The following is a 57,671-nucleotide window of genomic DNA, read 5'->3' as shown; positions in this document are numbered from 1 at the left end:
TAATTGCGATTTACTTCTTCACTGAACACCGTTGGGAACAAGCACACCCAGATCAAGTTCAAGAACACTAATCTGGTTGTCAAAAAATGATATAATTAAGAGGTTTGAAAACGGAGGTTTCCAAACCTCTTTTTTATTGTAAGGAGGGAAAAGTATGATCTGGATATATGTCGTGATCGTCATTGTCTGCTTTTTAATTGGAACTGTCTGGAGCTACAAGAAAAATCGGCATCATAAATAAGCGGAGAGGAGTAGAAAAATGGATGTTCAAACAATCCGGCGAGATTTTCCGATTCTTCAGCAACGAGTTAATGAGGAACCGTTAGTCTATTTTGATAATGCTGCTACTTCACAATTGCCATTGCCGGTTTTGGATGCCATGCGAAATTATTATTTAACTGAGCATGCGAATGTTCATCGGGGAGTTCATACGTTAGCAGAACGGGCGACCGAACACTATGAACGGGTTCGACAACAAGTGGCGGATTTTATTAATGCGCAGCGGACAGATGAGATTGTATTTACGCGTTCCACTACTGAGAGTCTTAACGTGATTGCTCGGGGATTTGGTGATCAAGTCGTCCAAAGCGGCGATGAAATCGTCGTGACTGCGATGGAACACCATAGTAATCTAGTTCCTTGGCAGGAGTTAGCAAGCCGGACTGGAGCAGAGCTAAAGTTTATTGAACTTGATGATGAACAAAAATTAGATTTCCAGAGTGCGGCTAAAGTAATTACGCCACGCACCAAGATTGTTGCAATAACGGCTGCTTCTAACGTTCTAGGCACCGTCAACCCGGTCCAAAAGATCGTGGCACTAGCCCATCAGATGAATGCTTACGTAGTGGTCGATGCTGCCCAGTATATTGGTCACCACCCCGTTAATGTACAAACATGGGGGGCGGATTTTATTGCGTTTTCCGGTCATAAAATGTTAGCCCCAACTGGCATCGGTGTTTTATATGGCCAACATGATCGATTAGCGATGACCCGTCCAGTACAGTTTGGTGGCGAAATGATTGAGAACGTGACCCGCGAGAAAACTACTTTTAAAACCGCGCCATTAGGTTTTGAAGCCGGGACACCAAATATTGGCGGGGTCGTCGGTCTCGGGGCGGCAATTGATTATTTCACACGAGTTGGCTGGAAAACAATTGAGCATCGTGAACAACGGTTGACTGACTACCTGCTACCTCGGCTTCGCGAATTTAGTGGAGTCACGTTATATGGACCGCAGCAGTTTCATACCGGCGTGTTCGCCTTTAACTTGAATGGCCTGCATCCGCATGATGTTGCCACGGGATTGGATATGGAAGGAATTGCTGTTCGCGCGGGACATCATTGTGCCCAGCCGTTGATGAAAACGTTGGGCGTGACCGCAACTGTCCGGGCCAGTGTAGCTTTTTATAACACAGTTGATGAGTGTCAACGATTGATAGATGCACTTGCTGCAGTGAAGGAGTTCTTTAGCAATGGGCTTAGCTAAATTAGGTTTCTTATACAAGACTTTGGTATTAGAACATGCCAAACAACCGCATCATTATGCTATTAAACTGCCACAGGATGGCCAACAGTTGACACTGCATAATCCGACGTGCGGTGATACGATTAATGTCTCCCTGCAGATTAAGGCGGGGACGATTCGCCATTTATGTTTCAATGGTGAGGGCTGTACCATTTCCCAAGCAGCTGCCAGTATGATGACTGATGAATTAAATGGCCGGACTGTGAGTGAAGCCCAACGGTTAATTCAAGCGTTTTTAGATTTATGTATGGGCAAAACGATTCCGGAACCATTGCAAAACGAACTAGGGGATGCAGCAGTGATGGGAACCGTTGCTGAATTTCCGGCACGGATTAAGTGTGCAACGCTATCCTGGCACGCGGTACAAGAAATTCTAGCTAGATTTGACTAGGAAAGAGGCCCCTATCTTGACGAGAAGCAGCTTATCTGGGAGTAAAAAAGGACTGTCGTGTATGGCAAAGCCAAACACGACAGTCCTTTTATGTACCCCGCTCTATTCGTATTTCAATTCGATCAGGGCACTTATTTTGCAGTTCCTTAATTGTTAAATTAGCAAAAATAAATGGCAGTTTGTTGGTTTTTTATAAAGATTTTCCCAGCTCATACGCAACTTCTGGATAGAAACGAAGGTGATCTGGACCAGTGACTTTACCAGCAAGAACTTGGCCGCCAAAGCGCCAACCGAGATCATCGAAAATCTCTTTAAATTCAGATTTGATATTATCAAAATTGTCAGTTTCTGCGACCGCAATCAATACGGCAGTCTTTTCTTTTCGTAATTCCTTTGTCCAAAATTGCATATAGTCAATGACCGTTTTCATTTGGGCAGACATGCCAAAGAAGTAGAGGGGGGTACTAAAAACAATGGTGTCGGCCTTGATCATTTCATCTTTTAGTTCTTTTAATCGTTCATGATCTAACTTAAAATGCTGGTCATGATCAACACTCAACATTGGCAAAGGATCACTACCGGCATTAAATAGGATCACTTCTTGACCAGCTTCCTGAGCGCCGGCACTAAAACGATTGGTAATGGCACGAACGGCACCCGCCTTGAGTGGACTGCCGTTAATAATCAACATGCGCATTGTAAGCCCTCCTTAATTTATATGTTGTTAAACGTTCTAACTTCTATCTTAGCACTTTTGAAACTTTTTTGTTGTGTTCGTTAATGTAAGTTGGTATGATTAGTAGTATTTGATTAAATTAGACGGAGGAAAATGGAATGGCCGTTTTAGATGTAACCGGACTAACAATGAGTTTTGCGGATAAGAAGCTGTACGAAAACGCCAGCTTTCAGTTAGAAAAAGGCGAACATATGGGAATTGTCGGTCAAAATGGGGCGGGCAAATCAACCTTAATTAAAATTTTAATCGGGGCTGAATTGCCAGTAGCTGGTCAAATTAAATGGCAAAAGCACACTCGCATTGGCTATTTAGACCAGTATGTTGATATTCCGCATGGAATGACCCTGATTGAGTTTTTGCATACGGCCTTTAGCAAGCTGTACCAAATTAATGATCAAATGAATCAACTGTATGCTGATTATGCGACATCCATGGATGATCAATTGCTAACCAAGGCTGGACGATTACAAGAACAACTTGATGCTAATCATTTTTATGAAATTGAAACCACGATTGAACGGGTAATGACAGGACTCGGTTTGAACGAGATTGGGAAAGATCACGTGGTTTCTGAAATGAGTGGCGGTCAGCGTTCCAAGATTATTTTGGCAAAAATGCTCTTGGAAAATCCAGACGTGATTTTACTGGACGAACCAACTAATTATCTGGACACGGCCCACATTGAATGGCTGATTGATTACCTAAATGATTTTTCTGGAGCTGCCATGATTATTTCCCACGATTACGACTTCTTGGAACAAGTGACGAATTCAATTGTGGATGTGGCCTTTGGCAAAATTACTAAATATCGGGGGAGTTTCCGGCAGGCAATGCGCCAAAAGGAGGAGCGCAAGGAAACACAACAGCGTGAGTACGAAAAACAGCAGGAAACAATTGAAAAGGCGGAACGATTTATTCGTAAGAATAAAGCTGGGTCGAAATCGACAATGGCAAAATCACGGGAGAAAATGTTGGCGCGGATGGAACGGATTGATCCGCCTTCAGACAACTTAAAAGCAACGTTTAAGTTTCCATACGAAAATACTGGCTCCGCGAATGCCTTGCGAGTTACTGAGCTGTCCGTCGGGTATGGCAAGCCCCTCCTCAAACCAGTAACATTTTCCATGACGATGGGTGAAAAATTACTGCTGACTGGATTTAATGGGGTCGGCAAGTCAACCTTAATTAAATCAATTTTAGGAAAAATTCCGGCTTTATCAGGAGCTGTCAGCTTTTCTCCATCGGCAGTTGTGAACTATTTTGATCAAGATCTGGAATGGGACGAGCCGAATCTAACACCATTGCAAACTATTCAAAACCTGTTTCCAACGATGATGCCCAAAACGATTCGGCAACGGTTGGCACGAGCAGGGATTAATGCAGCCAATACGCAAAAACCCCTGCACCTCCTATCAGGTGGTGAACAAACGAAGGTTAAATTAGCCATTCTTGAGCTGACACCAAGTAATTTTTTGGTGATGGATGAACCAACGAATCACCTAGATGATGAAACCAAGGCGGGGTTAAAAAAGGCCCTTCAACAGTTTCCTGGCAACCTCATTTTAGTTAGTCACGAAGCTAGCTTTACGAATGGCTGGTTTGACAAAGTATTGAATGTGGAAAAATTAAGTTTAAAAGAACGGCAATAGCTTGGTTGATAGTTAGCAACGGGGTTAAAGCCGTTTTTTGTTGCTAAAAATGTAAGCGTTTTTGTAAAAGGTGTTGCAAATTGGTAAAAAGATGCTAGGATAAGAATTGTAGTTAATGTAAACGTTTACAAGAGTTAGCTGTCTACAAAAATTAATTTTGTATTTTTTGCAATTATTCAATGATTTATGACGAAATTAGTTTTTGTTGTCAATTAGGGGAGTGTAAATAATGGATATGACACATAAGGGCAATCATCTTCACCAAGCTCAGCCCACCAAACAAGCACGGGTTGATCTTGATGCTGGTTTGCCAGATCTATCAAAACGCGTAATTTTTGCGATTACGTTTGGTTTCTTAGGAATTAACATGGGATTCTCACTGCAGAGTTCTCAAATGAGTCGGATTTTCCAATCCATTGGCGCTAATCCGAACACTTTAGGTTTTTTCTTTATTTTTCCACCACTGATGGGAATGATTGTTCAACCATTAATTGGTAAGTACTCTGACCGGACATGGAACCGCTTTGGGCGGCGGATGCCATACCTGCTGTTTGGGGCACCAATTGCGGCACTGGTATTATTAATGCTACCGTTCTCTGGTTCATTTGGCTTTGGCTACGGTTCAATCGCAGCGATGGTCTTTGCAGCCTTTGCTGTTTGTTTTATGGATCTCTTCAACAACATTTGTATGCAACCATTTCGAATGATTGTCGGTGATATGGTTAACAATAAGCAAAAGAACTTTGCTTGGTCATGGCAACAAATTTTCTTCAACACTGGTGGAATCTTAGCTTCACTGCTCCCATTTATTTTTACCGCATTTGGAATGCATAATACGGCGAAGAAGGGGGTTGTTCCCAATACGGTTATTTGGGCCTACATCGTCGCAGCCGCTGTCTTGTTAATCACTAGTATGTGGACAGTCTTTAACGTTAAAGAATATGATCCAGCAACGTATGCGAAGTATCATGGAATTGACCCAGCCGCTAATAAAAAGTCTGTTTCTCTGTGGCATTTGTTAAAGACGGCACCAAAAGCCTTTTACGAAATTTGCTTGGTCCAATTCTTCAGTTGGGTTGGTGTAATGTATGTTTGGACGTACTCTACTGGGACCTTAGCTAAGAACGTTTGGGGAACCACTAATCCAACCAGCGCCGGCTTCCAAGCAGCTGGTAACTGGTATGGTGTTTTAACGGCCATTTTAAGTGTTGCCGGAATTTGCTGGGGCTTCTTATACTCCAAGTCAAAGGCCACTGCGCGGAAACAATGGTATACATTAGGACTAGCGCTTGGTGGAATTGGTCTGATCCTGGTTTCATTAGCGCACAGTCAAGCTTTGACTGTGGTAGCCTTTATTCTCTTCGGAATTGCTTACTTCACGATTCACACCATTCCATTTACACTGTTAACTTCATCACTCAATGGGACTAACGAAGGGGCCTACATGGGACTCTTTAACATTGGAATTTGTTTACCACAAATTGTGGCATCATTGCTCAGTTTTATTATCTTCCCAATGACGGGTAAGGACCAACCAACAATGATGCTAATTGCCGGAATTTCTTTAATCATTGGTGCCATCGCGGTTCACCAAATTCATGAAGGGGTTTCTGCTGCTAAAGCTGAAGCAACTAAATAGTTTGATTAAAACAGAAGTGCTGAACGACTAGTGGTCGTCCAGCACTTTTTGTATAATTGAGAAAAATAATGGGGAATGAATGAGATGACGAATCGACAAATTAAAATTTTTTCGCATAATGACCTAGACGGCTTTGGGGCGCCATACTTACTCCAGGTAGTGCAAGCAACAGTTTTTCCGGATGAACAGTTTACGATCACCAATATTGGTGCCGGCAAAATCGATGAGGAACTAGATCACTGGTTTACCCATGCCGACTTAGGGTCCTTTTCTGATGCTTATATCATGGACATGACGCCAGAAAGTGAACATACTTTTCGTGAACTGAACGCGCATTTTGCTAATCATTGGTTAGTCTTTGACCATCATGAGACCGCTGCTGATATTCGACAAATGTATTCGAATAATATGGTGACGTTTGAGAATGACCAAAATCAAAGTGCAACCAGCCTAGTTTGGCAATGGATACAGCACCAGCCGCGTTTTAAGATGCTGTCGTTAGAACGGCAGCAACAATTAGCCCAAGTTGTTGAATTGATTCGAGCTTACGATACATGGGATTGGCAAAATGATGCCACACTGCCTGCTGAGGTAAAAACAGGAGCGGATGAATTAGACCAGCTCTTTTGGTTTTATCCGCTGGATCATTCAACTGACTTCATTCAAGCTGTTTTACAGCAGGGATGGCCACATTATCGACAGGCCAATCAATTATTAATTCAGACGTTAAATGATCGGCGAAGCCATTATCTCCATCATCATTTAAAAGATGTGTTAATCGATGAATTAGCAGGGCATCAGTGGGGATTTGTTTATGCGGATGATTATAAGTCAGAAATTGCTCATGAATTGCTGCAAGAGCATCCCGAAGCTGAAGCAGCGATGGTGATTAGCCCGACCAGTTTATCATTACGAAGCAACGGCCAAATTGATGTGGCCCAGTTTGCGGAAAAGTATTTTCATGGTGGCGGGCATGCTGATGCTGCCGGTGGCCGAATTGACATTAATCTGATTCAAGTTGGCGAACGGGCAGTGATTGATCATTTGCAGAATCAAATTCAAGAAGCTCGGACAGAAAAAGCTGCTAGTCAAGAAACGGTTGCCGATAACTTAGATCCGGCAGTGGCAGCAAAGCTAGCAACCTTATTTGGTGATCAAAAATAGGGAGTTGGTTATATCCTAGCGATGCATAATTGGCTCCTTTGCGAATTGTATTATTTGTATTAAAGTCTTGCAAAGTACTTTGGTATGGATAGTTCCTTGAATTTAAGAATTCGTAATTACCACTTTAGTGCCTTGTTTAATGTTTTGATATAACCAGCGAGCGTCTGGTACAGAAAGTCGGATACAACCATGAGAATTGGCTGCTTTCCCCAGTTCTTGTGCTTCATTCACCAGATATTGACCTTGATGGTTAATCGGAACAGAGTGAAAAAGGTATTCGCCATGATTTTTCCATGAAACCCAGTAACGAGCCCCCTCACCGCTTTTGGCGTTGAAAAATGATAAACCACGTTCGGCTTGAATTCGGTAGGTTCCATTGGGAGTCTGATTGCTTTTTCCAGAACCCGTTGATGCATACATTGTGTAGAGGACTTTTCCGTGATTAATCAGGAAGACCCGTTGTTTGCTTTTTGATACGAGTAGCCAAAGATGGGGATACTGGTTAACATTCGGATAGGGCTTATTTTCAGATGAATGTAGCCATTGGCTGTTGGTAGGAGCACGGTTCGTGATTGATGTGTTCTCAAGATGCTGGTAGAAAAGGTAGCGTCCACCAAAGATGACCAGGCATACAACAATGATCGAAATAATTAAACGATGAATAAATTTCATGATGAACTTCCTCAAGTATTAACGATTAGCAATGAGTTTACCACAAAAAACAGGCAGAGAAGTAAGTTTAACCGTAATTAAATGATGATAAAAAATCGGCTAGCCTCATGCGAGACTGGCCGATTTAATGGTTTTTACTAATTTTTTGAAATAACGACTTTCGTACCAGTGGGAATGTTTTTATACATCCACTGGGAATCTGGAATTGAGAGACGGATGCAACCATGTGACATTGGCTTTTTACCAAGGTAAGAAGCCTGTTTCTTGTTATATTGCCCTTTGTCATTAATTGGCACAGAGTGGAAGAGGAAGTCGTTGCCTTTCCAAGCCACATAGTAATTAGCACCGGCTTTTTCTGCTTGATTATAGAAAGTGTCGCCACGAATATCTTCAATATGGTAAGTGCCTGTCGGCGTTGCGTTGTGCGCACCAGAAGAACAATACATTGTATATAGCTTTTTATTTTTCTTGCTCATTAAGTAAACCCGTTGCTTTTTGAGATTGACATGAATCCACATTCCGGGATTCTTTTGAACATTTGGGTATGGCTTACTTTCTGATGGCTTTCGATAGTCAATTTTAGCAGCCTGCGCGTTAAGCTTTGTTCCACCCATGATGATGAGTAGTGAGGTTAGCACTAACGTGACTCCTAAAAAGAGTTTTTTAAATTGCTTCATGATAATTCGCTCCCTTATTGATACAGGGAACATTCTATCACATTTATGAACTTAATTACGGATCTTTTTAACGCTTTCGCGAGCCACAATTTTAACTGGGATAAATTCAGCAGCGGTATTTTGTATTAAACTTTGCACACTACGCTGACCCATTAATTGAAATTCCTGTGAAATACTGGTGATGGTTGGTGAGGTAATATCACAAATGAAAGTGCCGTCAATACTAATGATCGAAAGATCTTGTGGTAGTTGATAATGGTACTGGGTGGCGGCTTTAATAATCCCGGCAGCCACCATATCACTAGCGGCAACCACGGCAGTTAGCCCGCAATGACGGACCTTTTTAAAGAGCGATTGCCCGCTTTCAAAGCCATAATCACCATATTGAACCCAGTTGGGATCGACCACTAGATTAGCCTTAGTCATCATTTTTTCATAGCCAAGCAATCGTTGTTGACCAGTGGTGGAGTGGTCAATCCCGAGAAGACCAATTTTGGAGTGTCCACGGTCAATTAAGTATTGAGTTGCTAGTTCACCAATTTTGATATTGTCGGAACTGATGAACTGCGTTTTCTGATCATCGCTACCATAAATTGAAACAAAACGGTAAGGTAACCCCGAACTGTTCAGGAGACGAAGCTGTTGTGCATCCACCTTCGCAGCGACTAATAAAATACCGGAAACTGACCGTGCGAGAGCATCATTAATGGCTTGAGTCAACATTTGATGGTCATTATTACCAGCGTAGAAAATAATTGAACTTCGGTGAGTAGCACGGAGCACTTCTTGGATACCATCCAAAACCTCCTGCCAAAAATTAGTTTTGGTATTGTTAATAATGATTGCAATTGTTTTGACTTCGTTGGCTGCCAATTCAGCAGCCGAGACGTTCCGGTGGTAGCCTAATTTGTTGGCAATTTGGCGCACGGCTTTAGCAGTGTCTTCCCGATAAGTGCCTTTTTTATTTGAGAGAACGCGGGATACCGTCGCAGTCGAAACGTGGGCGGCTTTGGCGACGTCCTTAATAGTGGCCTTCATAAAATCATTTCCTTTACAGAGATATCGTTACTCCTATTATAAAGCAATCCATCAAACTAGCAAGCGTTTACATTGCTGATAAATAGCTATTGTAAACGTTTACGTAATGTGGTACAGTGTTCACTGTAAACGGATTACATTTAACTTCAGGTCAACTGAAAGGAAGTTTCATGACGATGAGTAATCAATTAACAGGGTATCAAGATGATAATCAAAAAATTACTTTAAACTTTGCGACAGGCAAAAACTTAATTTTAAACATTTTGACGAGCGAAATTGTTCAAGTGTTTCAGGATCATGGCTGTCCAACAAATTCATATGCAATCGAAGGCAATAAGCAACGGAAAACAAATTATACGGTTGACAACAAAGGCGACCACATTGAAATTCGAACAGGAGCGTTAATTGTTAAAGCCTACGATGATGCCAAAATTGATGTTTATGATACGGATGGCAATCCACTAGTTCTTGATTATCGTGGTGAGCGGCACCCATTACCAACTGATATGGACGATGAACACCGGAAGACTGTGATGTCAGAAGGTCATGCTGTTCATGCGAAGGCTAATCCTGATAACGTTAATTTTGAAATTATTAAATCCTTGGCTCAAGACGAAGTCTTTTACGGTCTAGGTGGTAAAACCGGATTCTTAAATAAGCGTGGTTATGAGTATGATAACTGGAACAGTGATGTGCCGGTTCTGCACAATGAAACCGAAACTCATTTATACAAATCCATTCCAGTAATGTATGGACTAAAGAATGGTCATCCATATGGGCTCTTCTTTGATGACACCTACAAGAGTCACTTCGATCTAGGTAAGGAAAGTGACAATTATTATTACTACTCTGCAGTTGGCGGCAATGTTGACTATTACATTCTTGGTGGTCATACGCTAAAGGATGTCGTTGCTAACTACACCTACTTAACCGGAGTAGTGCCGTTGCCACAAAAATGGATGCTTGGTTACCAGCAATCACGGTGGGGCTACAGTACGAGTGATGAGCGCGTTGAAAGCATTGCGGATGGTTTTGCGGAGCACAATCTGCCAATTGACGTCATCCACTTGGACATTGACTACATGTACGGCTACCGTGACTTCACTTGGGATACCACTAAATATGAGGATCCAAAAGCCTTTGTACAAAAAATGAAACAGCGTGGGATTCGTTTAATGCCAATTTTGGATGCCGGAGTTAAGGTCGACGATAAGTATGACATCTATAAAGAAGGGATGGAGAAAGGTTACTTTGTAACTAATCCTGACGGCAGTGTTTATATCGGTTCCGTTTGGCCAGGTGACTCGGTTTTCCCAGACTTTGGCAATGAGGATGTCCGCAAGTGGTGGGCAAAACATGTGAAGTTCTTTGCCGACATGGGCGTTTGTGGTGTTTGGAATGATATGGATGAACCTGCGAACTTCAGAGCTAAGGGCCAATTACCTGATGATTTAGTCTTCCATGATGGGGTTAATATTAGCACCCATGCAAAGATGCATAACGTCTTTGGTCACCTGCAGGCACAAGCCACTTATGAAGGAATGAAGCAGGCCACTGGTAAGCGTCCGTACATTATTACTCGGGCTGCTTATGCAGGAACACAAAAGTATTCCACTGTTTGGACCGGGGATAATACTGCCGTTTGGTCTCATTTACAATTAGCAATTCCACAATTAAATGGGTTAGGACTCAGTGGCTTTGCGTTCGCCGGGACCGATATTGGTGGGTTCCAAGAGGATACGACACCTGAACTGTTAACGCGGTGGATTGAAGCTTCGTTACTAGTTCCATTATTCCGGAACCATTCAATTTTGGGTTCACGGTACCAAGAACCATGGGCTTTTGATAAGCAAACTCTGGACATTTACCGCAAGTACTTGAACCTGCGTTACCGGTTTATTCCATACTTATATGATCAGTTCCGTCATGAAACTGATTCTGGCTTGCCAGTGATGCGGCCGCTCGTGCTCAATTACCCAGATGATCATGAGACCCGGAATTTGAATGATGAGTACATGATCGGCACCAATGTTTTGGTCGCACCAATTGTTAATCAAGGAGCAACGAAGCGATTAGTTTACTTACCGGCAGGTAACTGGATTGACTTTTGGAACCATGCTGAGTATGCTGGTCGGCAATACATTATGGCGGATGCACCAATTGATAAGTTGCCGATTTTTATTAAAGCTAACACGGTTCTACCATGGGGCAACAAAGTTATGCACGTGAGTGATGAACCAGAGAAGGTCATGACGTTCAGACTCTTTGGTGAATGTGGTTCTTACAAGCATTACCAAGATAATGGACAAGACTTTAAGTATCAACAAGGTGAATTTAACGAGTACTACGTTGAAATTACGGAAGACGGACACGTTGCTGTGAAATTAACCAAGCATGGTTATCAGCCAACTTATCAGAAAGTTTATGTTGAAACTGATCAAAGCCGCCTTGAATTTGATTACAATTCAGAGACTGATGAGTACGAATTAGCTCATGAATAGAAAATAGCGCAAAAGAGTGGCACAGAGTTCAATTCACCTGAACTCTGCGCCACTTTTGGTATCATTAGTTGAATTTTGCGTAATCGTTAGTACTTTTCTAGGTCCGTTGGTGTTTGAAGCAAGAAATCCGCGGCGTCTTTTATCGAATCAGGGTCTGCGGAACCGTATAACGCTGCTGCAAATTTGACCCCGGCTGCGTGAGCGGCCTTCAAATCATTAATGGTATCACCAATGTAGACGGTCGTATTTGGGTCGGCATCAAGTGCTTTTACTGCTGCTAAGATGGGATCTGGAGATGGTTTATGCTTTTGGGTATCTTCAGAAGTAATAGCAACCTTGAAAAGATCGGCAAAATAATACTGGCGTTTAAACTTGGCATACTCATAGGCCAACTTTGATGTCGCAACCGCTAGCTGACTATCAGGACGTTTTGCCAGATCGTCCAGCAATTCTTTAATCCCTGGAAAGACGGTCACACGATCCTGTCGGGTATAAGAAAGACGGAACCATTCTTCTTGGATGGGACGAAGATCTTTTTCCTTAACCTTAGCAAGACGAAGCGCATCATCGGCGGTAATGCCAAAACCTTCTTTGTTGAGCCGGTCAGTTTCTTCGGGTGTGTATTGATAACCATGTTTGGCGAGCACTTCAAACATGGCAGGCATGTACATGTCGAGGGTATTGATTAGTGTTCCATCAATATCAAAAATAAAGTTTTTCATTTGAGCCATCATAATTCCTCCCAGGTAATAATAATTCCATTTTACGCCCTTTTTGAGGAAACCAAAAGGAAATCCAAAAACAACCAGGACCGACGATCACCGATCCTGGTTGTTGCAAGTTTATTGATTAAATGTTCCTGCTTCGACCTGACGGAGGAAATCAGCTAAGTGCTGATAGTAAACATCTGGATTATCAAGCATATGGTGGTGACCACCATTTGGCGTTGTCACCAGTTTGGCGTTTGGAATCAGTTTTTCCATTCGTCGGGCAGCACTGAGTGGCATTGTTTCATGCTCACCAAATGTTAACAGCGTTGGCACTTTAATGTTGTGTAGTTGGTTGGTAAAATGCCAACTGGCTAGTTTACCAGTAATGACGAACTCGTTGTCACCTTGGAAGGCATGGTAAACAGCGTCACCGTCTAAGCTACGGACGTGGTCAAGCTTGGATGGTTGCTTGCGATCAACGTAATTTTCGTTGAGGACTTGCACATCAGCTTGATAACGATCATTGTCCCAGTTACCATTGGTTTCGCACTCTTTCATAAAGGCGACTTCTTCAGTAGGCAACACGTCTTCACGAATTTTATTAACGTGTTCGACGTAATCATCAACGTCGTCCACCATGGAAGAGATAATGGCACCCTTAAGATGTTGACCATACTTAACCGCGTATTCTTGAACTAACAAACCACCCCAGCTTTGACCGATTAAATAGAAGTTGTCAAGGCCGAGTTTTTGACGCACTTCTTCAACTTCATCCAGGAAATATTCGTAGGTTAAATATTTTTTGGCAATTTGCGGGTCAGAATAATCCGGTTGGTCTGAATAGAGTGAACCAAGTTGATCATACATGTGAACTTGGACGTTCAATCCTTGTTTTTTTAGTTGTGCGGCAGTGTCTTCCCAATATTCGTGATTACCACCGGGCCCACCGTGGAGGGCGAGTAAATGGATATCACCTTCACCTTGGGTGTTAGTCCAGAGATGGTAACCATTATCGAGTGTTAAGATCTTCGTTCCTTGTTTCATAATCTGCCTTCCTCTCTGCTTAATTATTAGAATATGGTAAATGTTAACTCATTTTTCTTTAAATAACAATGCCTGGTAGCTGTCATTATCATGACGCCACCAGGCATTGACTTTAAGATGAGAGTGCTAATTAGTTATTTGGTAGAATTAACGAGCAATTTTGCGGGTCAATTTGATAGGAAATGGCTTCGTTACCCCGTAACGTCATTTCGTAGTCCGTTGCAAACAGGATTAATTCTAATTGGTGACCAGCGCTTAAGGTGTGAAAGACTGGTTGCAGCGGTAGTTCGACATCAACAAACTGACCAGCAACTAAATCGTCAACGGTTGACGCGTCATGACGATTTTGGAGGTTGATATGGCCATATGAAATGACTTTCGCATCAGTTGGTTGCTTTTGAAGTTGGAATTCGCGAAGATCGTCTGTGCCGAAGTGGTAAGCTAGTTCAAGGCCGCCTTTTGCGAGAATGACCGGTGAAATAGTTAAGCGCTTCGCGGTTCCGCGATCAACTAGGCGGGCACTCAATAATCCATGGTCAACAGACGCCGCAATGCGAACTTTTAATGTTGGAGTGCCGCGTAATAGCCAATCGTTTTTCAATGGTGCACTACTAAAGTGGGCGCTAAATTGACCATCGCGATCATTTAACAAGGCTTTGGACCAATCAGCAGGATGGTGACACCATTGCTGATAAGTTGACGCCGTTTGCTGATCATTAAAGGTTACGACCGAAGCATTAGTTGGCTGTTCAGTGGTGAGACCGTGGGCAGTGAGATTAAGGGTCGTACTGTGGTTACCTGACCAGTTCGTATAGGTGGTCCATGTTTCTGGATGGATATTGTCCTGAACCAGCACATTGGGTAGTAAATCATCAGCATGGTTCTCTAAGTTCCATAGTTTGTTGGCAAACCATAGGTTAATCATTTCTGAGAAGTCTAGTGAGCGGAAAGCATTAATGTAGATGTGTTGGCCTTGATGCAGAATTAACTTACTAGTGTTGGGCATTCCTTGGAGGGCATCGTAAAGGTTCTTTACATTGACTGGTTTAACGTTCCAGTCGTTAAGCCCATGCACCATCATGACGGAACACTTAATGTTATCAACGTTTGGCATGTAATTACGGTGTGCCCAAAAGCCATTATAGTTCCCGGTAGACCGGTCTTCAGCTGCTTCTAGTCCCTTCAGATAACGATTATTGGTAGTTTCAATTCGTTGATAGTCAGCAGGTGATTTGGTCCGGCTGAAGGTTTCAGCAGCCAATACGTCAGCATCCTCACCTTGAAAACCACCTGGAGCCATTACTAAGCCGTTTTCTCGGTAATAGTCATACCAATTGGAAATTGCCGCTTCGCTAACGATGGCTTTCAAACCAGGAACGCCAGTTGTTGCCACTGCCGTCGCCAGGGTACCGAGATAAGAACGTCCCGTCATTCCAACATTACCATTACACCAATCTGCGCGGATGGTGATTCCGCTGGTACGATCCGTGAATGCCCGACGGTCACCATGAAGCCATTCCACAACTGCCTTCATTGAAGCAGTTTGTTCCGGTGAACCACAGGTTTGTAAACCATCAGAATCTTTTGTGCCAATGCCAGAAGCATAGACAATGGCATAGCCACGCACGCTTAAGTAAGTATTCAGGGTGTATGCTGGCGTGGAACTAAATGACTCTGTAGCGGTTTGGCTTTCGCCATTGACTGAATGTTTGGTAAAAGTCATTGGGAAATTGGGTTCCTCAGGCGATTGTTCTTTGGCACGCTTATGTGTAAGTGGCACATTAACATTATGGGTAATTTTTTCGCCCCATTCATCATTGGTCCCTTGATTATATGGACTCGCGGTGAAGACGGCAGGAACTTTTAAGCCATTATTACTGTCTACAGGACGCATGATTTCGACCTTCACAAGGTCAGTCTGACCATCATAATCAGTGTCCATGTCAGTTTCAACATACACCACTTCGCGAATAAAGCTGGTTGGATCAAAACTAGCAATTGGCTTGCCATTGAAAAAGATTGGCTTTTGATTAACTGGTAAGGAGTATGTCCAAGTGAGCATTCCTTGGCTAGTAAGGCGGTCGAGTAAATTTTGCCCGAGTTTAGTGCGAGTATTTAATAACAAGTAAAAGGCATCGATGATGTTAGCGGTGGTCCATTTAGCATGCTGTTCCATTGGCAATTGAATCTTTTTCATCCCAGCAAGGGGGGCGTGGATATCAAAATCAATTGCTGGTTCAAATTGGAGCAGCTGGAGGGCGACGAGATAGAAAACGTCATCCGTTAATGATGCATCTTGAGTTAACCAATCAGTAATCGAAAGGTTTGGTGTAGCCAGAAGGCTATTTAGCCATTCATGGTCAAGTGCGGGAGTTTGACCCGCAACATGAATTCTGGTCAGTAATTTTGTCCAGAGTTGGTTGGGGGTAAGTTGTTGCTCTTCATCCGGCTGTAGTAAACGAATTTTTTGTAGCTCAGTGATGCGTTGCTGGTGATCAGCTGGGGCAATTGCAAATTGATTATTTTTCATCGAAAGAACACCTCGCATAATATAGTTATCATTATTATTACACTCTCGATGGGAGAAAAGTAGTTAAATATTATTAATAATTAACAAAACGGGCAACTAATGATCAGTTGCCCGTTAAGATTTTATTTGTTGGAAGCGATCGTACTGTGGCGGTAGCCATAACTAAAGTAAATGACAATGCCAAGAATGAACCAAATTCCTGCTCCAATAAAAGTGGTTTTGCCTAGTTGACAAATCATCCAGATACAAGCCAGCCCCGAAATGATTGGCAAGATCGGATAAAGCGGTACTTGGAAACCACCATGGTTATTGATGTCTTGTCGATGGCGAAGCGGGATGATCCCAAATGAAACAAAAGTAAATGCTAATAGTGTGCCAATGTTAACCAAACTTGTTAATTCATCAAGGGATACTAAACCACCCATCACGGCGATAATGATGGTGACAAAGAGTAACGCGTTTTCTGGAGTTTCCCCCTTTGCTTCGTTTAATTTACTGAGGGGCTTTGGCAATAAGCCATCCCGCCCGATTGAGTAAACCAATCGTGAACTGGCAAAAATGGTGGTAATCATCATGGTAAACATACCGATTAAAGCACCAATTGCCAACGTATCAGCTAGCCAACCCTGATGAACTAATTTTAAAGCGTACGAAACCGGGTTTGCGACATCCAATTTGGTGTACTTTACCATACCGACTAAGACAGCTGAGACGCCCATATACAGGACCGCAGCAACGAGCAGAGTGCCTAAAATACCGATTGGCATGTTCTTTTTCGGACTTTTAACTTCCGCGGCGGAACTTGAAACAGCGTCAAAGCCAAGAAAGGCAAAGAAGACAGTCGTTGCACCCTTCAAAACACCGCTCACGTGATAAGGTAAGAATGGATGATAATTAGCGGGCTTGATAAAGAAGAAGCCGACACCGATAAACATTAAAATAATTGCAATCTTTAAAATAACCATGGCATTGTTAACCCGTTTGGATGATTGCATCCCACGCGATAAGATTAAGCTAACGATCAAAACAATGATCACAGCTACTAAATTAAAGTAGGTTCCATGAGCAGGGTCAAACGGCCCGGCCACGGCCTTTGGAATGTGAATACCGAAGCTAGCCAATAATGAGTTGAAATAGGCAGACCAGCCGGTTGAGACGGTAGCCACTGCTAGCATATATTCAAGCACTAGTGCCCAACCAAGGATCCAACCGATGAATTCACCAAAAATAATATTGCCATATGAATAGGCGCTTCCGGCAACGGGGAGCGCAGACGAAAATTCTGCGTAACACATTGCTGCAAGAGCACAAACAATCGCTGCTAAAAGGAATGATATAATTACTCCCGGACCAGCATCATTAGCAGCAACGGTCCCCGGGAGAATAAAGATCCCAGTTCCGATTACTGCTCCAACACCCATGGTCATTAAATCAAAAGCGGAGAGCGATTTAACGAAGTGCTGGTCGGCTCCTAAGTAATTAGAAAGACTTTCCTTTCTGAAAATTTTTAAATGCATAATCACTAACCACCTTTGTTATAATGTCATATAATATAGATTCCGCATTAGAACTATCATAATGTTAACAAACATTAAAAGTCAATTAAAAATTCATTAAGAGGTGTTCAGAATGGCAATTGAAGTTACAGCTGGAGCAGTTGTGTACCGGTTGAACAATGGCGAATTACAGTACCTGTTATTAGAAAGTACCAACCAAGGAAACTTCTGGGGCTTTCCGAAGGGGCATGTTGAAGTCAATGAGACTCTGGAGGCAACTGCTCATCGTGAAATCAAAGAAGAAACGTCCCTGGATTTACCAATCGATACTAGTTTTCATGTCTATACTGAATATGATTTGCCGAATGGCAATCGGAAACAAATGACCCTCTATACTGCCAAACTCGCGGAATCAGAACCGCTAAAACTGCAAGCTGAGGAAATTAAAGGTGCGGGCTGGTTTAATTATGATGAAGCCCGACAACGGTTGACTTATACTAATTTGAAAGAACTTTTGTCCCAAGTGCACGCTCATTTGATTAGTCAGCAAAACTAATGGAGAAGAAAAAAGTATTTGTAATCACTGGAGCGACTGGTTCTGGGAAAACGACGGTTGCCCGCTATTTAAAAAAGAAGTATGACATGTTTAAAGTGATTACGCACACAACACGGCCACCGCGTTCAAATGAACGGGATGGGGTTGATTATTACTTTGAAGATCGCCATTCAATGCAAAAGCTGCACTTGTTGGAAAAGGTGGAGTATGATCACCACTTATACGGATCTTCATTGGAAGGATTAAAACGTGGCTGGCGTGACCACCGTTTTGATGTCATTGTGTTAGATACCAAAGGGGCCATTACTTATAAGGAAAAGCTTGGTGACCAAGCAATCATTATTTTTTTGACCGTTTCTCACTTTAAAAAATTAGCACAACGACTGAAATCACGCGGTGATTTAAAACAAGCCATTACCTCGCGACTACGTAGTAATGAATATGAACGTGACCTCACACTACCAGTTCAATTGCGCGGCAAGGCTCACGTGATCGTAAATGATCGCTGGAAGGAAACGGCTGCAAAACTGGACCAGCTTTTTCATCAGGAAGTGGAGGGATAATCAATGACGGAAAGTCTTACATTCGCTAAGCAACGAATCAAGCAACGTGGTCTCCGTTGGACCAAACAACGGGAATCGTTAGTCCGAATTTTAGAAGCTTCCTTAGATCGGTATGTTGACATTACGGAGGTCGATCGGCGAATGCGCAAACAGTACCCAAACATTAGCCACGATACGATTTACCGCAATCTTCAAGAATTTAAAGAACTAAAATTGGTTGAAACGAAACCCGGAACAAACGGCTTAATGGTGAAGTTAGAATGTGATCCACACCATCATCACCATTTTATTTGTCAAAATTGTGGCAAGGTGCAAGAAATTAAGATGGTCAACTTTGATTATGCAGATTACCAAAAACAGTTACCAGGGGCCAAAATTACCGGCCATAGTTTTGAACTGTATGGTTATTGCGCAGAATGTCAACGGCGGATGAATGAAAAATCTTAGGAGATCCTTAACCTTCATTCGGCAGAAAGTTGATTATAATTGGGTACAAAAAGGAGCTTGAAAATGTTAAAAACACCACCATTTGTTACCCCATTTGCTCTAGTGTCATTAGTTTTAGCATTAGGTGCAACGAACGTGGTTGTTAACAAAACGACCCATACAAATGAAGGGGCAAAAGTAACCAGTACGCGCACTAGGCAGCGGACAACCGATGATCAGCAGCGTGACAGTAGTGATCGCAATAGTAATAATGATGATCGTGATGATCAATCATCGTCGTCAACCACTCGGTCCAGCTCATCCACTAATAATCAGACAAATAATAACGGTGGCACGGCTGGACAAAATGAAACTACTACCAACAAGTCGAATTCAACAAATGAGAACACGACCACCACTAATAACGGTACTAATAATAATCAAGACACTAATCAATCCAAGCCGACTAGTGGTGCCGGTGGTACCACTAGTAACAACTAAGGGAGGGTAAGCCATGTTTAGTTTTCTTGATATGATTAACCATTCATTGGGCTACTTTAATATCAATACCAAGTTAAAAAATAAGATTTACACGGTGGTGGCCCTGCTTGGTGATTTCTACTTAATTTATGTTACATATCGATTATTAGTAAATCGGGTTTGGATGCGGGGCCTGCTGTACTGTTTAGCAGTGGTACTGATTACATACTACGTATATTTAAATGCTGTCTACTATTTTTTAGATCGGACATCGCGATATGATGTGCTTTCACCATGGTTAGTGAAAATTACGGGTTATGACCAAAGCAATGAAACTCGACAGCAAACACGCGCTGATCGGGCTGCTGCAATGATCAATAACCAGGCTAACGGTTATTTCACGGATAGTAATTTGATTAGTGCTGAAGTGGCCATTAATCATGAAGAACAATATAATTTGCGCCATTTGGTAGATCAATTAGTGGAACAGGGGATTTTTACTGCAAACTATAATGGGAAAGATGCGGAGGCCATTATTGATGAATACAATCAAACTCATCAACCGGTGAATGCATTGAACGATCATCAAACCCCACCGTACTTTGATCTTGTCCATAATGAATTCGAACATCGCCTCGAAATTTATGCTGGACTGAATCAAATGGAGCGTGTTCGAGTCGGTCACATTACTAAAGTCGGGTTGACTGACGTCCATGCGGCTCACGAGAAGTACCGCTTGTACTTGGCCAATGTTTATGTCATTGGCGGTCCGCATAAGATTCCTGGACGACGGGGAACGACCATTTTGACGGACGGTGATTTTGGCCTGGTTGCGCATGTGGCTTATAAAGATCGTGAAGAACATGCAGCAACCGCTCAGCAGCGACGAAATCTTTATCAATAGTGTGAACAGGTTGTGACGGGTGAAAAAGTCCAGTCACAACCTGCTTTTTTTGATAAAATAAGATTATTACGTTTATGGAGGATAGTCGGTTGGTAACAATTAGAACAATTGCAGCAAAAGCAGGAGTTTCAACATCTACAGCGTCACGAGCGTTAAATGACAATCCGCGCATTAGTCTTCAAACTCGCCAACGGGTGAAACAGATTGCCCGTGAATTAGGCTATCGCCCGAACTTTTCTGCACGGAATTTAAGCCGTGGTGAAGCGAACATCATTGGAGTTGTTTTTCCCATTCCAGATATTCAAACAACCCAGCCAGCTAATCCGTTCCATATTGAAATTATGTGGGGGATTGGTAAAGCAATTCGGCGCCAAAATTATGAAATGATGGTAGCAATGGGAACCAATCAGGAAGACTTAGTTCGGCAAGTGGACGCAATGGCTCAGCAAGCGAAAGTACATAAGTTCGTTTTATTGTATTCGAAGCAGAATGATCCGATCGTTAGTTATCTCCAACGACAGCATTTGACATATGTTATTGTCGGTCATCCCTACAATGCGACAGACCGGTTCGTCGATAATGACAACGTGGCTGTTGGAAAGGCGGCCACGGAACGCTTATGTCACTTGCATCAGTTACAACACCCAGCATTTATTCGCTCAGCAGCTAATCATCCCTTTGAAGCTGATCGGCAGTCGGGTTATGAACAAGCGATGCATGAGCGGGCAGCTCAATCAACGGTGGTAGAACTCCAAGTGCAGGATGATTTGATGGCGTGGCTAGCAGCTCACTCGAAAGTTGATGGCTTGATCTTTGCGGATGATGTGATCTACCTGCGTTATGCACGTCAATTAAAAGAAACTGAATTACCGGTGGCGTGCTTTAATAATAGCCAATGGATCAAAGTGGTTTTTAATGATCAAGCGGTGATTGATCTCCAACCACAAAAACTGGGTGCCGAAGCGGTTAAATTATTATTTAATCCGCGTCAGCAATGTGTTTATGTACCGTATCAATTTAATTAAATTCAGTTCAGCAGCGGTGGTTATGCATCAGTTTTGCTTAACTGAATTTTTTTATTTAAAAAATTGTGCAAACGGTTGCATTAAAGAATAATGTTTGATATATTATTAGGCGTAATTTAAAAGCGCTTTCAAAAAGCGCAAAGTTAAGGAGTGTTTGTTATGAGTCAAGATAATTCAAAAGCTGCTGGTTTGCCGACGCTCTCCAGTAGCATGATTTGGATGATCAACTTTGGCTTTCTGGGTGTCCAAACTGCATTTACCTTGCAAAGCTCACAAATGAGTCGAATCTTCCAAACGATCGGTGCTGATCCAAATAATCTTGGTTGGTTCTTTATTTTGCCACCACTGGCAGGATTAATTGTTCAACCAATCATTGGTTATTATTCTGACCGCACCTGGGCACCAAAACTGGGTGGTCGTCGATTACCATACTTACTGTTAGGAACGTTAGTAGCGGTAATTGTCATGCTCCTGCTACCAAACTCAGGAAGTTTTGGCTTTGGGTATGGCTCACTAGCCGCACTGTGGTTTGGAGCAATTACCGTTGCCTTTTTGGATCTCTCATCGAATGTTGCCATGCAACCATTTAAGATGATGGTTGGTGATATGGTCAATGATGATCAAAAAAGTTACGCCTATGGGGTGCAAAGTTTCTTGTCGAACACCGGGGCAGTATTGGCAGCTATCTTCCCATTCCTATTGACATGGCTTGGTGTGGCCAATAAAGCGCCCAAAGGGGTTGTGCCACCGTCCGTGATTATTTCCTTCTACGTGGGTGCTGCCTTGTTAGTGATTACTAGTCTTTTTACTGTTTTTCGGGTACATGAATATGATCCAGCCACCTATGCTAAGTATCATGGGATTTCTGAAGACGATAACAAGGAAGGCGGTAACTGGTTTACATTACTGAAACATGCGCCTAAGGCCTTCTGGACGGTTACCTTGGTTCAATTTTTCTGTTGGTTTGCTTTCCAATATCTTTGGACGTATTCAGTAGGAGCAATTGCAGACAACGTTTGGCATACCACAGATGCAACACGGATTGAATATCAAGAAGCGGGAAATTGGTATGGGGTGTTAGCAGCAGTTCAGTCAATTGCCGCAGTGGTTTGGTCCTACGTTTTGGCTAAGGTGCCAAATAAATACCATAAATTAGGCTATGCCGGGAGCCTTGTGCTTGGCGCCCTTGGCTTCATTTCGATCTTCTTTATCCATGATCCGTGGACGCTGATCCTTTCGTATACTTTGATTGGAATCGCCTGGGCAGGAATGAACACATATCCATTGACGATCGTTACGAATGCGTTATCTGGTAAGCATATGGGAACATATCTTGGCCTCTTCAATGGCTCCATTTGTTTGCCGCAAATTGTTGCTTCATTACTCAGTTTTGCGATTTTCCCAATGCTGGGTGGTTCACAAGTTCACATGTTTCTCTTAGCTGGGGGCGTGATGGTATTAGCAGCCCTTTCAGTCGGCACGATTCACGAAACTTATGTCCGATAATCAGGTTAAAGATAACGATTTAAAAAATTGAAATCATCGCAGGTTTAATTAAGAAAGGAATTTATCATGAAACGAACATTTGATATTGCACCATGGCACGTTGCGACTAAAGAATGGGATCCCCAAGATAAACGACTTCAAGAATCAATGACGTCGTTAGCCAACGAAAATCTCGGGATGCGGGGCTTCTTTGAAGAAGGCTATACCGGTGACCACATGCAAGGGGTTTACCTTGGTGGGGTGTGGTTCCCTGATAAGACCCGTGTTGGTTGGTGGAAGAACGGTTATCCGAAGTACTTTGGTAAGATGATCAACGCGGTTAACTTCATGAAGTTAATCATCAAAGTCAACGACGAACAACTTGACCTTGCTAAGCAAGCGCCAAAGAACTTTAAGCTTGACCTTGACATGAAGCGTGGTGTTCTTACCCGTGAATTCACCGTTGCAATTGGTGGGACGGACATGAGTTTCCAATTTGAACGGTTTGTTTCCGCAGTCCAAAAAGAATTAGTTGGGCAACGAGTTCAGATTAAAAATCAGGGACAAAATGATGCCAAAGTTGAAGTTACGAGCATGATTGATGCTGATGTTTATAACGAAGATGCTAACTATGATGAACAATTCTGGAACGTCCTCAGTAAGCATGCTAATGGTGAGTATGCTGAATTAACTTCCGAAACGAAGCCAAACGACTTTGGGACGCCACAATTTACCGTTGGTATGCAGACGACCACGAAGACTGATCTAGATCATGTTGGCGACGGTACTGATGCAAAAGATGCCTACAACAACTTTGCTGGAACTGTCGTTGCCGGCCAAACAGTCACTCTTGAAAAACGGACGGTCGTTGTCACTTCACGAGACTTTGACTCACAAGCTGCCATTGAAAAACGTTTAAATGATCTGACTGATCAATTTGACGCACAAAGCTTTGCTGAACTCTTGGATCCTCATGTTCAGGAATGGGCTGACCGTTGGACAAAGTCAGATGTTGAAATTAACGGGGACGAAGGGGCTCAACAAGGGATTCGGTTCAATCTTTTCCAACTCTTCTCCACTTACTATGGTAATGATTACCGTTTGAACATTAGTCCAAAGGGCTTTACTGGTGAAAAGTATGGTGGAGCAACATACTGGGACACCGAAGCTTACTGTATTCCCGTTTACCTAGGAGTTGCTAATCCAGAAGTGGCACGCAACTTACTGATGTACCGTTACAAGCAACTTGATGGTGCGTTTGTGAACGCTCAAGAACAAGGCCTGAAAGGTGCTTTATTCCCAATGGTAACCTTCAACGGAATCGAATGTCATAACGAATGGGAAATTACCTTTGAAGAAATCCACCGAAATGGTGACATTGCCTTCGCAATCTATCTCTATACGAAATACACTGGCGATAAGTCATACGTTTTGAACGAAGGTGCGGAAGTCTTAACTGAAATTTCACGTTTCTGGGCTGATCGGGTCCACTACTCACAACGGCAAAATAAGTACATGCTGCATTGTGTCACTGGACCAGATGAATATGATAACAACGTTAATAACGATTGGTACACCAACTTACTTTGCCAATGGACATTGAAGTACACGTTAGAGGTCTTGGCTGAAGTGGATGATCAGGTAGCTAAGAAGCTGGACGTTACCGAAGATGAAAAGCGTCACTGGAAGGGAATTGTTGATAACATGTACCTACCATATGACAAGCAAAAAGATATCTTCCCAGAAAATGATGGCTTCTTAGATAAGGATTTGAAGCCAGTCTCTGAAATTCCAAGTGATCAATTACCACTGAACCAAAATTGGTCATGGGATAAGATTCTGCGTTCGCCATACGTTAAGCAGGGTGATGTTATCCAGGGACTTTGGGACTTCATTGATGACTTTACCAAGGATGAAAAGAAGCGTAACTTTGACTTCTATGAACAATTTACGGTTCACGAATCAAGTCTCTCTGCTTCTGTCTACTCAATTATCGCAGCTGATATTGGTTATGAAGATAAGGCGGTTGAATTATATGAACGGTCAGCACGGCTTGACTTAGATAACTATAATAACGACACGTCTGATGGGTTGCACATTACTTCAATGACTGGTTCATGGTTAGATATCGTTCAAGGGTTTGCTGGTATGCGGGTTCGTGGAGACCAATTGCACTTTGCACCATTCTTGCCAAAGAAGTGGGATTCATACCAATTCCGTCAAACGTTCCGTGGACGGATCTTAAAGATCAGAGTTGACCCAGATGGTACTAAAATTGAATTAGTGTCAGGTGACCCAATTACAATTGACTTAGCTGGTAAGCAACTTGAACTAAAGTAATTCAGGAGGAATTTAAAGATGAACTTTAATGATCTTAAAGGATTTGCTTTTGATATGGACGGGGTCATTGCTGATACGGCACGCTTTCATGGTCAAGCATGGCACCAATTGGCCGATAAAGTTGGAACTGAATGGACTCCAGAATTAGCTGACGCCCTAAAGGGAGTTAGTCGGATGGATTCCTTGGAACTGATTTTAAAGGCTGGTGGTCATGAAAACGACTATTCGCAAGCTGAAAAGGTAACTTTAGCTACTGAAAAGAATGATAACTACGTTAAGTTAGTGGAAACCTTAACTCCAGCGGACATTTTACCCGGGATGAAGGCATTTTTGGATGAACTTAAGGATGCTGGTTATCATTTAGTATTAGCTTCAGCTTCTAAAAATGCACCGAAAGTTTTAAAGTACCTGCAACTAACCGACTACTTCGAAGGGATTGTGGACCCGGCTAAACTGTCAAAGGGGAAGCCAGACCCAGAAATTTACGTTGAAGCAGCCAAGACAATGAATTTACCAGTAAATGAAGTGGCTGGTGTTGAAGATGCCCAAGCCGGCATTCAGGCCATTAACGGTGCTGGTGAACTTTCCATTGGGATTGGTAGCGGTCTAAATGATGCTGATGTGAAATTTAACCAAACCAGTGAAGTTTCACTGGCGGCCATTAAAGCACAAATGTAGTTTTCAACTAAACAATCACTAAAAAGGAACTGCCGATTTGGCAGCTCCTTTTTAGTTCTGATTAGTGCAATTCAAGCCGGTTCAGCGTAAGATATTAATCAAAGAGGAGGATCATGATGAAATTAATTTCTTGGAATATTGACTCAATTAATGCGGCATTAACTGGAACATCCACTCGGGCAGGAGAAACTCGTGATGTTTTACATCGATTAGCAGCTTTGCAACCTGATGTACTGGCGATTCAGGAAACCAAGCTTTCAAAAAATGGCCCCACAAAAAAGCATCTGACAGTTTTAAATGAGATTTTTCCTGGTTATCAAGTCGTCTGGCGAAGTTCTGTTGAACCCGCCCGGAAAGGTTATGCCGGTACAATGTACCTCTATCGTGAAGACCTCAAGCCGAAAGTTTCTTACCCACGGATTGGTGCACCAGAGCCGATGGATGATGAAGGACGGATCATTACCCTCGAGTTTCCAAATTGCTTTGTAACTGAAGTTTATACCCCTAATTCAGGGACCGGGCTCCGCCGACTAGACGAACGGCAGGTTTGGGATGATCGTTATCGTGACTACTTGCAACAACTAGATCAACAAAAGCCAGTCATTGCCAGTGGTGATTTTAATGTTGCTCATGAACCGATTGATCTTGCCCATCCGGAAAATAATCATCATTCAGCCGGCTTTACCAATGAAGAACGGGAACATTTTACGAAATTACTAGCAGCTGGCTTTACCGACAGTTTTCGTCATCTTCATCCAGAAACGGCGGGCATCTATTCTTGGTGGGCACAACGGGTCATTACGAGTAAACAAAACAACTCTGGGTGGCGGATTGACTACTGGCTTGTCAGTGACCGGCTTGCTGATCAAGTGGTTAGTTCATCAATGATTGATACCGGTGCGCGTCGAGATCATACTCCCATCGAATTAGAGTTAGATTTGGTCGTTGATTAAAGCACATTGTATTAGTGACATGAGACACGGTGCTATAATTAATAATGGAGAGGAGGGAATAAAATGGAAGCACGAAAGCAATTTGATTGGGCGGCCTTTATTTTAGGTATTTTGTTCATTATTTTAGGATGCCTTTCGCTATATCATCTTGATACCACGTTAAAGTTTGTCACTATTATGGTTGGTATTTTTGCCATTTTAAAGGGGATTTATGAACTATGGCTTCGGCAAACGGTTAGTCACTTACTAAACCATCGGTCAGTCTGGTTGATTCTTATGGCCATTTTAGATATTATTTTGGGATTAATTTTCTTATTTTTCCATGGTGTTGGCATTTTAACGGTGGCGTATGTTTTTGCAATTTGGTTTATTGTTGATTGTATTGGTCAACTTCAAGTTGCAAACTTCTATCGTCAGTTTGGCAAAGGTTACTACTGGCTATTGGTAGTACTAAACGTTTTAGGCATTATTTTAGGTGTGATGCTCTTATTTAACCCATTATTGTCTGCAGTGGTCTTAGTTTGGCTGATTGCGACATTCTTAATTTTAGTGGGTGTCATCTTAATGGTGGCCGCATTTTAAAAGATTCATCAATTTCAAAAGACATCCAGCGAGAGGATCTTGGCTGGATGTCTTTTGAATATGGGATAATATAGCTACTGAAAGATCAGAATGAGCATGATAAAATGGTTAATATCATATGTGAAGGAAGAATGATTATGGGAACAGTAGTTGTCCTACCAGCGTTCAGTTGCAAACTGGAGAGGTGGCAGCAAGTCAAAATCGGTCATCGCCAGTTAAAGGTGTTGGACTATCAACAGTTTCAACTACAGCCGTATACATTTAATGGTTTAGTGCATGCTGTTGTTAAATACCTCCGCACGGTTCCCCAGCCAGTCATTTTAATTGGGGAAGATTTTGGTGCAATAGTTGCTTTGCGGGCGTCAGTCGATTTATTGGGACGCTTGGATCGGTTACTGTTAGTGCGTCCGCATCTGCAAGCCACAAATAGTTTACTTAATCCAGGATTATTTCAGAAATCACCATTGGATCAAGCACAGGTTCGGACATTGAAACAGTCGCTTCAGAATGTGGACTTAACCAATCAGTTAATGCATGTCCAAGGGTTAACGTACTTATTTACTGGTGAACAGGATCGAAAAAATCGCCGAATTGCGCAGGAATTGAAAAATCGGTTAATTGATGGTCATCTGGAGGTCGTCCCTAAGATGGGTAAAATACTCAATGCGGATGGCATCAGAGCGCTCAGCGAAAACTTACGGTAATAATGATGCTAAGTAATCGAGAACTGAACGATCAAGAACGTTTGATGGTTGCTAAGTTAGAATATCAAATCCTACAAGATGGTGAATTAGTCCGGATTGTTAACCGGCCATTTTGGGTCGTCCAACAGCATATTCTAATGGCGGATGGCTTTCAAATGCTGATCATTCAAAACCGTCGGCAAAGGGAATATACGTTGCTATTTAAGGGCTCTTCTGGCATTATCAAGGGAACTCCAGAGACTTGGAATCATGAGTGGTTAGGGACGAACCTGCCAATTGGTAGATCATTATTTATTCAACGTGACCTGATTCCTAGTCAGTTGCAAACAGCTGCCAAGGTTCTTAACCAGGTCCTGAAGCGGTGGCCACAGGCAAAGTTTTACTTATATGGTCATTCTTTAGGATCAATCAATATCCAGTATGCACTAGCCAGTTGTTCTAAAATTGGTCGAGTCAAACGTGCCGATATTTATGAGGGACCAAATATCTACTGGTTATTAAGTCGGCGGCAGCAACAACATGTTCGCAAGTTTAAGCATAAGGTTAATAACTATATCGACGTTTATGATCCCGTAGCTGCAGGATATGTGGATGGCCGTTACCTAGTAGGGCGACTTCGCTATGTAAAGAGTAAACTATTGCCACCGATTAGCCAGCATATGTGGGGAGGCTATCAATTTTCATCAAATGGTCGCCTGCGTTTGCAACCGCTTGACGATCGTTTTCGTTTTCGCGCGGTAGTTAATCGCCGCCTAATGGTAAAAAGAGCACCGTTCACCACACCAGGGGAAGACTGGTGGCCATTAATTGGAAAGCAGAGCCGCTGGTTGACGGGGTCAAGAACACCGTTTGCTCATGAGAATGACTTCACAGTTCGAAAAATCATTGAACAATGGCGCCTTAAATAACTAAATCGACCTGTAACGCATCATTAGCGTGTTATCAGGTCGATTTTTCATTTATTTATCCATAATCTGTTTAGTTGAACGGGCGAGTTTTTCAATCAGCTCTTCACCGGAGTTCATTGATGAATTGTCGTCGGTGTAAACCGCGATAGTGTAATCATTTTGGTGTTGACCACTAATGTAGCCAATACTATTCACGATCCACTTATCAGAACCATCCTGGTCCAGCCAGCCGTTTTTTAAGGCATAGTCGTTGCTGCCAGCTGAAATTCCCCAACGTTGATCACTTTCGACGTTGTTCATTAGAGAGCGAATATATTTTTGCTCAGTTTTAGTCAGCTTATTTGAGCTGAAGAAAATATTATTTAAAAGTTTGATCTGGTCGCTGGGGGTTGTAGTGGTCATTCCCCAAGCATCTTTTGCGTGGGTGTTAGTCATTTGAAATTGATTAAAGGTATCTTGCAGGCCATCGCTTCCCCCAAGATAGTTGTTAATTAAAGCGGTGGTGGAGTCATTATCAGAGCTTTCAATCATGGCTTTGGCGTATTCACGGCCTTGGTCGTCTAAATCACCGTCGTTTTTGAGTAAAGTTCCTGCCAAGACAGCAACTTTGACGGTGCTGGCGGTGTGATATTGATGTCCTGGGGTCGTATTGTAAGTATAAGTTTCACCAGTTTTGGTCGAGTAAACAGCAATTGCTACATTGGCACTTTCACCTTTGAGATCGGTCTTCCATTGGTGACGTAACTGACTGCTTAGGCTCGTGGAGTGAAAAAGGTTAGGAACGAGATTCACTGGATTAGCATTTCTTTCTTGAAAGAGCGGATTATGACTTTGAAACATCAAGCCAACGTTTAGAAAGATTGCTAGTCCAATAAATATTAGACTGACCGTGATGGTCTTTTGATGAACGGCTTTTTGTTGCCGACGACGAAACTCGCGTCGTGATGGCTTGGGCAAAGTTTTCTCCTCCTTTCAATAAAATGCATGACATAAAAAGATTATCACAATTATCAGCTGATTTGAATGAAATTAGTATGAACATTTCATTACATCCGTTGTGAGACTTGATTACTTAAGTTGAAATTTTGAAATAATATTCGCAAAATTCTAAAAAAGTTGTATAATTATTAATATTCTTCAAAGAAAGAAGTTTGAATATGGAAAAGAAAACCACACAGATTGGTCTTAGTGCTTTAGTTTTGATGATTTTTTCATCAATTTTTGGGTTTAGTAACTCGTTAACTGCTTTTTATCAGATGGGGTATGCCAGTATTATCTGGTATATCGTAACCGCGGTCCTTTTTTTCCTGCCATCTGCGTTAATGTTCGCAGAATATGGGGCCTCATTTAAGGCAGCTAAAGGGGGGATCTTTTCTTGGCTGCGGGGTTCGGTGAGCGAAAAGACAGCTTTTATCGGAACGTTTATTTGGCTTGCGGCCTGGGTAGTTTGGTTGGTTTCGTCAACTCAATACTTTTTGGTATCTGTTTCGACGATGATTTCCGGAACTGATAAGACCCAAAGTTGGCGCCTTTTTGGTTTGCCGGCGAATGAAACCCTAGGAATTCTCGAAATCATTTTTATGGTGGTCGTGACCTGGATTGCTTCACGCGGAATTAATAAGATTGCAAAAATCGCCTCAGTATGTGGGGTCGCAACTTTAGGAATTTCCGTGATCTTTATTTTAGCCAGTCTGCTCCTTTGGGTGATGAATCATGGACAATTAGCTGAGCCAGTGACTGCGCTGAGTTTAGTGAAGTCACCTAATCATGCCTTTGTGACGCCGATTGCCGTAATTTCGTTTATTGTCTATGCGTTATTTGCATATGGTGGTCTGGAAACGATGGCTGGGGTCATCGATTCTGTGAAGAAGCCAGAAAAGACGTTCCCCCGAGCGTTGATTATTGCAATGATCATTATGACATTGATCTACATTTTGACAATTTTCCTTTGTGGAGTCAGTGCTAATTGGCAACAAGTACTAGGCAAGAGTCACGTCAACCTAGCCAATGTTGAATATGTTTTGATCAATAATATGGGATTGACGGTTGGCGCTAAATTTGGTTTGAGTCATGCCGGAGCTGCAACTCTTGGTCGAATTTTTTCTCAAATTACGGCTTTAAGTGATGTTTTAGGTGGTCTTGGAGCAGCGTTTGTCATGGTTTACTCGCCAATTAAGTCTTTCATTGAAGGTTGTGATCCCCGCCTTTTGCCAAAGCGGTTAACGAAGATGAATGATGTCAACATGCCCGCGTTTGCAATGTGGTGTCAGGCAATCCTAGTTAGCGCGATCATTCTCTTTATTTCATTTGGGGGCAATGCGGCGACGCAATTCTACACTATTTTAACGGACATGATGAATGTTTCGTCATCTGCTCCATACTTGTTCTTAGTTGGGGCCTTTCCATTCTTCAAGATGAAGCAAGATTTAGACCGGCCCTTTGTTTTTTATCAGAGTATGACCTGGACGTGGATTGTTTCAATCGTGGTTTGGTTAGTGGTCGCAATCGGAATTCTCTTTACTTGTGTTGAACCTATTCTGGAGGGGCAATACTCAACTGCTTTTTGGACCGCATTTGGGCCAGTCTTCTTTGGGATTATTGCTTGGGCGTTTTATACCCATGCTGAACATAAAAAAGTACTTAATTAGGGATAATTATGCATTTTGATAAGTTAAAAAGGACGTGTCGAGATAATTTGCAGGTGTTGTTAAAAATGTTTGCTCAGGAGAGTAACTTTGTGAATGGTGAACGACGTCAACAAATTCATCAGGCTGCACAAGAGCAATTAAAGCAGGAAAAGCAAGCTAAGAAAGGTTCCTGAGCTCATCAGGAGTTTGGGTTCGTGGGTTACGATCCCACATTGGTTCTTCTAAATATTGATCAGCAACGTCCCAGTAAAAGTTCAGTAATTGTTGACCGCTTTCGGATAAGAAAACTTGTTTGGTGGCGTGTTTGATCACGAGCAATTGATGTGACCAGAGAAATTCGAGACTCATCTCTAAAGATGGCTTGGTCACCGGAACGTGGTGTTCCCAAAATTGGTCATCATGGAATTGAATGGTTGAATCATGAAATTGAGCTAATTTTTCAATGAGGGAAAGGGCCACAAAATGCTGATAGGTTAATAAAGTTCCCCGTTGACGATGACGCAAAATTTGCTGCAGATTATGAATTAATGCGTGATCCTGCGGATAGGCACGGAGGTTAAATGAGTATAGATCGGGGTTGTTTTCATCTCGATCGTGAAACGCAAACCGGAATTGAAAAAGTAAATTTTCAAAAAGAATGTCGACATATAAGCTTTCGCTTGATTTAGATTGGTGAAAACAGATTATCTGATACTCATCATTTGGCAAGGCTTGATTAATTATCCGCTGGATGGCGGCTTGCCAATTAGCTTGGTCAACACTGGCCTGCATTGCTAATCCCTCCCTAAAACTTTAGCTTTATTTTAAATAATCCTCGTTCGTAAGTCACGCGAACGAGGATTTTATTAGATATTTTTAAGTTGGTACAGGCTTCCAGTCGCATTTACCGGTTGATCAAAAGCGATTTTATGATGTGATTGATCAGCAAAGTAGCGTAAGGTGAGTACTTTTGCGCCATCATTGACAAAAATTTCCGCAAGTGAGTGATCTAAAAAGATGCGCAGTTTGAGGGCATGGTGTTGCGGTAATGAAATTGAGCGGGTAGTACCATATTTTTCTGCCACTCCTTGACCAACTGCTGACCGGTCAACGGTTAGAGTACCGGCTGACGTATCAAACTTAACTTTTAAGCTCGTTTGGAGATCATCGCTAGCAGCTAGGTGTAATGTGCCTGATTGATTGTCATCAATGGTGAGTTGCAATTCACATTGTTGACCACCTTGACCAGCAATAACGGTAGTATGACCAGAAAAGACTTTTGTGCCCTTGAAATCGCGGAGGTCGGTCATTGCCGCGACCGGCTGTTGATAAAGGTGTCCATCATGAAGATGAAGTTCCTTAACTTGACTAAGACAGTTGGCCCAGCCTTGATCATCAGTTGGATAATGGATGTCGGGCAGACCGACCCAACTAATAGCGTATGCTCGACCGTCAGGAGCATTAAATGCTTGGGTGGCATAAACGTCAAATCCATCGTCTAAGTTGACCGGAACTTGTGAGCTACCGTTCAGGCGGGCATTTTCAAAATCAAATTCTTGTCCCGTGATGTACATATTTGGATAAATGTTTTGATAACGAGTCACACTTTGGTTTAGTCCTTGAGGACAAAAAATGATCACAGGTTGACCATCAACGGTAATCAGGTTTGGACATTCAATCATATAGCCCATTTGATATGGGGTAAAGTCGACAAAACCCGCATCATGCCAGCCGGATGTGAGGTCGTCACTAGTCCAGAGTGCAAGGTGGCCAGTTTCGGTTTTGGCATCTTGTGCCCCCAGGAGAGCATAGTATTTGCCGTCGTGCGCTAGTAGTTGAGGGTCACGGAAGTGTTCGCTAATGTAGTCAGGATTACGAAACAGTGGCTTGACAAGTTTAGTGACTTGATTGTTTTGATCCATCCAGGCACCCAGTTGGTAGGGAGTGCGTTGCCAATCTTGATCTCGATGATTGCCCGTATACATTAAGAAAAGCCGGTCACCAATTTGTTTAGCTGATCCAGAATAGGCACCGTGGCTGTCGTATTCATTATCAGGAGTTAGCGCGAGGCCACGGGGGTGCCAATGGACCAGATCAGTAGATTGCATGTGCATCCAAGATTTTAAACCATGTGCGGCGCCGAAAGGAAAGGATTGATAAAAGACGTGCCAAGCATGGTTAAAATATGAGAAACCGTTCGGATCATTTAATAAACCGGAACTTGGCCGAATATGGTAGCGAAGCTGCTCTGCTGAATTGTCGGCAGCTGCTTGAAGGTGCAATAGTTCAAGAGCTGAATGCTTTTGATAGGGGAGGTAACGTTGTTCCCGTGTCCATTCCATAATAAAAACTCCTTTTTGTAAGCGCTCTAAGATGGTTCCATTTTAAAATGGTGGTTCATTACTGTCAAACGTCTGACAAAAAGAAATTGATCATTTTTTCACAAAAGGATTACAATGAAGAAAATTGGTTAAAGGAGACGGTCGTGAATGAAGATTCCAGAAATGATGCATGCTTGGGCGGTAACAACGCCGGGACCAATTGACCAGGACCCATGTCCTTTGCAATTGGTAGAAAAGCCAGTGCCAGTTCCACAAGCGGGGGAAGTGCTGGTCAAGATTTTGGCATGTGGGGTTTGTCATACGGACTTACATGTAACTGAGGGCGACCTGCCGGTTCACCATGAACATGTTACCCCAGGTCATGAAATTATTGGTCGCGTCGTTCAACAAGGACCAAATACGCGACGCTTTGCATTAGGCGAAAAAATTGGCATTCCTTGGTTTAGAAAGGCATGTGGGGTTTGTCGCTTTTGTCGGTCTGGCCGGGAAAACCTTTGTCCGCATTCGGTGTATACCGGTTGGGATTATGATGGTGGATATGCGGAATACGTAACTGTTCCCGAAGGGTTTGCCTACCGCATTCCAGAAGATGCTGATCCGGTATCTTCGGCACCGTTACTTTGTGCTGGGATTATTGGTTATCGTTCATACTTACGTGCTAACGTTCCAGCCGGTGGAACGCTTGGCCTGTATGGATTCGGTGGTTCGGCACATTTGACAGCACAACTAGCAATTAAACAGGGAATTGAGGTTCACGTCTTTACTCGAGGAAGGGATGCACAAGAGTTCGCGCGTCAATTAGGCTGTGCATCAGCTCAAGGCGCCTATGATGATTCACCAGTACCACTAGATTCTTCAATTATGTTTTCCCCAGCTGGAGCGATGGTGCCGAATGCATTGGCTAATTTAGTACCAGGCGGGACCTTAGCGTTAGCTGGTATTCATCTGAGCGATGTTCCAGAACTAAATTACCAGCGCCACTTATTCCACGAAAAGAATTTAACGAGTGTTGAGAGTAATACGCGCCGTGATGGCGAAGAATTTTTGCGACTAGCCCATCGGTTAGCAATTCAACCCACGGTGACTGAATATCCATTTAAAAAAGCTGATGAAGCTCTGCGTCGGGTTGCAAAAGGCAATTTAGATGGTGCTTGTGTCTTAAAAATTAATAGTGATTAAAAACGGCAAAAATAAAATGATAAACGCTTGACATTAGATTGAAATCTAGTATTATCAAATGTGTAAAAAGCGCTTACAATTAAGTGCTGATATTTAAATGAGATAGGGAGTAATGCTCATGGATCACAAACAAGTTGCCACCGACGTGATCAACGCGGTCGGTAAAGACAATTTAGTGGCTGCTGCACACTGTGCGACGCGGTTACGGTTAGTTTTAAAAGACGAAGCCAAAGTTGACCAAAAGGCGTTGGATAACAATGGTGACGTCAAGGGAACGTTTAAAACCAATGGTCAATACCAAATCATTATTGGCCCGGGTGATGTTAATAATGTTTATGATGAGTTAATTAAACAGACCGGCTTAAAGGAAGTTTCAACCGATGATCTAAAGCAGATTGCTGCTAAGAATCAAAAGTTTAATCCAGTAATGGCTTTTATTAAGCTCTTATCTGATATTTTCGTACCAATTATTCCAGCTTTAGTTGCCGGTGGTCTTTTAATGGCTTTGGATAATGTCCTAACGGCGAAGGGCTTATTTGGACCACAATCGGTAATTCAAATGTGGCCAGCTCTTAAAGGCATTGAGGGCATGGTGAACGTCATGTCAGCGGCCCCATATGTGTTCTTACCGATTCTCGTTGGCATTTCTGGTGCCAAACGCTTTGGTGCTAACCAATTCTTGGGTGCGTTCGTCGGTATGATGATGACTGCTCCGGCCTTGGCAGACGGAGGCTCTTGGAACATTTTCGGATTAACAGTTCACATTCAATCCTACACTAGTCAAGTTATTCCGGCCTTAGCAGCAGTTTGGATGCTATCGATTTTTGAAAAATGGCTCCATAAACGATTGCCAGCTGCCGTTGACTTTACCTTTACTCCGTTAATTTCCGTATTGCTGACTGGCTTTCTAACCTTTATTGTGGTTGGCCCGGTAATGAAGGACTTATCTGATTTATTAACAAACGGAATTGTCTGGCTGTATGACACATTAGGATTTGTTGGTACGGGGATTTTTGGTGCTCTCTATTCACCAATTGTCTTGACTGGTTTGCACCAAAGTTTTCCAGCAATCGAAACTCAATTAGTAACGGCCTTCAAAGCTGGCAAGGGTGCAGGAGACTTTATTTTCATCGTTGCTTCAATGGCGAACGTTGCTCAAGGGGCGGCGACGACTGCAGTTTATTTCTTAACCCGGAACGAAAAGATGAAGGCGCTCTCCAGTTCTTCAGCAATTTCTGCGCTGTTAGGGATTACTGAACCAGCAATTTTTGGGGTTAACCTGAAATTACGGTTCCCGTTCTTCTGTGCTTTAGTGGGTTCCTGTGTTGCCTCGACGATCGCTGGCTTAATGCACGTTGTGGCTGCTTCGATGGGTTCAGCTGGATTTATTGGCTTCTTATCAGTTTATGCGAAGTCCATTCCTGGTTACTTATTATGTGAAGTAATTTCATTCGTGATTGCTTTCTTGGTAACCTTCTTTTATGGAAAGGCTCACGACGAGGTTGTGAACCCTGAAACTGCTGGTGCGGATGCTGCTGATGGTGCTGCACAAGCTATCGAAGCCACCGCTTCAGTGCAAAATGCATCAGCACCAGCTGATGAAGCTGCCAAGAGTGAAGTAATTGCTAGTCCAGTTTCTGGAACTGCGGAAGATATTACTTCTGTCAATGATGATGTCTTTTCTCAGAAGATGATGGGTGATGGAGCTGCTGTAGTACCTAGTGATGGGACAATTTATGCGCCGGTTGATGGAACGATTACTGTTGCATACGCTACTAAACATGCCTATGGTCTAACTTCTAGTGATGGTGCTGAAGTATTGATTCACGTTGGATTAGACACAGTTAACCTTAAGGGTGAGCATTTTGAAAGCTTTGTTGAACAGGGACAAAAGGTGAAAAAGGGTGATAAGCTCGGTACCATTGACCTGGAAGCTGTCCAACAAGCTGGTTATGACACCACGGTGATGGTGGTTGTTACAAATACAAATAATTACACGCAAGTGAAGGCGGTGGCTGATGGTGCGGTTCAACATGGTGATGAACTTATTGATGTGGTTGGCTAACGTTAGATGATAGGAAAAAAAGCTAAAGTCCGAATGGGCTTTAGCTTTTTTGGATTATAATGAATCCGATAGAATACTAAATGTAGAATATGGAGACAATAGTAAGTTGAAAATAAATAAACAGTCTTGGCAACGGTGGTGGTTGAAGATTAAGCCTTATTTGCTGATTTTAACAGCAGCAGTGGTCATCATTTCACCGCAATTAATTGCGCATTCAACGATCCTTGGGTCGGATTCAATTTTTCACTTTAACCGATTTTATGAAACTGCCAAGCAGATTGCCAACCATAATTTTAGCTTTTTTCAGACTAACTATGGGTTTCAACAGAGTGGCCGAATTATCAATGCAATCTATGGCCCGGTGTTTGCCTATGTCAATGGATTATTGCTTGGCCTAGTGGGTACCTGGTATCGTTACGAAGTTCTAACCTCGCTCATGATTTACTGGATTGCCGGGGTGGGGATATATCAATTGGCGCTCCGCATAAAGTTCAATAAATATTTGGGTATTTTACTGGCCGTGATCTATATGAATATTGGTTGGGTACCGCGCTGGCAAACAGCCCAAAATATGAATGCTTGGGGTGCTGCATTGGCGCCGTTTCTTTGCATTTGTGCAGTGCGCATGATCCAGGATCACCGAACACCAGTCAGTAGTTGGCAATTAATGACAATGATGGTTACGATTATTCAAATCCATATGTTGAGTTCACTCTTTTTTGTGATCACGTTGATACCATTCTTTTTGTATGGACTAAAAACAGCGGTTAACCGTCGCGCAATGTGGGGTGCAACTTTAAAAGCGGTGGTGGGAACGATTGTTTTGACCGCGAATGTTTGGGGAGCTTTACTTGCGGTGCAGTTGACTAATGAGATTGCTAAGCCAGCACCTTTTAAATTAACTAAGAGTGTCCTGATTCCGTCTTTTACCCATGGAACCCGTGACGATATTTTAGTCGGATTATTAATACTTTGTCTTGCTCAAATCATTTATGTTATGTTACACGTGACCGAATCACCAATTAATGTAATGGTCACCAGTGTTGGAAGCTTCTTTCTAATAATGAGCAGCCCTTTAATCCCTTGGCGGATGATTGAGCGAATGATGCCTGATTTAGAGCGTTTATTACAATTTCCTGACCGTTTAACAGTGGTTGCGTATCCATTATTATTGGCGGGAATAGCGTTAACAATTGAGCAGTGCGGATTATCACAACGAACCCGTTGGCAAAAATTCGGCGTGACTGCATTAGTATGCGTTGCTGCTTGGGCCCAAGTAGCAAATATGAGTGAAATTTATGAAGTCAGCAAAAGCTACCATACTGACAGCGTCCTGGTGCATCAGGGCGGAGTCGCTAAACATAGTCCGTATGATACGATGATTCGCTCAGCCGTTCACACCTTACATCCAGGACAATTACTCCTGCTTGTTGAAAAGCGGAGCCCAGACTACTTACCGATTACCAAAAAGAATCTTGGCAAAAGTTATGTCCGTTCTTATGTGTATGAACAACAGATCATTAAACATGCGAATGAGTTTAAGAAGACGGTTTTACCTCGCGGACGGCTCCAATTATCTTGGCATTCGAATCGGAACGGTCAAATTCGGTTACCACTAATCACATATCAGCAGTCACGATTGGTATTAAATGGGCAGATTATTCACCATTATCAACGATCAACGATTGGTGCACCATTGGTTCAACAGCGTCGTGGCGAAAACAAAGTGGTCCTGCAATTTATTCAACCAGGTTGGTTGAAATTGTTGATAGGTCTTTCGTTAATTGGAATGACTGCCTTGCTCCTCTTTGGTATCGTGCAACTAGTGAGGTCCTGTTTAAGTGAAATTAAATCATGATATAATCGAAACAGTTTTTATACAGGAGGATAAATCAATGAGTCACTTTCCACAATTAAATTTAGCTGAACAAACTGGTCCCCAGGCCACTATTCATACAAATCATGGTGATATTCAAATCCAATTATTTGACCAATTAGCACCGAAAACGGTCAAAAATTTTGTTGAATTAGCTAATCAAGGTTATTACGACGGGGTAACCTTCCATCGGGTCATTCCTGACTTTATGATTCAAGGAGGGGACCCCACCGGCACTGGTGCTGGTGGAGAAAGTATCTATGGTCACGCGTTTGAAGATGAATTTAGTGACGAGCTGTTTAATTTGAATGGCGCCCTTTCAATGGCCAATGCTGGTCCTAATACAAACGGGAGTCAATTTTTTATTGTGACTAATGAGAACCTGACAACTAACTTAGATTCACAAATGCAAGCGGCTGGTTATCCTCAGGAGATTATCGAAGCCTATGTTAAGCATGGCGGAACGCCATGGTTAGACCACCATCATACAGTTTTTGGTCAAGTTTTGAAGGGAATGAAGGTGGCTAAACATATTAGTCATGTTGATCGTGATTTGAGCGATCGCCCTAAAACTGATGTGGTAATCGAATCAATCGAGATTAATTAAGGAAGGCGAACATGACAACAGTGGATTATGATTTAATTGTGATCGGTGCTGGTGGTGCGGGGCTGACAGCGGCAGTTCAAGCACATGAGTTGGGGTTGACAGTGGCTGTCCTGGAAAAGAACGCCAAAGTTGGCGGGAACACTAGTCGTGCGTCGTCAGGAATGAATGCGGCCGAAACCTCAGTTCAGGCGCGACACCATATTGCGGATCGCATGCAGGATTTTTACGACGAAACCTATCAAGGTGGTGGAAAGCTAAATGATCCCGCCATGTTACGTCAATTTGTGACGCACGCGCCATTGGCGGTTGAATGGTTAGTTCAGCATGGGTTGCCATTAGATGATCTGACCATTACTGGTGGCATGACGGTGCGGCGGACACACCGGCCGGCATCAACAGCCCCGGTTGGTGCATATCTGGTAAAGGGACTACAAAGGCTCGCCAATGATGCTGGAATTCACATTATTACCAACGCAAAGGTGCGTCGCTTATTGATGTCGGCGGGACGGGTGAGCGGTGTTCAGTACACTGCTGATGATAATCATGATCATCAATTAAGCTCATCAGCGGTTGTCTTAACCACCGGTGGCTTTGGAGCATCTCAAAAATTGATACAGCGGTATCGGCCAGATTTAGCTAACTACCGGACAACGAATCAACCAGGAGCGACTGGCGATGGATTAGTCTTAGCACGTCAGGTGGGTGCCCAATTGATGCAGTTGGACTTGGTTCAAGTTCACCCGACGGTTCAGCAAGATCAAGAACATGCTTTTCTAATTGGAGAAGCCGTGCGTGGCGAAGGAGCGATCCTCGTTAATGCGCAAGGACAACGGTTTGTCGATGAACTTGCTACTCGTCGAGTAGTATCAAATGCGATTACTGCATTGCCCGATCACCATGCTTACTTGATTTTTGACCAACAGGTTCGTCAGCGAGTCCAGGCAATTGACTTTTACGATCAAATTGGTCTCGTGAAGGTCGGGAAAACATTAGATGATTTAGCAGGCCAGCTACAGCTGACCGATTTACAAACCACGATTAATGAGTGGAATCAGGCCGTTAACCAGCACTCAGATCAACAATTTGGTCGGCACACGGGCATGGGAACGCCATTGATGCAGGCACCATTCTATGCGATTCATGTTGCACCCGCCATTCATTACACAATGGGCGGAATCCATGTTGACCCGATGACTCGCGTTCTCAATGCGAACGGTCAGGTGATTGATGGATTATATGCAGCTGGTGAAGTTACTGGCGGTTTACACGGCAATAACCGAATTGGTGGTAATTCCATTGCGGAAACAGTTGTTTTTGGTCGACAAGCAGCCATGACCATTCAACGAGATTTAAATAAATAGCAAAAGCGTTTAGCAAAGTCTGTGATGATGACCGTTGCTAAACGCTTTTTGATATGAGGTGAAAGAAAAGTTTAATTAGTGACGAGTGTATTCTTGGTCAACCGTTTTGGCAGTTAAACCAATGATGTTCTTCTTTTGTGGGGTAAATAAACCGACCAACCAGGCAATCAACATGGATGACAGGAAGGAAACACATGAAACCATAAATGGTGACATCCCCTTTGATTGGACATAGTAGGTTAAGGCAGCACTGACGATTAACCCCGTCACAGCACCAACTGTATTGGCCCGTTGAGTGAAGATCCCGGCGGCAAAAATACCGGCAATTGGGACCCCAAACAAACCGGTGAAAGCTAAGAAGAGGTTCCAGGTTTGTGATTGGTTACCAACTAGGAGGTAAATAGCCATTAACAGGCCGAGAATTCCGGCGATTAAAATTACAAACCGCGCTAACTGAACATCACTGACCTTCTTAAACTTCTGATCGAAGAACCGTTGTTTAAAGTCAGTAATTGCACAAGCGGAAATGGCGTTCAGACTCGACGCAATGGTTGATTGAGCAGCAGCAAAGATGCCGGCGATAATCAGACCGGCAAGACCAGCAGGAACTTCTTTGATTACAAAGTATGGAACCACCGCGCTAGTATTGAAGCCCTTTGGCAAACTTGCTGAGTGGAGGTAGAAACTGTACAGAATGGTTCCCATCCCGTAGAAGATAGGAATGGTGATGAAGGCCAAAAGCCCGTTAGTCCAAAGTGACTTGGCAGTTTCCTTCATGGTGGCAGTTGTTTGGTAACGTTGCACAACATCTTGACTTCCTGTGTATTGGTAAAGGGAGTTAAAGACGGAACCTGCAAAGATTAACGGAATGAATAATTTCAGATTGTGCGGATTCCAGTTGGCTTTGGAATAAAGCTTGTGATGAACAGCGACGTCATGAGCAATGGTCCCAAAGCCACCTTTGATGTAGTAAGCACCAATAAAGATGATTAAAAGAGCACCACCAAGCAGTAAGAAGCCTTGGATCACATCTGTCCAGATGACCCCTTCAATTCCGCCTAAGAAGGCATAAATAATACAGAGACCGCCAACGAACAGTGCAATTAAAATTGGGTTAATAGCAGAAACAGAGGTAATCGCGAGAATTGGGAGGTAAATAACAATTGCGATTCTTCCTAAATGATAGAGCATGAAGAGGAGACTACCAAGCACCCGCATGACTGGACTAAACCGGTCTTCTAAGTATTCATAAGCAGTTGTTACTTGGAGCTTGCGGAAGAATGGTACATAGTATTTAATTAAAATTGGAATGATCAAAATGATTGTCAGGTTACCGACTGAGTATGACCAGTCAGTTAAAAATGCTTGTTCCGGAGTGGACATAAAAGTAATTGCGCTTAATGTGGTGGCATAAATACTAAAGCCGGTGGCCCAGGCTGGAACAGCACTATTTGCTTTAAAGAATGCATCGGTATCCTTGCTAGCCCGCTTGGTAAAGTAGGCACCAATCAGGAGCATTGCGAGGAGGTAGACGAGGAGGACGATCCAATTAAACGTCCCGAAACCAGTTTTTTGCATAGTTAATCTAATCGCCTTTCATAATTTTGACTATTCAGGTTACGTTGAATAAAAACTTTTAAGAGTAATGGGGCAAGTAAGGTTGTGATGACGGTGACTAAGATTAGCGCCGTGAAATAACTCTTGTTGATTAAGCCGGCCGAAAGTGCGACTTTGATCACTACGAGGGCCATTTCACCGCGGGAGACCATTCCAGCACCGACAATATTGGCTTCTTGCCACTTTAAGTGGAATAGTTTGGCGCCAATACCACAGCCGATTTGTTTACCAAGAACGGCAATGGTAATGAGACTGATAATGAAGAAAAAGTCGTTACCAAGACCGCGGAAAGTGACTTCCAGCCCAATGCTAATGAAAAAGACTGGAGTAAAGATTGCATACCCAATGGGTTCAATCTTTGATTCAAGTGCTTCTTCATACTTGGTTTGCGAAATTGCGAGGCCGGCACAGTAAGCTCCCAAAACATCGCTCATGCCGCATCTGACAGCAATCCACGCAAAGCCGAAGCAGATGATTAAAGCCGCGGTTGGGAGACTTTCGCTAATGCCCATTTTGTCGAAAATCTGTAAGAAGCGGGGGACAATATAACGGCTAATTACCAATACGATAATGAAAAAGAGCACCTGTGGAATGACCATTGAAATGACTTTGCCACTGAGCGAAGATGCTGAATGCTGACCGATTAATTGAACACTAATCCCCAATAGAATGATACAGATAATATCATCGGCGACAGCAGCGCCTAGGATGATTTGGCTTTCCCGGGTATTGGAATACCCCATCTCACGCAGAACTTGAACAGTGATGCTAACCGAAGTCGCACTGAGGACAAGTCCCATAAAAGCAGCTGTTTGGACATCAAAGTTGAATAAATCATGACAAAGAACATAAGCAGTTCCCGTTGGCACAATGACCCCTAAAACGGCAACTGTTAATGAAGGCGCCCAATAATGGAGTAATTGCTTTAAATCACCTTCTAAACCAGCAATGAACATTAGTAAGATGACCCCAATATTTGAGAAATACTGAATAAAGGTACTGGGTGCCATTAAGTGGAACACTGCTGGTCCAATTAAGATTCCGGCAATTAGTTCACCCATGACTGGGGGTAATCCAATTCTTGAAGAAAACTCTGAACAAACCTTACCGACCAAAAGAATTAACACAATTTGTAATAGATAATTCATGGTTTGATCCTTTAGGAACTAGAGTAATGCATTCACTTGAGCGATTTCTTGATCTAATAACTTCGCGGTTGGAATGTTATACTCCAAGAAAACTGGGACACCGTTAGGCACTTTAGCAGTAAGTGTTTGCCAATCAGTATCACCATCGTTAAGCATCGTGGTGTCACGATGATGAATATTTTTCAAGTGGAAAATTGTGACTTTCGATTGTAATTGATCCATTGCTACTTGGGGATCCTGATCAATCCAATACCAGTTTCCAGAATCAAACGTGTAGCCGAAGTGACCGTCTAAGGTGTCTAAGAAATTAAAGACTTTTGATACTTCGCCATGAGCATTGGGTTCATTTTCGACAGAAATGGTCACGTTATTCGTTGGAATTTGCATGAGCAACAGTTTGACATTTTCAGTTAATGCACCATAGTCCCCCAAACTAATCTTGAGATGCCGAATATTATATTTCTTCGCCATGGTTAGGTAGTCGTCAATGTGAGAATTGATTGTGCCATCATTAAAGAGGGCCTCAGGAATGGAATAGTACAATCCCCAACCGTTTTGCCGTGCTAATTCACTAATTTTATCTAGTTCAGCATCTCGACTATCTTTCTGGAAAAATTCGCCACGAACTTCAACATTATCAATTGGCTTGCCCACTAATTGCTGGAGAACATCATATTGTGAGTGTCCTGCATTCATTTGATCCAAGAACACCGCGGTATTAATTGATACCTTCATGAAATACACCTCTTTGAAAAAAGCAGGGATAAAAAAACACACAAAGAAAGCAGCCATGATGATCATGGTGCTTAATTTGTGCGGTTGAATTTTAAGATTAAACTATTACGATTTTGACTATATCACAAATTTTTTAGAATGTATACGCTTTCATAAAAAGAATGGTGAAACGGCGCCAAATAATTGGGCGCGGTCTTGAAGGGTAGTTGCTTTAATTTCAACGTTATCCAACCCAGCTGGCAGAAATTCGTGGACGGCTGTTTGAATTTGGTGAATCAAGAAATCTCCCTGTTGACTAACGGCACCACCAATTAAAATCTGTGTCGGATCGAGAATTAAACAAATTTGCGCAAGCTGTCGGCCAAGGCGCTGGCACCAATTTTGAATGATTTGGACATATTTAGTTTTGCCGTCCCTTGCTAATTGGAAAGCTTCTGGAACGGTAACGTTGACAGCTGCTAATTGGTGTTGGATTGCTAATGTCGATGATTGACTTTCAAATGTTTCCTGAGAGTCAGGATCATAATTGAGGTAACCAACCGAATTAGCAAGACCGTGGGCGCCCTTAAATAACTGACCATTGGTGTAGAATGCACCACCGATCCCGGTTCCTAACGCGATGCAATAGGTTGATTGCTGACGGTTAACGCTGCCATGTAAAACTTCACCCATCAGGGCGGCATCAACGTCGTTCATAACGTGGACTGGCAAGTGAGTTGTTTGTTCCAGAATCCTTTTCAGTTGCGTTCCCTGATATTCCTGAATAGTAGGACCCGCGTAAATGATTTCACCGTGGTCACCAACCCGACCGGCTGTACTAATTCCAATCCCCTGAATCGATAGTTGCGACATTAACTGATGGCTAACACTGGTTAAGGTTTTAATAATTGCTTGATCGTGATTATGATCGGTTGGTCGCTGGCCTGATTTAATAACTTGAAAATTCGAGTCAATAATTCCATATTTAATTGACGTCCCACCAACGTCAAATGCAAGATAATTCATCCCGATTGTCCTCATTTCTTTTAAGTATTTCCTGAAAACGGTTACATTATATCATGCTTAGCACTTTCTTTAAATTAATTTTTTCAGAGTTAGATGCTGATGTATCAATGTATACGGGATTATTTGGAAAATATTACCGAAAAAAATGATTGCAAAAATATTTTTCACAACGTATTCTTAGGATGCGGTTGAAGAAGAACTATTACATGAATTTAGTTGCAATTGTTTTAAACAAAGGATGGTAAAAATGACTAAAAAATTGTATTCCGCGCTATTAACTTCTTTCAACGCTGATGGAACCGTGAATGAAAAAGGAACCCGAGAAATTGTGCGGCATAACATTGATGTTAATCACATTGATGGGTTATATGTTGGTGGTAGCACTGGTGAAAACTTTATGCTGCAAACGGCCACCAAGAAGCGAATCTTTGAAATTGTCAAAGATGAAGCGGGCGATGACGTTGATTTAATTGCCCAAGTCGGCTCGATCGATTTGCAAGAAGCAAAAGAATTAGCAAAGTATGTTGTTAACGACCTTGGTTACCAAACTATTTCCGCTGTTACACCGTTCTATTACAACTTTAGTTTCCCAGAAATTAAATATTACTATGATGAAATTGTGAAGGATGTTGACGCAAACTTGATTGTTTACTCTATCCCTGCTTTAACAGGTGTTTCGCTATCCTTAGATAATTTCGCTAAGTTATTTGAAAATCCCAAGATTATCGGGGTTAAATATACCAATGCTGACTTCTTCCTCCTGGAACGGCTTCGAAACCGATTCCCAGATAAAAAGATTCTCTTTGGTACCGACGAAATGCTTTTACCAGCTCTATCATTAGGGGTTGATGGAGCAATCGGCTCAACCTATAACGTTAATGCAGCTCGTGCCAAGGCAGAAATTGAAGCTTTCGAAGCCGGAAACATGAAGCAGGCCTTAATGATTCAACATCAAACGAATGATTTGATTTCTGCGATTCTCAGCAATGGACTTTACCAAACGATTAAGCTCTTGCTACAAGAAATGGATGTTGATGCTGGCTATACTAAAGAACCAATGCATAAGCCAACACCAGCAATGAAGACTAAGGCGAGCGAAATTTACACACAATACTTAAAAAATTAATTTAAAGAGGCACTAAAATAATGAATAATACTTTTTTGAAGGCCACGAAGGGGCATCTCGTGGTTTCATGCCAAGCCTTGCCGGGTGAACCGCTTCACAGTTCATTTATTATGTCCAGAATGGCGCGCGCGGCTAAGGAAGCTGGCGCTGCTGCGATTCGAGCAAACTCGGTCGTTGATATTCAGGCAATTCAAGATGAAACTCACTTGCCAATGATTGGCTTAGCGAAAGTTGATTATGATGATTCACCAGTTTATATTACGCCAACAATGAAAGAAATGCGGGCAGTTGCCAGCACGGGGTGCGAAGTGGTTGCTTGTGATGTGACCGGTCGCGGACGACCGCATGGTGAAAAACTGGCTGAGATTGTTGACCAAATGCGTCAAGAATTTCCCCAAACGTTGCTGATGGCTGATACGGATTGCATTGACAGTGTTAAAATTGCTAATGATCTCGGCTTTGATATTATCGGGACGACCATGCATGGTTATACTCCAGCGACTGAAGGAATGAACGTAGCGGATGATGATTTTGCATACTTGAAAGAGGTTTTGAAGGCTGCTGATCATCCGGTCATTGCGGAAGGAAAAATTGATCGTCCTGAAAAAGCCAAACGGTGTATTGATTTGGGCTGCCACGCTGTGGTAGTTGGCGGGGCAATTACACGACCGCTTCAAATCGCCACTGGCTTTGTGAAAGCACTTAAATAAATTAGTAAGGAATGATGATGGATGTCTGCACGCTTTATGGAAAAAGTTCAAAATCTCTTTATTAACCTGCCACGACAGGAGAAAAAGGTTGCCCGAGTTACCCTCCAAAAACCGGAGCTGGTTCGACAAATGAACATTACAGAACTAGCCACACAAGCTGGAGTTGGGGTGGCTACTGTGAGTCGTTTTACTAAGCGTGTTGGTTGTAAAAATTTTGCGGATTTTAAGTTAGCATTGGTTACCCCAGATACGGTGCAACGGACATCTAATGAAAAGATGTCGACGCCGCTTGACATCTATAATTATTATCAAAAGATTCTTTCGGAAACGATGGCAATGGTCTCAACCAAACAACTTCACCAGGCTGCCAATTTGATTCATGATGCTGAGCGGGTGTACGTTTTTGGCATTGGCAGTTCGGGCTATAATGCTCAAGAATTTGCCCAACGAATCTTACGAATGGGAAAGCCGGCATTCGCAATGACAGAAAGCAATATGATGACGATTGCAAGTGCAACGATGAACCAAAATGATTTAGTGATTGCGTTATCTGTTTCAGGCAGTACCCCAGAAGTTTGTTCTGCAGTCCGTGATAGCCGAAAAAATCAAGCCACCATCATTGCGGTAACAGCATTTAAAAATAGTGTGCTCGGTAAAATGAGTGACTTGCTGTTTCAGATTAAAAGTACTGAATTAGTGGGCGACTATGATTTTATTAATTCACAATTTGCTGTAACCTACGTGATTGATATGCTAACGCAGATCTTATTACAATTTGCCGACTTTCGGAAAACAATGGATAAGACTGTTGAATCGATTCTCGTTACGAAAGAGCAAACGGCCATTCGTGGCCATCGTCGATCGAATCATAATTAATTAGAACGGAAAGGAATTTCACAATGAACGTAATTGTGGTTAAAAACGCCACTGAAGGCGGTAAGCAAGGGGCGGCGATTTTTCAAACTGCTCGCCAAAGCGGTGCAACGACTTTTGGCCTTGCGACGGGGAGTACACCATTGACAACTTATGCTGAACTTTGTGCGAGCTCCATCGATTTTCAAAACTGTATCTCGATTAACCTGGATGAGTATGTGGGGCTGGGACGTGATGATGAACAAAGCTATGCTTATTTCATGCAGAAACATCTCTTTACCGAAAAGCCCTTTGCTCATTCTTACATTCCAAATGGGCTTGCTACAGACCTGAAGAAAGAAGTGCAGCGGTATGATCAAGTGATTGCTGAGCATCCGATTGATCTACAGATTTTAGGTATTGGTCGGAACGGCCACATTGGTTTTAACGAGCCGGGAACCTCATTTGATAGTACGACTCATGAGGTTCAACTGACTCAGTCAACAATTGATGCCAATTCGCGGTTTTTTAATCACAAGGGTGATGTCCCGCGTGCCGCACTGTCAATGGGAATGGCATCGATCATGCAAGCCAAACAAATTTTATTGGAAGCATATGGTGACAAGAAAGCATCTGCTGTCGCGAAAATGATTGAAGGACCAGTGACTGAAGATGTACCGGCAAGTATTTTGCAACGGCACCCGAATGTTACCATCATTATTGATGAAGCAGCTGCTCAACAGTTGCATGGCCAATACTAAGGAGTTATAAAATGCAAACTGTAATTAAGCATGCTGATATTTATACAGGTGAGGAAGTTATTAAAGACGGCTTTATTCGGTTTAGTCAACAGGTACTGGCCGTTGGACCAATGATTGATTATCAACCCAAGGCGACTGACGAAACCATCATTGATGGTCATGAACGAATCATCGTTCCCGGCTTCATTGATGTCCACAGTCATGGTGGTTATGGAATTGACACAATGGATGCTGATCCTGAGCGATTAAATCAAATGGTTCAGCAAGTGACCAAAAATGAAGGGGTAACAACTTTCTTCCCCACAACGGTGACCCAATCAGTGGACAATATTAACCACGCCATGGTTGGAATTCGTGAAGCTGCCAAGATGAACCCGGTTATTCAGGGAACCCATCTGGAAGGACCGTTTGTTTGTGTTGAATATAAGGGAGCTCAACCGGAACAGTACATTCAAGATCCAGACTATCGACTTTTGGATCATTGGAATGAACTAGCGGGTGGACTAGTTAAAATGATTACCTACGCTCCAGAAAAACCAGGGGCGCATGAACTAGAAGAATACTGCCTTAGTCATCAAATTGTCCCATCCGCGGGTCACTCGAATGCAACGCGTGAACAAATGAAACATTCATTAGCAAGTCATATTACTCACTTGTACAATGCCCAACGGGGGATGCGCCATCGTGAACCTGGACTGACTGGGGATGCATTAATGGAGGCAAATCTCTACACAGAAATTATCGCGGATGGCTTCCACGTGGTCCCAGATATGATTCGGCTGGCCTATCAGATAAAGGGACCTGATCGGATGGAGTTGATTACTGACTCGCTTCGCGCAAAGGGAATGCCAGAAGGCATTTCCGAACTGGGCGGTCAAAAAGTCATTGTCAAGGATCATCAAGCACGGCTTGAGAATGGTCACCTGGCTGGATCAATTCTTCAATATAATTTGGCATTTAAGAACATTGTTGATTTTACCGATTGTGGAATTGCCAATGCGGTTAAAATGTCATCAGTTAATCAAGCACGTGAGTTCAACTTAACTACCAAGGGGGGATTAACGGTTGGTAAAGATGCCGATTTGAACATTCTGGATCAAAATTTAAACTTACAAACGACTTATAGTTATGGCCACCAGGTCAATTAATATTATTACTAACACTCCTTTAGAATACGAATAGATAAAACCAACCCTTCAGAGATGAATGCGATTACCTCTGAAGGGTTGATTTTATTTTGGCAAATAATTGGTTAATAACTCCCAGAGGTCTTGCTTGGGATCGGTCATGATGGCGGTATTGCGGCGAACAGCCGAGACTAAAAATTCTGGTTGTTTGCGATCGAGCAAGGGCACTTGCACTAAGTTGTTCGAAGGCAAGATGGCAAGACCAGTGAGGTATGAAATACCAATATTTTCTGCAACTAGTGATTTAATGACGTGAACATCAGCGGTTTTGTAGATGATGTGGGGACGCAGATGGTTGATTTTAGTCATCGAGCGAAAGGCTTGATTATGGACAAACCCCTCATCAAAGGTAATGAATTTTTCTTTGGCGAGTTCTGTAAAGTAAACACCAGAGTGAGCTTTGGCCGCTAAGGGATGTTCACGCCCCACGATGATCCTGATTGGCGCACGGGAAATTGTCGTGCTGGTTAAACGTGGATAATTAAGCGGAATGATGGATCCTAAGAGTGCGATATCGAGATCACCGTGACGAATCATCTCGAGTAAAGCTGTTGAACCATGTTCGATTACTTCTAACCGGGTCATTAGTTGATGACGCATTAATAACGGCGTCAGTGGTGGGAAAAAGTAGTTGCCAATAATTGGTGGTAGTCCGAAACGAATCTTCTGTTGTTGATTGTTTTTCATTTCTTTATGGGCGATTTCTAGTTCACTGAGGATGATTGCCACGTGTTGGTCGAATTGCTGCCCGCTACTTGTAACGGTCACTGCATGATGCGATTGGTCCCGGAAAAATAACGATGTATGAAGCTCACTTTCTAGTCGTTTGACAGCATTGGTAATCGTTGGCTGACTAACGTTAAAGTTAGTTGCGACTTTTGAAAAGTTTTTTACTCGAACCAATTCGTGATAATATTCTAAGTCTTGGATGTTCATTGTCAATCACCTTGATATCAACCAATTGCTTTGTTCATATAATTATTCTTTATAATAACACAATAATTTGACTATCCTTTTAAGGCCTTTATAGAATGATCCCATAAATTGGAGATAATTATTGGAATTGAGAAAGGAACTGAGAATGATGAAAGCAATGGACATTTTGAATAATCCATATTTGAATAAGGGCACCGGGTTCACAGTGGAAGAACGACAACGGCTCGGATTAGTGGGTGCACTGCCAGCCAAAGTGCAAACCTTACAAGAACAGGCAGATGAAACGTATGCGCAATTTCAAACCAAGCCGGCGGGGTTGGCGCAACGTCAGTTTTTAATGCAAATCTTTAATACGAACCGGACACTGTTCTTCTACTTAATGGGACAACACATTGTGGAATTCATGCCGATCGTTTATGATCCGGTGATTGCAGAATCAATTGAAAACTATAGCAACCTGTTTGTTCAACCACAACAGGCAGCCTTTTTGTCGGTTGATGATCAAGACCAGATCGAAACTAGCTTAAAAAATGCGGCCGATGGTCGCAAGATTCGATTAATTGTGGTGACGGATGCCGAAGGGATTCTGGGAATTGGCGATTGGGGAGTCAATGGTGTTGATATTGCCGTTGGTAAGTTAATGGTTTATACCGCTGCCGCTGGCATCGATCCGTCACAAGTTCTGGCCGTTTCTTTAGATGCGGGAACGAATAATCAAAAATTATTAGATGATCCAATGTATCTTGGCAATCGTCATCAACGGGTGACTGGTGAACAATATGATGCGCTGGTTGACAAGTTTGTTCAGGCGTCCCGCAAGCTCTTTCCGGAAGCATTACTCCACTTTGAAGACTTTGGACGGTCGAATGCAGCGGTCATCTTAAATCGGTATAAAGATCAAATGCCAGTCTTTAATGATGATATTCAGGGAACTGGGATTATTGCTTTAGCAGGTGTCCTTGGCGCCTTAAACATTTCAAAAGAAGAATTAGTTGATCAAAAATTTCTCACCTTTGGTGCCGGCACTGCTGGGATGGGTATTGCAAAGATGCTTTATGATGAGATGGTGCGTCAAGGCGCTGATCCTAAAGAAGCCAAGCAGCATTTCTACTTGGTCGACGTTCAAGGACTACTGTTTAATGACACGCCGGGGTTAACACCTGAACAGAAAGAGTTTACTCGCGATCGGCGTGAATTTGCCAATGCGGATGAATTGACCGATCTATTATCTGTAGTAAAAGCTGTTCAACCAACCGTGATGATTGGAACTTCTAAGCAGCCTGGCGCATTTAACGAAGCTGTCGTTAAAGAAATGGCCGCTCACACTTCACGCCCAATTATTTTTCCAATATCTAATCCCACAAAGTTAATTGAAGCAATGCCAGCAGATTTGATTAAGTGGACAGATGGTCGAGTGTTAACGGCAACCGGAATTCCAGTTGCACCAGTAGAATACGACGGGGTGACCTACACCATTGGTCAAGCTAATAATGCACTAGTTTATCCAGGCGTCGGTTTTGGGGCCATTGCGGCTCAAGCCACCAGAGTGAATGAAAAGATGTTATCAGCAGCTGCTCATGCCCTTGGCGGAATTGTTGATCCAAATCAAGCCGGAGCTGCGGTTCTGCCCCCAGTAGCCAAATTAGAAGACTTTACAACGCGGGTTGCTGAAGTTGTGGCTCAGTCGGCGATTGATCAAGGCCTCGCTGGCGGCGGAATTACTGATGCTCATCAAGCAGTTGCTGATCTTAAATGGGAAGCGAAATACTAATTATGGATGGAAAGGAAGATTGAGAAGTGGCTGGATTCTTAACATCGGTTTCGAGTGTTGTTGAGATTGTCTTAATTATGGTGCTGGGCTATATTCTGCGCCGTAATAATTGGTTTGCGGATTCATTTGGCGGCAATATTGCCTCGCTAATTACCAAAATTGCCTTGCCCGCTTCAATTTTTATATTGGGATTGTGCTATATGATGCCGGACTTAACAATTTTCAGTTTGAACGTGATTCCGTGTTAGCTTTAATTGGCCGGTTCGTTCTATCTCCGTTAGCGTTAATCATCTTAATTAAGATTGGTATCGGTTGCGGAGTGAGTCTACCAAGCCTCATGCGGCAAACTTTAGTGGTTCAATCTGCGATACCGATGTTAGCGGTATTGCCAATTTTAGCAAAGGAAGCACATGGCGACGTGAAATACGCGACTGATGTTGTTGTGATGAGTACAGTGCTCTTTGTTGTCGTCGTACCTATTTTGATGGCGATCTTACAATTTGTTTAATGCAATCTGAAAAAACAAAATTAGGTACACAAAGGTTGCTAAAGCTCGTATAATAAACGTAGATATTAATAGATTCTCGTCGGGACTGCTCCCGACGAGGGTCTTTTTTAATGAAGAATGACAATGGGAGTGGAAAAATGAGTAATCAGGAAGTACCAGCTAATCAGTATCACCATCATATGCAGATTGATTGGATGGATTTTGTGACGAGCGATAATATTACCCCAGCGACGGAGGCCAATTTGGTTGAACGAGCGGTAATTGTTGGTCGGGTTGGCATTATGATGCTTGCTTGTGGCACCGGTTCATGGCGGGTGCGCAACTCGATGAATGTGGTTGCCCAAACGTTAGGGATGACGTGCTCTGCAGATATTGGCCTGGTTTCAATTGAATATACTTGTATGGACAATCATCATAGTTACACTCAAGCATTATCTTTACCAAGTACGGGCGTGAATACATCACGTTTAAATGCGTTGGAAAGGTTTATGAAGGATATGGAAGCTGAAGGGGTCAGTTGGACCATTGGTGAAATTCATGCGCGTTTGAATGCTATTCAAAAGTCCAAGGGAAACTACCAACCGTGGATGGTGGGACTAGCGGCAGCATTAGCATGTAGCGCCTTCGTGTTCCTCCTTGGCGGCGGTTTAGTGGAAATGATCTGTTGCTTTATCGGTGCTGGATTTGGTAATTATGTTCGGCGAAAAATGATTGATCATCACATGACCTTATTCGCCTGTATTGCGGTTGCAGTGGCAACGGCCTGTGTGGCTTACCTATTATCGTTTATTGCCATTCGTGCACTGTTCGGGGTAAATCCGCGTCATGAAGCTGGCTATATTGGTGCCATGCTGTTTATTATTCCAGGGTTCCCATTCATTACGAGTGGCCTGGACTTATCAAAGTTGGATATGCGTTCTGGTCTTGAACGTGGCGCCTACGCGTTAATTATCATTACGGTGGCGACCCTAGTTGGCTGGCTGGTCGCAATGATTGTGAACTTGCGTCCAGAAGACTTTATGCCATTGGCACTCTCCCCATTAGCTTACTTTTTGCTGCGGCTACCAGCTAGTTTTTGCGGCGTCTTTGGTTTCTCGATTATGTTTAATAGTAAATTAAAAATGGCGACCACGGCCGGCCTGATTGGGGCGGTGGCAAATACTCTCCGACTGGAGTTAGTGGATCTCGTTCACATGCCAGGTGGGGCGGCCGCCTTTTTAGGAGCTTTGACAGCCGGACTTCTGGCATCAATAGTCCGAAAGAAGGTCGGGTACCCACGGATTTCAATTACCATCCCCTCGATCGTTATTATGGTGCCAGGGTTGTATATGTATCGGGCAGTTTATAATATTGGATTGACCTCCATTAATAATGGGGCGTTATGGATGACGCGTGCGCTCCTGATTGTGGTATTTTTACCGCTTGGCTTGATTGCGGCCCGAATTCTAACGGACCCAAAGTGGCGTCACAACGGTTAGAAAATGGGGTGACTGGCAGTGAAAATTAAATACCCACCTGAACTAGTTGCTCAAGTCAAGGAGCGGACGGTTGGACGACAGTTAACCGGGTTCGTAGCCGGAATGGGACCAGAACATCCGCAAATTGTTTTACTTGGTGAAGCACCTGGTCGGAAAGAGGCCGAAACCGGGGTTCCATTTGTGGGCAGTTCGGGTCAAGAACTGATGAAGATGATTGCTTTGGCTGACCTGACGCGAGATGATGTCTATATTACCAGTGTCGTGCGAAGTCGCCCGTACTCAATCCGGCATGTTCAAGATAAGAAGACTGGCGTACTCGTTGAGAAACACCCTAACCGAACGCCAACTAAAAAAGAGGTTTTAGCGTATGCTCAGTTGTTTGATTGGGAGCTGCAAACAGTTCATCCGCAGATTATCGTCCCTTTGGGAAATACCAGTTTACAACGGTTATTAGGATCGCAAGCAAATGTGGGACAGCTGCATGGCCAACCAATGAAAACGACCATTCAGCAGTCCCTGCCAGATAATTCTGGCTATGAAATGGGGACTGCTGAATATTGGGTCTACCCGATGTATCATCCGGCAGCTTACTTATATGCACGGCGGTTGGAGCCCACTGTGAGAACGGACTGGCAACGGTTTGGCCAATGGTTAAAAAAGATCAACAACTCAGTGTGAAAGCCTGACTTTTTGAATAGTTTGCTTTACTATGGAAGATAGTAGATGATGAAACGAAGGGGTTAGTATGCAAGAAGAATGGCGAACGAAGCACCAAGTTGCCAAAGTGGTCGCGCAAAATTTGAAAAATAACCTTCGTGAGCAATTAAATTGTGGTCAAAATCGGTCAGCGAAGGCATCAATGGTTGAATTAAGTCTCCAACTTTCCGGCTTTAAGCAGATGTTGCACCGGCCTGACAGATTAGCGAAGGCGTTAAGTGATGCTCGCCAGACGAACAAGGTGCCTTTTCAATTACCTTGCGATGTTGAGCGGGCTCCAGGAGTGGTACGACAGCAGCTGGATGGAGTATCAACGGTCATTTTGAATGCTAATTCGACAAATCAGCAAGTCATTCTCTTTTTATGTGGAGGCGCTTATTTTTTGCCGCCGACTGCTGACCATTGGCGTTTCTTACAGCGGTTAGCTCAACAGACGGGTGTGCAAGTGATTGTTCCGCAATATGCAACGGCACCGGCAGCTCAGTATTCAGCTGCTTACGATCAATTACACCGCCTATATACAATGCTGTATACGCAGTACCCGTCTTCAGCGATCACTTTAATGGGTGATTCGGCTGGTGCAGGTTTAGCTGCTGGATTTGCAGAATGGTTAGGAGAGCATGGAATGCCGCAACCTGGTCATTTGGTACTGATTTCACCATGGCTAGATCTTACATTGACCAACCCATTAATCAAAAAATACCAAGATCATGATGTGGTATTAGATGTGGATGGGTTACGTCATGTGGGACGTTTATGGGCAGGATCAACCCCGTTAACTGATTATCGTTTATCCCCAATTCATGGGGACGTAGCGAAGCTGAAAAATGTCCTAGTATTTGCGGGAACGCGAGAAATTATGTTTCCGGACGTGATGAAGTTTGTTCAATTATTGCGAAATGCGCATGTTCGCGTTGAAGCTCAAATTGGTCGCCAATTATATCATGAATACCCAATTACGCCCATTCCCGAAGCGCGCCAAGCATTGCGCAAAATTCAGCAGTTTTGTTTTGAAAAATCATGAGGTGATAAAATGAAAGTTGCAGTTGTTTTAGCAAATGGTTGTGAAGAAGTTGAAGCTTTGACCCCAATTGACGTCTTTCGGCGGATGGGCGTTAAAGCAGAGATGGTTGGCCTTGGTAGTCGAGACATTATGGGAGCCCACCAGATTTCATTGCATTGCGATCGGGTGGTTGATGACCAATTACTGGATTATGATTGTGTGATTTTCCCTGGTGGAATGGGTGGCGCGCACGCCCTGCGGGATAATGACCAATTAATGGCATTAATGAAACAGCGACAGGATAATGGTCAGTGGAATGCGGTAATGTGCGCAGCGCCGATTGCGTTTGCCCGCTATGGCTTGTTGGCAAACCATCATTATACTTGTTTCCCTGGGATTGATGAAGAAACGAAGCGGGTGGCACCAACCGGTCATTTTGAAGATCAAATCACGGTGGTCGATCAGGCTGGTCACCTGGTAACGAGTCGGGGGCCAGCAACTGCGTTGGCCTATGCATTCCAAATTGCTGAAGTGTTGGGACTTGATACTAAGCAGATTCGTCACCAAATGCTATATGATTATTTAAAGGAAAATATTTAATCAAACGAAAAAAGGGGCTGTGACATAAGTCTCTTATAAAGAATGGAGTTCAATGAAATCTTCGGATTTCGTTGAGCTCCATTT

At 43.0% G+C, this 57,671-nt stretch carries 53 protein-coding genes and 1 pseudogene (1 of these 54 running past the window's edge); 38 read left to right on the top strand and 16 right to left on the bottom strand.

Annotated features, from left to right (window positions below; all coding sequences use genetic code 11):
• The 3 genes from fucP to sufU all read left to right on the top strand — a co-directional run.
• Positions 1-71, top strand: partial view of an L-fucose:H+ symporter permease gene (fucP, locus tag Q0C76_RS06805; protein WP_295731317.1) — the final stretch only. 1,279 nt of this gene lie to the left of the window's left edge; 71 of the gene's 1,350 nt are visible here — the last part of the coding sequence; its start codon lies beyond the left edge, outside the window; the stop codon is at positions 69-71.
• Positions 72-259: 188 nt separating this feature from the next.
• Positions 260-1,486 (top strand): aminotransferase class V-fold PLP-dependent enzyme, encoded by a 1,227-nt coding sequence (locus Q0C76_RS06800; protein ID WP_295731316.1) that lies wholly within the window; start codon positions 260-262, stop codon positions 1,484-1,486.
• Positions 1,473-1,916, top strand: a complete 444-nt coding sequence (sufU, locus tag Q0C76_RS06795) for a Fe-S cluster assembly sulfur transfer protein SufU (RefSeq protein ID WP_295731314.1) — start codon at positions 1,473-1,475, stop codon at positions 1,914-1,916. Before Q0C76_RS06800 ends, sufU begins: the two co-directional genes overlap by 14 nt.
• A 190-nt stretch (positions 1,917-2,106) precedes the next feature.
• On the opposite strand, the gene Q0C76_RS06790 is transcribed toward sufU, so the two are convergent.
• Positions 2,107-2,613, bottom strand: a complete 507-nt coding sequence (locus tag Q0C76_RS06790) for a flavodoxin family protein (RefSeq protein WP_295731312.1) — start codon at positions 2,611-2,613, stop codon at positions 2,107-2,109.
• A 137-nt stretch (positions 2,614-2,750) separates the two neighbouring features.
• Between Q0C76_RS06790 and Q0C76_RS06785 the strand changes: the two genes are divergently transcribed.
• The 3 genes from Q0C76_RS06785 to Q0C76_RS06775 all read left to right on the top strand — a co-directional run bounded on the left by Q0C76_RS06785 (position 2,751) and on the right by Q0C76_RS06775 (position 7,104).
• Positions 2,751-4,301 (top strand): ABC-F family ATP-binding cassette domain-containing protein, encoded by a 1,551-nt coding sequence (locus tag Q0C76_RS06785; protein WP_295731310.1) that lies wholly within the window; start codon positions 2,751-2,753, stop codon positions 4,299-4,301.
• 235 nt (positions 4,302-4,536) lie between these two features.
• The gene (locus Q0C76_RS06780) at positions 4,537-5,940 is read left to right on the top strand and encodes an SLC45 family MFS transporter (protein WP_295731381.1); all 1,404 of its coding nucleotides are present in this window, start codon (positions 4,537-4,539) and stop codon (positions 5,938-5,940) included.
• Between the two features lie 84 nt (positions 5,941-6,024).
• Positions 6,025-7,104, top strand: coding sequence for a DHHA1 domain-containing protein (locus Q0C76_RS06775; protein WP_295731308.1), 1,080 nt, complete (start codon positions 6,025-6,027; stop codon positions 7,102-7,104).
• Between the two features lie 102 nt (positions 7,105-7,206).
• On the opposite strand, the gene Q0C76_RS06770 is transcribed toward Q0C76_RS06775, so the two are convergent.
• The 3 genes from Q0C76_RS06770 to Q0C76_RS06760 form a co-directional block, all read right to left on the bottom strand.
• Positions 7,207-7,776: a L,D-transpeptidase gene (locus Q0C76_RS06770; protein ID WP_295731306.1), complete on the bottom strand. Its 570-nt coding sequence runs from the start codon at positions 7,774-7,776 to the stop codon at positions 7,207-7,209.
• A gap of 137 nt (positions 7,777-7,913) precedes the next feature.
• A complete protein-coding gene (locus Q0C76_RS06765) occupies positions 7,914-8,453 on the bottom strand; it encodes a L,D-transpeptidase (RefSeq protein ID WP_295731304.1) in 540 nt (179 codons plus the stop codon).
• A gap of 51 nt (positions 8,454-8,504) precedes the next feature.
• The gene (locus tag Q0C76_RS06760) at positions 8,505-9,491 is read right to left on the bottom strand and encodes a LacI family DNA-binding transcriptional regulator (protein ID WP_295731302.1); all 987 of its coding nucleotides are present in this window, start codon (positions 9,489-9,491) and stop codon (positions 8,505-8,507) included.
• A gap of 176 nt (positions 9,492-9,667) precedes the next feature.
• Here Q0C76_RS06760 and Q0C76_RS06755 point away from each other — a divergent pair, with 176 nt between their 5' ends.
• Positions 9,668-11,992 (top strand): glycoside hydrolase family 31 protein, encoded by a 2,325-nt coding sequence (locus Q0C76_RS06755; protein ID WP_295731300.1) that lies wholly within the window; start codon positions 9,668-9,670, stop codon positions 11,990-11,992.
• Positions 11,993-12,078: 86 nt separating this feature from the next.
• Here Q0C76_RS06755 and Q0C76_RS06750 read toward each other — a convergent pair whose 3' ends face one another.
• The 4 genes from Q0C76_RS06750 to Q0C76_RS06735 all read right to left on the bottom strand — a co-directional run bounded on the left by Q0C76_RS06750 (position 12,079) and on the right by Q0C76_RS06735 (position 17,793).
• Positions 12,079-12,726, bottom strand: coding sequence for an HAD family hydrolase (locus tag Q0C76_RS06750; RefSeq protein ID WP_295731298.1), 648 nt, complete (start codon positions 12,724-12,726; stop codon positions 12,079-12,081).
• A gap of 108 nt (positions 12,727-12,834) precedes the next feature.
• Entirely contained in the window at positions 12,835-13,746 is a 912-nt protein-coding gene (locus tag Q0C76_RS06745; protein ID WP_295731296.1) for a proline-specific peptidase family protein, read from the bottom strand.
• Positions 13,747-13,876: 130 nt separating this feature from the next.
• Complete coding sequence (locus Q0C76_RS06740) at positions 13,877-16,276, bottom strand: Xaa-Pro dipeptidyl-peptidase (protein ID WP_295731294.1); 2,400 nt, start codon at positions 16,274-16,276, stop codon at positions 13,877-13,879.
• 122 nt (positions 16,277-16,398) lie between these two features.
• Complete coding sequence (locus tag Q0C76_RS06735; protein WP_295731292.1) at positions 16,399-17,793, bottom strand: APC family permease; 1,395 nt, start codon at positions 17,791-17,793, stop codon at positions 16,399-16,401.
• Between the two features lie 112 nt (positions 17,794-17,905).
• Here Q0C76_RS06735 and Q0C76_RS06730 point away from each other — a divergent pair, with 112 nt between their 5' ends.
• The 13 genes from Q0C76_RS06730 to Q0C76_RS06670 all read left to right on the top strand — a co-directional run bounded on the left by Q0C76_RS06730 (position 17,906) and on the right by Q0C76_RS06670 (position 29,376).
• Positions 17,906-18,328: a bis(5'-nucleosyl)-tetraphosphatase gene (locus Q0C76_RS06730; protein ID WP_295731290.1), complete on the top strand. Its 423-nt coding sequence runs from the start codon at positions 17,906-17,908 to the stop codon at positions 18,326-18,328.
• Complete coding sequence (locus Q0C76_RS06725; protein WP_295731288.1) at positions 18,328-18,891, top strand: guanylate kinase; 564 nt, start codon at positions 18,328-18,330, stop codon at positions 18,889-18,891. The genes Q0C76_RS06730 and Q0C76_RS06725 overlap by 1 nt, the downstream gene beginning before the upstream one ends.
• A gap of 3 nt (positions 18,892-18,894) precedes the next feature.
• Positions 18,895-19,338: a Fur family transcriptional regulator gene (locus Q0C76_RS06720; RefSeq protein ID WP_295731286.1), complete on the top strand. Its 444-nt coding sequence runs from the start codon at positions 18,895-18,897 to the stop codon at positions 19,336-19,338.
• 63 nt (positions 19,339-19,401) lie between these two features.
• Positions 19,402-19,818 carry a hypothetical protein gene (locus tag Q0C76_RS06715; protein ID WP_295731285.1) on the top strand — a complete coding sequence of 139 codons (417 nt, stop codon included), beginning with the start codon at positions 19,402-19,404 and terminating at the stop codon, positions 19,816-19,818.
• 13 nt (positions 19,819-19,831) lie between these two features.
• Entirely contained in the window at positions 19,832-20,701 is an 870-nt protein-coding gene (locus Q0C76_RS06710; RefSeq protein ID WP_295731283.1) for a DUF6681 family protein, read from the top strand.
• 89 nt (positions 20,702-20,790) lie between these two features.
• Positions 20,791-21,726, top strand: a complete 936-nt coding sequence (locus tag Q0C76_RS06705; RefSeq protein ID WP_295731281.1) for a LacI family DNA-binding transcriptional regulator — start codon at positions 20,791-20,793, stop codon at positions 21,724-21,726.
• Positions 21,727-21,885: 159 nt separating this feature from the next.
• On the top strand, positions 21,886-23,232 hold the full coding sequence (locus Q0C76_RS06700) for an SLC45 family MFS transporter (protein WP_295731279.1): 1,347 nt from the start codon (positions 21,886-21,888) through the stop codon (positions 23,230-23,232).
• 66 nt (positions 23,233-23,298) lie between these two features.
• Positions 23,299-25,551, top strand: coding sequence for a glycoside hydrolase family 65 protein (locus Q0C76_RS06695; protein ID WP_295731277.1), 2,253 nt, complete (start codon positions 23,299-23,301; stop codon positions 25,549-25,551).
• Positions 25,552-25,569: 18 nt separating this feature from the next.
• On the top strand, positions 25,570-26,229 hold the full coding sequence (gene pgmB, locus Q0C76_RS06690) for a beta-phosphoglucomutase (protein ID WP_295731275.1): 660 nt from the start codon (positions 25,570-25,572) through the stop codon (positions 26,227-26,229).
• 116 nt (positions 26,230-26,345) lie between these two features.
• Entirely contained in the window at positions 26,346-27,182 is an 837-nt protein-coding gene (locus Q0C76_RS06685; RefSeq protein WP_295731379.1) for an exodeoxyribonuclease III, read from the top strand.
• A 63-nt stretch (positions 27,183-27,245) separates the two neighbouring features.
• On the top strand, positions 27,246-27,764 hold the full coding sequence (locus tag Q0C76_RS06680) for an HdeD family acid-resistance protein (RefSeq protein ID WP_295731273.1): 519 nt from the start codon (positions 27,246-27,248) through the stop codon (positions 27,762-27,764).
• Between the two features lie 137 nt (positions 27,765-27,901).
• Entirely contained in the window at positions 27,902-28,468 is a 567-nt protein-coding gene (locus tag Q0C76_RS06675) for an alpha/beta fold hydrolase (protein ID WP_295731271.1), read from the top strand.
• A gap of 2 nt (positions 28,469-28,470) precedes the next feature.
• A complete protein-coding gene (locus Q0C76_RS06670) occupies positions 28,471-29,376 on the top strand; it encodes a hypothetical protein (protein ID WP_295731269.1) in 906 nt (301 codons plus the stop codon).
• Between the two features lie 51 nt (positions 29,377-29,427).
• Here Q0C76_RS06670 and Q0C76_RS06665 read toward each other — a convergent pair whose 3' ends face one another.
• Positions 29,428-30,333 (bottom strand): serine hydrolase, encoded by a 906-nt coding sequence (locus Q0C76_RS06665; protein ID WP_295731267.1) that lies wholly within the window; start codon positions 30,331-30,333, stop codon positions 29,428-29,430.
• 200 nt (positions 30,334-30,533) lie between these two features.
• Here Q0C76_RS06665 and yjeM point away from each other — a divergent pair, with 200 nt between their 5' ends.
• Complete coding sequence (gene yjeM, locus Q0C76_RS06660) at positions 30,534-32,024, top strand: glutamate/gamma-aminobutyrate family transporter YjeM (RefSeq protein WP_295731265.1); 1,491 nt, start codon at positions 30,534-30,536, stop codon at positions 32,022-32,024.
• Positions 32,025-32,032: 8 nt separating this feature from the next.
• On the top strand, positions 32,033-32,197 hold the full coding sequence (locus tag Q0C76_RS06655; RefSeq protein WP_295731263.1) for a hypothetical protein: 165 nt from the start codon (positions 32,033-32,035) through the stop codon (positions 32,195-32,197).
• Here Q0C76_RS06655 and Q0C76_RS06650 read toward each other — a convergent pair.
• Both Q0C76_RS06650 and Q0C76_RS06645 read right to left on the bottom strand, forming a co-directional pair.
• Positions 32,181-32,795, bottom strand: coding sequence for a hypothetical protein (locus tag Q0C76_RS06650; protein ID WP_295731261.1), 615 nt, complete (start codon positions 32,793-32,795; stop codon positions 32,181-32,183). The two genes, Q0C76_RS06655 and Q0C76_RS06650, sit on opposite strands and share 17 nt — an antisense overlap.
• Before the next feature lie 74 nt (positions 32,796-32,869).
• Positions 32,870-34,345, bottom strand: a complete 1,476-nt coding sequence (locus tag Q0C76_RS06645) for a sucrose-6-phosphate hydrolase (RefSeq protein ID WP_295731260.1) — start codon at positions 34,343-34,345, stop codon at positions 32,870-32,872.
• Positions 34,346-34,492: 147 nt separating this feature from the next.
• Between Q0C76_RS06645 and Q0C76_RS06640 the strand changes: the two genes are divergently transcribed.
• The 5 genes from Q0C76_RS06640 to Q0C76_RS06620 all read left to right on the top strand — a co-directional run bounded on the left by Q0C76_RS06640 (position 34,493) and on the right by Q0C76_RS06620 (position 41,433).
• Entirely contained in the window at positions 34,493-35,524 is a 1,032-nt protein-coding gene (locus tag Q0C76_RS06640) for a zinc-dependent alcohol dehydrogenase family protein (protein WP_295731258.1), read from the top strand.
• A 118-nt stretch (positions 35,525-35,642) separates the two neighbouring features.
• Positions 35,643-37,589 (top strand): sucrose-specific PTS transporter subunit IIBC, encoded by a 1,947-nt coding sequence (locus tag Q0C76_RS06635; protein ID WP_295731256.1) that lies wholly within the window; start codon positions 35,643-35,645, stop codon positions 37,587-37,589.
• 106 nt (positions 37,590-37,695) lie between these two features.
• The gene (locus tag Q0C76_RS06630) at positions 37,696-39,447 is read left to right on the top strand and encodes a cell division protein (protein WP_295731254.1); all 1,752 of its coding nucleotides are present in this window, start codon (positions 37,696-37,698) and stop codon (positions 39,445-39,447) included.
• Between the two features lie 37 nt (positions 39,448-39,484).
• Positions 39,485-40,072 carry a peptidylprolyl isomerase gene (locus Q0C76_RS06625; RefSeq protein ID WP_295731252.1) on the top strand — a complete coding sequence of 196 codons (588 nt, stop codon included), beginning with the start codon at positions 39,485-39,487 and terminating at the stop codon, positions 40,070-40,072.
• An 11-nt stretch (positions 40,073-40,083) separates the two neighbouring features.
• On the top strand, positions 40,084-41,433 hold the full coding sequence (locus Q0C76_RS06620) for a flavocytochrome c (RefSeq protein ID WP_295731250.1): 1,350 nt from the start codon (positions 40,084-40,086) through the stop codon (positions 41,431-41,433).
• Between the two features lie 75 nt (positions 41,434-41,508).
• Here the strand turns inward: Q0C76_RS06620 and Q0C76_RS06615 are convergent, their stop codons facing one another.
• The 4 genes from Q0C76_RS06615 to Q0C76_RS06600 all read right to left on the bottom strand — a co-directional run bounded on the left by Q0C76_RS06615 (position 41,509) and on the right by Q0C76_RS06600 (position 45,938).
• Positions 41,509-43,011: a sodium:solute symporter gene (locus tag Q0C76_RS06615; RefSeq protein ID WP_295731248.1), complete on the bottom strand. Its 1,503-nt coding sequence runs from the start codon at positions 43,009-43,011 to the stop codon at positions 41,509-41,511.
• A 2-nt stretch (positions 43,012-43,013) separates the two neighbouring features.
• Positions 43,014-44,198 carry a cation:proton antiporter gene (locus Q0C76_RS06610; RefSeq protein WP_295731246.1) on the bottom strand — a complete coding sequence of 395 codons (1,185 nt, stop codon included), beginning with the start codon at positions 44,196-44,198 and terminating at the stop codon, positions 43,014-43,016.
• An 18-nt stretch (positions 44,199-44,216) separates the two neighbouring features.
• Entirely contained in the window at positions 44,217-44,933 is a 717-nt protein-coding gene (locus tag Q0C76_RS06605) for a sugar phosphate isomerase/epimerase (protein ID WP_295731244.1), read from the bottom strand.
• A gap of 150 nt (positions 44,934-45,083) precedes the next feature.
• On the bottom strand, positions 45,084-45,938 hold the full coding sequence (locus Q0C76_RS06600; protein WP_295731242.1) for an ROK family protein: 855 nt from the start codon (positions 45,936-45,938) through the stop codon (positions 45,084-45,086).
• 247 nt (positions 45,939-46,185) lie between these two features.
• On the opposite strand from Q0C76_RS06600, the gene Q0C76_RS06595 reads away from it, so the two are divergent.
• Genes Q0C76_RS06595 through nagA form a run of 5 tightly spaced genes read left to right on the top strand, consistent with a single transcriptional unit; the run spans position 46,186 to position 50,535 of the window.
• On the top strand, positions 46,186-47,064 hold the full coding sequence (locus Q0C76_RS06595) for an N-acetylneuraminate lyase (RefSeq protein ID WP_295731240.1): 879 nt from the start codon (positions 46,186-46,188) through the stop codon (positions 47,062-47,064).
• 20 nt (positions 47,065-47,084) lie between these two features.
• Positions 47,085-47,774, top strand: a complete 690-nt coding sequence (locus Q0C76_RS06590) for an N-acetylmannosamine-6-phosphate 2-epimerase (RefSeq protein ID WP_295731238.1) — start codon at positions 47,085-47,087, stop codon at positions 47,772-47,774.
• Positions 47,775-47,795: 21 nt separating this feature from the next.
• Positions 47,796-48,650, top strand: coding sequence for a MurR/RpiR family transcriptional regulator (locus Q0C76_RS06585; protein WP_295731236.1), 855 nt, complete (start codon positions 47,796-47,798; stop codon positions 48,648-48,650).
• Between the two features lie 23 nt (positions 48,651-48,673).
• The gene (locus Q0C76_RS06580; protein WP_295731234.1) at positions 48,674-49,387 is read left to right on the top strand and encodes a glucosamine-6-phosphate deaminase; all 714 of its coding nucleotides are present in this window, start codon (positions 48,674-48,676) and stop codon (positions 49,385-49,387) included.
• Positions 49,388-49,398: 11 nt separating this feature from the next.
• The gene (gene nagA / locus Q0C76_RS06575; RefSeq protein ID WP_295731232.1) at positions 49,399-50,535 is read left to right on the top strand and encodes an N-acetylglucosamine-6-phosphate deacetylase; all 1,137 of its coding nucleotides are present in this window, start codon (positions 49,399-49,401) and stop codon (positions 50,533-50,535) included.
• 84 nt (positions 50,536-50,619) lie between these two features.
• On the opposite strand, the gene Q0C76_RS06570 is transcribed toward nagA, so the two are convergent.
• The gene (locus tag Q0C76_RS06570; RefSeq protein WP_295731230.1) at positions 50,620-51,510 is read right to left on the bottom strand and encodes a LysR family transcriptional regulator; all 891 of its coding nucleotides are present in this window, start codon (positions 51,508-51,510) and stop codon (positions 50,620-50,622) included.
• 145 nt (positions 51,511-51,655) lie between these two features.
• Between Q0C76_RS06570 and Q0C76_RS06565 the strand changes: the two genes are divergently transcribed.
• From Q0C76_RS06565 to Q0C76_RS06540, 6 genes and pseudogenes are all read left to right on the top strand, one after another.
• Positions 51,656-53,281 carry a malolactic enzyme gene (locus tag Q0C76_RS06565; RefSeq protein ID WP_295731228.1) on the top strand — a complete coding sequence of 542 codons (1,626 nt, stop codon included), beginning with the start codon at positions 51,656-51,658 and terminating at the stop codon, positions 53,279-53,281.
• A gap of 26 nt (positions 53,282-53,307) precedes the next feature.
• Positions 53,308-53,789: pseudogene (locus tag Q0C76_RS06560) on the top strand (hypothetical protein).
• A gap of 137 nt (positions 53,790-53,926) precedes the next feature.
• The gene (locus Q0C76_RS06555) at positions 53,927-55,267 is read left to right on the top strand and encodes a threonine/serine exporter ThrE family protein (RefSeq protein WP_295731226.1); all 1,341 of its coding nucleotides are present in this window, start codon (positions 53,927-53,929) and stop codon (positions 55,265-55,267) included.
• Between the two features lie 18 nt (positions 55,268-55,285).
• Positions 55,286-55,945 carry a uracil-DNA glycosylase gene (locus Q0C76_RS06550; protein ID WP_295731199.1) on the top strand — a complete coding sequence of 220 codons (660 nt, stop codon included), beginning with the start codon at positions 55,286-55,288 and terminating at the stop codon, positions 55,943-55,945.
• A gap of 67 nt (positions 55,946-56,012) precedes the next feature.
• Positions 56,013-57,008: an alpha/beta hydrolase fold domain-containing protein gene (locus Q0C76_RS06545; RefSeq protein ID WP_295731197.1), complete on the top strand. Its 996-nt coding sequence runs from the start codon at positions 56,013-56,015 to the stop codon at positions 57,006-57,008.
• A gap of 9 nt (positions 57,009-57,017) precedes the next feature.
• Complete coding sequence (locus Q0C76_RS06540; protein WP_295731195.1) at positions 57,018-57,587, top strand: DJ-1 family glyoxalase III; 570 nt, start codon at positions 57,018-57,020, stop codon at positions 57,585-57,587.
• The last annotated feature ends 84 nt before the right edge of the window (positions 57,588-57,671 follow it).

It is taken from the genome of uncultured Limosilactobacillus sp. (assembly GCF_934202705.1).
Lineage (GTDB): Bacteria > Bacillota > Bacilli > Lactobacillales > Lactobacillaceae > Limosilactobacillus.
The sequence above is the reverse complement of the archived record's forward strand: the minus strand, read 5'-3'. Positions and strand labels throughout refer to the sequence as shown.

Excerpts from the sequence above, each read along its gene's own strand:
- Q0C76_RS06800 (WP_295731316.1), top strand. The coding sequence starts at position 260 with ATGGATGTTCAAACAATCCGGCGAGATTTTCCGATTCTTCAGCAACGA.
- sufU (WP_295731314.1), top strand. The coding sequence starts at position 1,473 with ATGGGCTTAGCTAAATTAGGTTTCTTATACAAGACTTTGGTATTAGAA.
- Q0C76_RS06790 (WP_295731312.1), bottom strand. The coding sequence starts at position 2,613 with ATGCGCATGTTGATTATTAACGGCAGTCCACTCAAGGCGGGTGCCGTT.
- Q0C76_RS06785 (WP_295731310.1), top strand. The coding sequence starts at position 2,751 with ATGGCCGTTTTAGATGTAACCGGACTAACAATGAGTTTTGCGGATAAG.
- Q0C76_RS06780 (WP_295731381.1), top strand. The coding sequence starts at position 4,537 with ATGACACATAAGGGCAATCATCTTCACCAAGCTCAGCCCACCAAACAA.
- Q0C76_RS06775 (WP_295731308.1), top strand. The coding sequence starts at position 6,025 with ATGACGAATCGACAAATTAAAATTTTTTCGCATAATGACCTAGACGGC.
- Q0C76_RS06770 (WP_295731306.1), bottom strand. The coding sequence starts at position 7,776 with ATGAAATTTATTCATCGTTTAATTATTTCGATCATTGTTGTATGCCTG.
- Q0C76_RS06765 (WP_295731304.1), bottom strand. The coding sequence starts at position 8,453 with ATGAAGCAATTTAAAAAACTCTTTTTAGGAGTCACGTTAGTGCTAACC.
- Q0C76_RS06760 (WP_295731302.1), bottom strand. The coding sequence starts at position 9,491 with ATGAAGGCCACTATTAAGGACGTCGCCAAAGCCGCCCACGTTTCGACT.
- Q0C76_RS06755 (WP_295731300.1), top strand. The coding sequence starts at position 9,668 with ATGAGTAATCAATTAACAGGGTATCAAGATGATAATCAAAAAATTACT.
- Q0C76_RS06750 (WP_295731298.1), bottom strand. The coding sequence starts at position 12,726 with ATGATGGCTCAAATGAAAAACTTTATTTTTGATATTGATGGAACACTA.
- Q0C76_RS06745 (WP_295731296.1), bottom strand. The coding sequence starts at position 13,746 with ATGAAACAAGGAACGAAGATCTTAACACTCGATAATGGTTACCATCTC.
- Q0C76_RS06740 (WP_295731294.1), bottom strand. The coding sequence starts at position 16,276 with ATGAAAAATAATCAATTTGCAATTGCCCCAGCTGATCACCAGCAACGC.
- Q0C76_RS06735 (WP_295731292.1), bottom strand. The coding sequence starts at position 17,793 with ATGCATTTAAAAATTTTCAGAAAGGAAAGTCTTTCTAATTACTTAGGA.
- Q0C76_RS06730 (WP_295731290.1), top strand. The coding sequence starts at position 17,906 with ATGGCAATTGAAGTTACAGCTGGAGCAGTTGTGTACCGGTTGAACAAT.
- Q0C76_RS06725 (WP_295731288.1), top strand. The coding sequence starts at position 18,328 with ATGGAGAAGAAAAAAGTATTTGTAATCACTGGAGCGACTGGTTCTGGG.
- Q0C76_RS06720 (WP_295731286.1), top strand. The coding sequence starts at position 18,895 with ATGACGGAAAGTCTTACATTCGCTAAGCAACGAATCAAGCAACGTGGT.
- Q0C76_RS06715 (WP_295731285.1), top strand. The coding sequence starts at position 19,402 with ATGTTAAAAACACCACCATTTGTTACCCCATTTGCTCTAGTGTCATTA.
- Q0C76_RS06710 (WP_295731283.1), top strand. The coding sequence starts at position 19,832 with ATGTTTAGTTTTCTTGATATGATTAACCATTCATTGGGCTACTTTAAT.
- Q0C76_RS06700 (WP_295731279.1), top strand. The coding sequence starts at position 21,886 with ATGAGTCAAGATAATTCAAAAGCTGCTGGTTTGCCGACGCTCTCCAGT.
- Q0C76_RS06695 (WP_295731277.1), top strand. The coding sequence starts at position 23,299 with ATGAAACGAACATTTGATATTGCACCATGGCACGTTGCGACTAAAGAA.
- pgmB (WP_295731275.1), top strand. The coding sequence starts at position 25,570 with ATGAACTTTAATGATCTTAAAGGATTTGCTTTTGATATGGACGGGGTC.
- Q0C76_RS06685 (WP_295731379.1), top strand. The coding sequence starts at position 26,346 with ATGAAATTAATTTCTTGGAATATTGACTCAATTAATGCGGCATTAACT.
- Q0C76_RS06680 (WP_295731273.1), top strand. The coding sequence starts at position 27,246 with ATGGAAGCACGAAAGCAATTTGATTGGGCGGCCTTTATTTTAGGTATT.
- Q0C76_RS06675 (WP_295731271.1), top strand. The coding sequence starts at position 27,902 with ATGGGAACAGTAGTTGTCCTACCAGCGTTCAGTTGCAAACTGGAGAGG.
- Q0C76_RS06670 (WP_295731269.1), top strand. The coding sequence starts at position 28,471 with ATGATGCTAAGTAATCGAGAACTGAACGATCAAGAACGTTTGATGGTT.
- yjeM (WP_295731265.1), top strand. The coding sequence starts at position 30,534 with ATGGAAAAGAAAACCACACAGATTGGTCTTAGTGCTTTAGTTTTGATG.
- Q0C76_RS06655 (WP_295731263.1), top strand. The coding sequence starts at position 32,033 with ATGCATTTTGATAAGTTAAAAAGGACGTGTCGAGATAATTTGCAGGTG.
- Q0C76_RS06650 (WP_295731261.1), bottom strand. The coding sequence starts at position 32,795 with ATGCAGGCCAGTGTTGACCAAGCTAATTGGCAAGCCGCCATCCAGCGG.
- Q0C76_RS06645 (WP_295731260.1), bottom strand. The coding sequence starts at position 34,345 with ATGGAATGGACACGGGAACAACGTTACCTCCCCTATCAAAAGCATTCA.
- Q0C76_RS06640 (WP_295731258.1), top strand. The coding sequence starts at position 34,493 with ATGAAGATTCCAGAAATGATGCATGCTTGGGCGGTAACAACGCCGGGA.
- Q0C76_RS06635 (WP_295731256.1), top strand. The coding sequence starts at position 35,643 with ATGGATCACAAACAAGTTGCCACCGACGTGATCAACGCGGTCGGTAAA.
- Q0C76_RS06625 (WP_295731252.1), top strand. The coding sequence starts at position 39,485 with ATGAGTCACTTTCCACAATTAAATTTAGCTGAACAAACTGGTCCCCAG.
- Q0C76_RS06620 (WP_295731250.1), top strand. The coding sequence starts at position 40,084 with ATGACAACAGTGGATTATGATTTAATTGTGATCGGTGCTGGTGGTGCG.
- Q0C76_RS06615 (WP_295731248.1), bottom strand. The coding sequence starts at position 43,011 with ATGCAAAAAACTGGTTTCGGGACGTTTAATTGGATCGTCCTCCTCGTC.
- Q0C76_RS06610 (WP_295731246.1), bottom strand. The coding sequence starts at position 44,198 with ATGAATTATCTATTACAAATTGTGTTAATTCTTTTGGTCGGTAAGGTT.
- Q0C76_RS06605 (WP_295731244.1), bottom strand. The coding sequence starts at position 44,933 with ATGAAGGTATCAATTAATACCGCGGTGTTCTTGGATCAAATGAATGCA.
- Q0C76_RS06600 (WP_295731242.1), bottom strand. The coding sequence starts at position 45,938 with ATGAATTATCTTGCATTTGACGTTGGTGGGACGTCAATTAAATATGGA.
- Q0C76_RS06595 (WP_295731240.1), top strand. The coding sequence starts at position 46,186 with ATGACTAAAAAATTGTATTCCGCGCTATTAACTTCTTTCAACGCTGAT.
- Q0C76_RS06590 (WP_295731238.1), top strand. The coding sequence starts at position 47,085 with ATGAATAATACTTTTTTGAAGGCCACGAAGGGGCATCTCGTGGTTTCA.
- Q0C76_RS06585 (WP_295731236.1), top strand. The coding sequence starts at position 47,796 with ATGTCTGCACGCTTTATGGAAAAAGTTCAAAATCTCTTTATTAACCTG.
- Q0C76_RS06580 (WP_295731234.1), top strand. The coding sequence starts at position 48,674 with ATGAACGTAATTGTGGTTAAAAACGCCACTGAAGGCGGTAAGCAAGGG.
- nagA (WP_295731232.1), top strand. The coding sequence starts at position 49,399 with ATGCAAACTGTAATTAAGCATGCTGATATTTATACAGGTGAGGAAGTT.
- Q0C76_RS06570 (WP_295731230.1), bottom strand. The coding sequence starts at position 51,510 with ATGAACATCCAAGACTTAGAATATTATCACGAATTGGTTCGAGTAAAA.
- Q0C76_RS06565 (WP_295731228.1), top strand. The coding sequence starts at position 51,656 with ATGATGAAAGCAATGGACATTTTGAATAATCCATATTTGAATAAGGGC.
- Q0C76_RS06555 (WP_295731226.1), top strand. The coding sequence starts at position 53,927 with ATGAGTAATCAGGAAGTACCAGCTAATCAGTATCACCATCATATGCAG.
- Q0C76_RS06545 (WP_295731197.1), top strand. The coding sequence starts at position 56,013 with ATGCAAGAAGAATGGCGAACGAAGCACCAAGTTGCCAAAGTGGTCGCG.
- Q0C76_RS06540 (WP_295731195.1), top strand. The coding sequence starts at position 57,018 with ATGAAAGTTGCAGTTGTTTTAGCAAATGGTTGTGAAGAAGTTGAAGCT.